Here is a 57,671-nt window from a genome sequence, read left to right as displayed (position 1 = left end):
CGGCCAGACTTGCGGCGACGATGATGGGACCCATGGCATTGGGCAGGATCTCGCGGAACATGATGTGCGCCCTGCGAAGCCCGACCATGCGCGCGGCCTGGACGAACTCGCGCTCGCGCAGGGAACGGACCTCGGCCTCGACGATTCGCGCAGTCTCCATCCAGCTCGTGACGGCAATGATCACGGTGATCATCGCCGGGCTCGGCCGCAGCGTTGCGGCCAGCGCCAGCACGAGAAAGATCGAGGGATAGGACAGGAAGCCATCGACCGTCCGCATCAATGCCGCCCCGACCCAACCCCCGCGATAGCCGGCCGTCACGCCAATGAGCGTGCCGATCAACGTCGACAGCAACATGGCGGAGAACCCCACCGCCAGCGAGACGCGCCCGGCCATCAACAGCCGCACCGCGAGGTCTCGCCCTAAGGGATCCGTGCCTAAGTAATGGTTGCCTGTCAGCGGCGGAGCAAAGCGGGCGCGCAGATCGATGTGGAGCGAATCGTAGGGCAAGGCATAGGGACCGATGGCGCACGCCAGCACGAGCAGGGTGATCATCGCGATTCCCAAGAGCGCCAGGTGGTGACGCATGAAGCGGATAACGGCACGGCTGTGCCACCAGCGGGCCGGAGCTGCGTGCGCGACGATGGCGGTCATATCTACTCGCTCCTCTTATCTGTCGTGAGTCTGCAGGCTCAGGCCAGGCGAATGCGCGGATCGACGGTGGCGATCACGATGTCTGCGATCAGATTACCCAACAGGACCAGGATGGCCGAGAAGATCAACAGCCCCATCACGACCGGATAGTCGCTGTAACCAAGGCTGTCGAGAAACAGCCGCCCCATGCCCGGCCAGGTGAACACGGTCTCCGTGACCAGCGCGCCGGTGAGAACGCTGGGCAATTGCATCCCTGCCAGCGTGATCATCGGCAACAGCGCATTGCCGATGACATGTTTCAGCAAGATGCGGCGTTCGCTCACGCCCTTGGCCCGGGCCGTCTTGACGAAATCCTGACTGAGCGCATCGAGCGTTGCCGTCCGCATGTAACGGCTCCAGATAGCGACATGAACGAGGGACAGCACCAGGCTCGGCAAGATCAGGTGATGCAGATAGTCCAGTACCGAGCCGTCGCCAATCGTGTACATGTTGCCTGCGGGCACCCAACCCAGCTTCAGGGTGAAGATGTAGATGCCGATCAGGCCAAACCAGAACGTCGGAACGGACAGCGCCACCATGGCGCCGACAGTCGCGCAGTAGTCGAACAGCGAATAGCGGTGGGTGGCGCCCCGGATTCCGATCCAGGCACCCACCCCGATCGCAAATGCGGTGGACGTACCCATAAGCAGTAGCGTCGCCAGCAAGTGTCGACCAATCACCGTCAGCACCGAAGAGCCATCGCGGAACGAGTGTCCCCAATCGCCCTGGAGCAGCCGCCAGGCCCAATCGAGATACTGCATCCATAGCGGCCGGTTCAACCCGAGCTGCGCTGCGAGCCGCTCCACATCCTTCTGGGTCATCCCCGGATCGAGCCCGAACTGCGCCAGAGGACCACCCGGCATGAGGTTGAGAACCGTGAAGCCGATGATCGAGACGATCACCAGCAGCACGATGCTCTGCAAGAGACGATTCAGCAGGAAGGCGGACATTCGAGTCCTCCATTAGCGTGACAACACCGTCCGACGCGGTCCGTCCGGCGAGACATCAGCTCGCCCAATACCAGGCGAGCGCGTTCCAGGACTCCGTGCGCGTGTTGCCATTCGGCACGAATCCATTGATCCCTTTCTTGAGACCTTGGACCGAGTTGCTCTGATACAACGGCAGGAAAGGCAGATCGCGGCGCACGAGTTCCTGTACGCGAGAGTAGATCGCGCGCCGCGCTTCGGGATCGAAGGTGCGGGCGCCTTTGTCAAGGAGGGCATCGACCTCCGGATTTGCGTATTGGGCATTGTTCGAGCCGCGGCCGCCCTTCGCTGCGATCGAGCGCGAGTGGAGGCGATTGGTGACGTCCGGATCGGCGCCAATCAGATACGAGCTGCCGACGATCACGGAATCGAACTGCGATTGCACCCAGAAATCGCCCCACATCACGGCGGCGGGCAGGTTCGATATCTTCATCTCGACCCCCAGTTGCGCGAACGTCTGCTGCAGGAACTGCTGCACCTGTTCACGAAGGGGATCGCCCGACGTGGTCGAATTGGTAAAGGACAGGCGAACGCCGTTCTTGGCGCGAATGCCGTCCGCGCCCTTTGCCCAGCCGGCCTGGTCGAGGATCTTGCCCGCGCGATTCACATCAAATTTGTGCAGGGGCAGATTGGCGTTGAAGAAGAAGGACTGCCGCGGCATGAACGTCTCTGTCGGGGTCGGCACGCCGTAATAGAGCCCCTGAATGATTGCCTCCTTGTCAATCGCCGCGTAGAGCGCCTCGCGAACGGCAAGCTCCTTGAACTGCGGGCGCTCGAGGTTCAGATAGAAGGATTCGAACGAGGTCCTTGGGACGAGCGTCACCACACGGTTTGGCAGCGTCTTGGCTTCCCCGTAATGATCGGGCGTGATGTAAGGCTGGCCCACGAGATCAATGTCGCCGCTCTTGAACTGGGTGTAGAGGACCGTGAGATCGGGAATGTATTTGAAGACCAGCCTCTCGATGTGAGGGCCATCACCGGAGTATTCGGTGTTCGCAACGAGTTCGAGATGATCACCAGCAACCCTCTTGCTCCACTTGAAGGCGCCGGTTCCGACCGGTGCCTGGTTGAAGGCGGCGTTGTTCGGATTGGCCTCTTTCTCGAGGATGTGCTTGGGGACGATGAATGTTTCGGTCAGGAACGACAGATACGGCGCAAAGGCCTCCTCCATTCGCCACGTGATCTCCGTCGGCGAGACCACCGTGATGTCGCGCACGAGAGCATGGCCGGCCGTGCGCCAACTCCGGAAGTTCGGATTCGTAATCAGCTCGAGCGTGAACTTCACGTCCTCGGCGCTGAACGGTTTGCCGTCGTGCCAGCGGACATCGTCGCGCAAACGAATACGCCATTTGAGACCGTCTTCCGAAATACCGCCATTCTTCTGGTTCGGCACTTCCACGGCCAGGTTGGGCTGAATAACGCCTTGAGGATCGATGCGGAACAGCGCGTCGAAGACCGAGAAGTGCACGCCATCATCGACTTCAATGTGTACCATCAGCGGATTGAAGACGGTGGGCTCTTGCCCAAGCCCGACGATCACGCGGCCACTTGGCTTTGCCGAAGCGCGAGCGAACGCAGGCTTGCCCAACAGGTTTGGCGCGAAGATGCCGACTGCTCCGCCGACGGCCACCATGCGCAGAGCATCGCGCCGCGAGTAGTTCGATGTCGTCGCAGAATGCTTGGTCATAACGTCGCTCCTCCGTTGTGCTGTCCGCTATAATCTGCATGTTCGGGCATGCTCCCGGGTTGCTCGCCCGGGATTGCTGCCACCAGTTCTCGCGTGTAGGTGGATTTCGGATCGAGGAATATCTGGGACGGCGGTCCGCGTTCCACGATTTGTCCTCGATGCATGACGGCGATTTCATCGCAAATTTGGCTTGCGACGCGCAGATCATGCGTGATGAAGATCATCGAGACGCCGGTCTCACGCTGGATCTGGTCGAGCAGCTTCAAGATCTGGGCCTGGATCGATACGTCTAGTGCTGAGACCGCTTCGTCGGCGATCAGCAATCTTGGTTTGAACATCAGCGCCCGCGCGATGCCGACGCGCTGGCGCTGCCCGCCGGAGAACTCGTGCGGATAGCGCTCAAAGGCGCCTGCATCCAGGCCGACATGGGACAGAAGCTCCCGCGCGCGCTCGCAAGCTTTGTCATAAGGCATGCCATGCGCGACCGGGCCGACAGTGAGAATTTGCCCGACCGTCGATCGCGGATTGAGAGATGCGAAAGGATCCTGAAAGATCATCTGGATGTTCGGCCGTAGCGGCCGAAACTCGGCTTCGGAGAGGCCGGCAATGTCGCGGCCTTCGAACAGAATCGAGCCGCCGTCGCACTCCATGAGCTTGATCAGCAGCCGACCGAGCGACGACTTGCCGGAACCGCTTTCCCCGACGACGCCGAGCGTGCGACCCGACGTGAGGTCGAAGCTGACCCCATTGACCGCAGGCACGATGCGCTGCGTACGGAAAAGCGCGCTGCCGCTGCGATAAGTCTTTGCCAGGCATTCGACCTTCAGGATCGACGCTCGCTCCCCAGCTTCCGAGGGAACGCGATCCTTGCCGGTCAGGCGGGGCACGGCTGCGATCAGGCGGCGCGTATAGAGATGACTGGGCGACTTCAGCACCTGCGCGGCACTGCCCTGCTCCACGCAATGACCCTTCTCCATAACCACAACGTGGTCGGCAATCTCCGCGACGACGCCGAAATCATGGGTGATGAACATGACGCTCATTCCCTTGCGGCGCTGAATGTCGCGGATCAGTTGCAGGATCTGCGCCTGGGTCGTTACGTCGAGTGCGGTGGTCGGCTCGTCCGCGATCAGAATCGCAGGTTCGAGAGCCAGAGCCATGGCGATCATGACCCGCTGCCGCTGCCCGCCCGAAAGCCGGAAGGGATATTGGTGATACATGAGCTGCGGATCAGGCAGACCCACTTCAATCAACAAGTCTATGGCCCGGCTGCGGCGCGAGGCCGGCGTACCAACGTCGTGCGCGGCCATCACCTCCTCGATCTGCGCGCCCACGGTCATCAGCGGGTTGAGCGCCGAGAGAGGATCTTGAAAGATCATCGAGACGACTCGGCCGCGCAGACTGCGGAGCTTTTCTGGTGCGAGGCCTACGATGTTCGTCCCATTCAGGTGGATCGCCCCCGAGGTGACCCTGATCACCTTCGGCAGAAGCCCCATGATCGCATTGGCGGTGACCGACTTGCCCGATCCAGATTCCCCGATGATGCAGAGAATTTGTCCGCGCTTCAGATCAAAGGAGACGTTTTCGATGGCGTAGGCCCGCTCCATTCCTTGCGGCAGACTTACGCTCAGCTCCCGCACGGAGAGCGCGACATCGGCGGGGGCTGCAGCCGGCTCGCCAGAGGCCATCGGAACATCCTCCCTTTTTAGCTTCGTTCGGCCATCCTGCTGCGAGCCGCGCTTTCGGTTCTTTGCCTTGCCACGCTTCTTCGACAGGTCGACGATTTGACGTTCGACGTGCCATTCCTCCATTGGAGGCTGCGACATGATTCAGGCCTTCCCGCGCAAGAGGCAAGAACTCTTCTTCGCAGTGCGGCGCCGACCGAACAGGTCAGTTCGATCGAAGCGAAGCATGGATGGTGCCGAGCTCATAGCTTGATCGCTTCTGCCAAGATCTGCTCCTCGACAAGGCTCATGCGGGTTGCCTCTATGGACTTCGATCCTTCGATCCGTTCTGCCGATCTTGACGATTTGAATCACCCTGGAGTCGCCGAAAGCCGGCATCGAAGCAGCAGGAACTTCTGAAAACGAAGTCCGATTTGGCATTTCAGTCTGCGCCGCCAGCCCTGCCGCGGCGGCGCGCGACGGATCGCAGGAGCACGTGCATCAGTCTCGCCGCCTGCAAGCTGCGACCCAAGCAAAGTATTTTCGCAATAATAGCCTGTGTCAAAGGCAGTAAACCGCAGGATATTCGGTCTCATGGCCAAAGTCCGCGGGGCCTGCCGCAATTCCCCGGTTACGCTACGCAACCACCGGAGATCCCTGTCGGATGAGCGCGCCGCTCCTGCATATCGAATCCAGTCCATCCCTGCCTCGTGAGGCGGACGTCGTCGTCATCGGCGGCGGCGTGGTGGGCGTGTTCACAAGCTACTATCTCGCCCGGCGCGGGCTCAAGGTTGCCTTGCTCGAGAAGGGCCGCATCGCCGCCGAGCAGTCCAGCCGCAACTGGGGATGGTGCCGTCAGCAGAACCGCGACGCGCGCGAGCTCCCGATTGCAACCAAGAGCCTCGATCTCTGGGACAGAGTTGCCGGAGAGACCGGTGAAGATACGGGTTTTCGCCGCTGCGGGCTTTTGTATTTGTCGAACGACGAAAATGAGCTGGCGGGCTGGGCGAAGTGGCGAGACTTCGCCAGGACGGTGGGCGTCACGACGCACATGTTGAGTGCGGAAGAAGCGAACGAGCGCGGCAAGGCGACGGGCCGCAAATGGAGAGGCGGCGTCTTCTCGCCGACAGACGGGACGGCGGACACTTCAAAGGCCGTCCCCATCGCCGCGCGTGCGATCATGGCGGCGGGCGGCACGGTGCACCAGCTCTGCGCCGCGCGCGGCATCGAGCTCAGTGCCGGCCGGGTCAACGGCGTGGTGACCGAGGCGGGCACGATCCGGACGAAGACGGTGGTCATGGCAGGAGGCGCATGGGCATCTTCGTTCTGCAACCAGCTCGGAATTCGCTTCCCGCAGGCATCCGTGTGCTCTTCGATTCTCGCCCTGGCCCCGGGCGCGGCCGACCTGCCTGATGCCCTTTACGCAGGGCTGGTGTCGGCCACGCGCCGCGGCGATGGCGGATACACGCTGGCCATCAGCGGGCGCGCGCGACTAGATCCGACGCCGCAGCAGGTCAGGTTCGGCCGCGAATTCCTCCCCATGTTCGCCCGCCGCTGGCGAAGCCTCAGCCCCGGCGCCTTCGAGGGCATGCGGCAAGGCCACGAATCCCTGGCGAAATGGAGGCTCGACGAGGTGACCCCGATGGAGCTGAACCGAACGCTCAACCCCCGCCCCGACATGGGGCAGATTCGGCTGACGCATCGACGCGCGTGCAAGCTGGTCCCCGAGCTGCGGCACCTCGCCATCTCAAACGTCTGGGCCGGCTACATCGACAGCACACCGGACGGCATTCCGGCAATCGGCGAAGTTGAATCCATTCCAGGCTTCATCCTTGCGGCGGGGTTCAGTGGGCACGGCTTCGGGATTGGGCCCGGCACCGGGCACATGATCGCCGACATCATCACCGGTCGGGCACCGATCATCGACCCGCGTCCCTACAGGCCGGAGCGGCTGAAAATGAGCGCCTGGGGCAAGGTCAGCGAGTTCTGAATTGCAGTTTCCGCCTCTTTGGGAAAAGCTGCTGGTTGATGCTATGAAGATGCATATGACGCTGAAGACTCAAAGCCTTGACGCCCTTGTCGGCCCCATCTGATGGCATTGCTATGAAGCTCGATAAGATCGACATCAGGATTTTATGCGAACTGCAGAAGAACGGGCGGATTTCCAACGTCGAGCTCGCGGAGTTGATAAACCTTTCGCCGAGCCCGTGCCTGATGCGCGTCAAGAGGCTCCAGTCTGAGGGCTTCATCACCGGCTATTCCGCCCAGATCGATGTTGCCAAGCTCGGACAAACTCTGACGGTCTTCGCTGAAATCACCTTGAAGAATCACCGGCAGATCGATTTCGCTCGCTTTCTCACGACGATCGAAAAGATCGATTCGGTCGTCGAATGCCATCTGGTTTCGGGCGGGTACGACTATCTCGTCAAGTTCATCACCGCGGGAATCAGCGAATACCAGGCGGTCATGGAACGCCTGGTCGAGATGGATATCGGTATCGACAAGTACTTCAGTTTCGTCGTGCTGAAGTCCCCGATCGTGAAATCCCATCTGCCGCTCGAAAGCATCTTCAATAGCTAAGAACAATCTCCGACCGGCAGCGCGGTGATCATCCCTTCATCGCCGCGCGGACGTCCTTGTCTTCGAGCGTCTGGTCGAGCGTAATCTTTGTCCGCTCAATAATGCCGTCGATGTCGTCATCGGTGCAGCACAGCGGCGGCGCGTAGCCCAGCACGCCTTGCGCGAAGGCGCGGATCACGAGACCATTGTCCCATGCGCGGTCGAAGATACGGCGCGCCGCGTCGGCTTCCGCCGGCAGAGGCGTCTTGAGCTCCTTGCCAGTCACGAGCTCGATTGCAGCCAGCATGCCGCGACCGCGGACATCGCCGACAAGTGGATGATCGGCAAGCGCGCGAAGACCTTCCATCAGCCGGTGCCCGGCCTTCCGGCCGTTTTCCAACAAGCCGTTTTCATAGAGATCAAGGCACGCGAGCCCAACGGCTGCGCTGACGGGATGAGCGGAATAGGTGTAGCCGTGGCCGACGGCCGCCTTGCCGGCACCATCGGCAATGGTGTTGTAGACGCCATCGGACATCAGAACGGCCCCCATCGGCACATAGCCCGAGGTCAGTCCCTTTGCCGTAGTCATGAGATCCGGCACGACGTCATCCTCGTCACAGGCAAAGAGCGGACCGACACGGCCAAAGCCGGTGATGACCTCATCGGCAACGAACAGAATATCGTGCTCCTTGCAGACAGCGTGCATGGCCTTCAGCCAGGACGGCGGCGGAACGAGGACGCCCCCTGATCCCTGTATCGGCTCGACATAGAACGCCGCGACGCGTTCGGCGCCGAGCTCGGCGATCTTGGCCCGCAAGGCCGCGACCGACGCCGCAATGATAGCTTGGGGATGGGAACCGACAGGATTGCGATAAGCATAGTGCGAGGGGATTTTGTGTTGCCAGTTGTATGGCACTCCAAAGCCCGCATGAAAGGCGGGCAGCGCCGTCAAGCCAGCCCCTGCCGTCGACGATCCATGGTAGCCAGACTCGACGGAAATGAACTGGTCCTTCTGCGGCCGCCCTTTGGAATGATAGTAGTACCTGATGAACCGGATCGTACTGTCGATAGCATCGGAGCCACCCAGCGTGAAGTAGACATGGTTCAGATCGCCAGGCGCCAATTCAGCCAACCTGGCCGCCAGCCGGATCGCCGGGTCCGAGCCCAAACCGAAATAGCCCGTCGCATAAGGCAGCTCCTGCAGCTGCCGCGTAGCCGCTTCAACGATGCTATCCTGTCCGTAGCCGGCATTGACGCACCACAGACCCGCAAAGCCGTCCAGCAATTGACGTCCCGAGACATCGGTCAGCGTCGCGCCCTTGCCTGACTTCAGCACGCGGACGTCCGTCCTCTCGTGGCTTCGATAAGACGAGACCGGGTGAATCAGATGCGCTCGATCGAGTTCAATCAGCGAGTTGCTCAGCATGTCGTCCTCCAGATCGGCCGCGATGATTGTGCGAGCAGCCCGTCGCGTCTGGGCTCAACATAAGCTGCCGAAGACAGCACTTGCTCCCAGGTAGGACATGGACGGAGGGCGTTTTGACTTTGATTGGGCACCATTGCGGCATCTTGTGCCGGCATGGTGGGGCGACGGCATTGAGGCCAAACAAGGAGAGCCGTCGTCGCGCAACTCTCTGCCATGGCTCCGATGCGATACGACACAATCTGCTCCCGACCACCGCGACATCGGCGCTTTATCTCGTCGGCTGCTCGCTATGGTGCGTGTCGTACCGGCAAGCGGTGCGAGATCGCAAGGATTGGAGCTATGGCGACATTCAGACCGAAATACATCACCTTCGACTGCTACGGCACGCTGACCAATTTCGACATGGCCGGCGCCGCGACCCGTGTCTATGGCTCGGAGCTTTCTGCCGCGGCGATGGCAAAGCTCATCAAGGACTTTTCAGCCTATCGCCTGGACGAGGTTCTCGGCGCGTGGAAGCCGTATTTCGAGGTGGTGCACAACGCGCTGGAGCGCGCCTGCAAGCGCAATGGTGTCGTCTTTCAGCCGGAGCATGCCCAGCGCATCAATGATGAGGTCCACACGTGGGGTCCACATGCCGACGTCCCGGCTGGTCTGGCCAAGGTTGCCAAAGAGATCCCGCTGGTCATCCTGTCGAACTCCATGAAGAACCTCATCATGTCGAACGTCGAAAAGCTCGGCGCCCCCTTCCACATGGTCATCACGGCCGAGGAAACCGGCGCCTACAAGCCACACATGAAGGGCTTCGAATACATGCTCGACAAGCTGGGCTGCGGCCCGGAAGATATCACCCACGTCTCCTCCTCGTTCCGCTACGATCTGATGACCGCCTACGATCTGGGTATCAAAAGCAAGGTATGGGTGAACCGCGGTCACGAGCCGGCGAACCCCTTCTATGAATACACCGAGGTCTCTGGCATCGGCGGCTTGGCTGCCGCAGTCGGCCTGGAGCCTCTTCGTAAAAGCGCCTGAGCGCAGTTCTTTCGGGATCGCTCGCGGCACTTCAGCAATAAAGATCTGCGCTGGTCAAGGAAAAGGGGGCGGTTCACCCCCCCCTTTTCTTGTTTCAGATCCGATGGACGCTCAATCCAGGCCGCCGACATGAAGGGCCTTGCTCTCGAGATATTCTTCTATCCCGAGCTGAGATCCCTCGCGTCCGAGGCCCGACTGTTTGACACCGCCGAAAGGCGCAACCTCCGTCGAGATCAGGCCGGTGTTCAGGCCGACCATGCCGAACTCCAGTGCTTCGGCAACACGCCAGGAACGCTTCAGGTTTTCAGTGTAGAAATACGCCGCAAGACCGAAGGGCGTACCGTTTGCGATCGCAATCGCCTCCTCCTCGGTCTCGAAGCAGAAAAGCGGTGCAACCGGCCCGAACGTCTCTTCGGACGCCAGGAGCATCTCGGTCGTCGCGCCGCCGAGCACGAGAGGCCGGACATATTGCCGACCTTCCGGCACTGCCTCACTCTCCGAGATGATCTTTGCGCCCTTGTCCAGGGCATCCGTGACGTGCCGCCTGATCTTCTCAATCGCCGCGCCATTGATCATCGGCCCGATTGCGACCCCCTCTTCGGTGCCGGCGCCGACCTTCATTTTCGCGACCTTGCCGGCGAGCCTCTCTGCGAACGCATCGTAGACGCCTGATTGGACGAGAATGCGATTGCAGCAGACGCAGGTCTGGCCCCCATTGCGGAATTTCGACGCAATTGCGCCCTCGACGGCGCGGTCGATATCGGCATCGTCGAAGACGATGAACGGCGCGTTGCCGCCGAGCTCGAGACTGAGCCGCTTGATGTTGTCGGCGGCGCCTTTCATCAGCAGCGCGCCGACGCGGGTCGATCCCGTGAACGAGATCTTGCGGACGGACTCATTGGCCATCAGCTCCTGGCCAATGTCCGCCGGCATACCCGTCACGATGTTGATCACGCCAGGTGGAATTCCTGCCCGCTCCGCCAGCACACCGATCGCGAGGCCCGAAAACGGCGTGAATTCAGAGGGCTTGATGACGACGGTGCAGCCCGCGGCCAGCGCAGGCGCCACCTTGCGTGTAATCATCGCGTTGGGAAAATTCCAGGGCGTGATGATCCCGCAGACGCCGACCGGCTCTTTCAAAACCAGAATGCGGCGATCGACCGTGGGAGACGGGATCGTCGATCCGTTGATCCGGCGCGCCTCTTCCGCAAACCATTTGACGAAGGAGGCCCCATAGCGGATTTCGCCGAGCGATTCCGCCAGTGGCTTGCCCTGCTCCAGCGTGAGCAGAAGAGCCAAATCCTGCTCATGGTGTCGCATCAGCTCATACCAGCGCTCCAGCAGCGCGGCGCGCTCTGCATGGGCCTTGGTCTTCCAATGCTTGAACGCGTCGGCCGCAGCGCGGATGGCAGCCCTGGTCTCCTTGCACCCCATATCGGGGATGGTGCCAAGAACTTGCTGGCTGGCAGGATCGATGACATCAACCGTCGCCTTCGCACTCGCGTCGCGCCAGTGGCCGCCGATCAGTGCCTGCTGGCGAAACAGATCCTTGTCTTTCAATGCAACCATGTATTTGTTCCCTTGCTCTTCGGGGTCAAACCGCCATCACTTCCGGATACGCGATTGGCGAGACAAAGCCGTCTCATCCGAGCCATACAGCACCGCGCGCCGCATTTTTCATCGAGAAGGAAGCGTCTGACGGCGTTGAATCCGGTCGGATGGGATCTCGAAAGTCGATTGTTTGGCCGTCGCTTAGTGGCCGCCGTCAGGCATCGTGCTCAGTCATAGTGACAGACATAGATCTTCCGCACGGTCTCGATCGTGCGCCAGACGCCGACAAAGCCCGGCTTCATCACAAAGCTGTCGCCGGCCCGAAATCGCCTGGTCTCGCCACCCTTTTCCTCGATTTCGATAAGACCCGAGATGATGTGGCAGAACTCGAAGGTGGTGCCCTTGATCGAATGGGTCTCGCCGGGGGTTGCCTCCCAGACGCCCGTCAGCACTTTCTCACCCTTCGAGGCGTCCTGCGCCCAGGTCTTGAAGGACGGATTGCCCGAAATGAGCCGTTCCGGATCCGGCACGGCCTTCTTCGGTACAAAATCCGGATTGGTGTCGATGGCAATCAGAAGTGACATGGCATCTTTCCTGTTAGTAACCGAGCGCTCGATCGACGAGGCCGATCGGATTTCGTCCAGCGCGGTGGCGCCGGATGTTCTCTATGACGGATTGTGCTGCCGTATGCGGTTGCGTCACGGACGCGATATGCGGCGTGATGATCACCTTCGGATGGGACCAGAGTGGATGGTTCTCTGGCAATGGCTCGGGATCGGTGACGTCAAGCATGGCGGCCGCAAGGTGCCCGCTGTCGAGCGCCTCGATGAGTGCACCCTGGTCAAGCTGCGGGCCGCGGCCGACATGGAGCAGTCTTGCTCCCGCCGGCACGAGAGAGAACAGCTGTGCGCTCAGGACGCCGCTTGTTTGCTCCGTCAAGGGCAGAAGACAGACGAGAATGTCCGCACCTTTCAGGAAGCTGCCAAGCTGATCTTCGCCGTGGAAGCAGGTGACACCCTCGATCGTCTTGTTGCTGCGGCTCCACGCGGCAAGCGGAAATCGAAACGGCTTGAGGCGATCAATCGCAGCTTGCGCCAACATGCCGAGGCCCAGAAAGCCGACGCGCCGATCGGCCGCCTGGGGCGTTGCAAGAGCCTGCCATAGGCCTCTTCCCTGCTGCTCCCGATAGGCAAGCATCTCGCGATGGAGTGTCAGCACCCCAAGCACGACGTACTCCTGCATCATGCGTATGATGCCATCCTCGATCATGCGCACGAGCTTGACGTGGCCAGGTAGGGTCTCCGGCTTGAATTGATCGACCCCCGCACCGGTGGAAAAGAGCATTTCCAGATTTCGAAAACGCGAGAGATCGTCGGGCGCGTTCCAGGTTATCAGGTACCGTACCTTTTCCGGCTCGAAGCATTCGCTGGAATGATAGAATTCGAGATCAGGGAGCTCGCGCGCAAAGGCCTGCCGGAATATAGCCGCCCGAGCAGCATCGGAATTGAAAAGGAACGCCATCGACGTGGTCCTCTCAGGTCCTCGCCCGGGATGCGGCGCGTTGAGACCGGCATGGCCGGCCACCGAGGGCTGGAAAGGCGGCGAGCCCTCCAGCGAAGCCTTCAACGTTCACTGGGGTCACCCTGCCTGCTGTTGCCGGATATCGATAGGCCGCAACCAGTAGCTTTCCCTGCTGAATCGAGCTGCACTGGCGGCGAAACATTTCGAGTACCGCCCGCCAAACAGGCGACACCTGCTGGCCTTCCGCGCTATGCTGCTGCAAAAGAGGGCTTGTGCGGCACGCAGCAGAAGGCCGGCGGGGGATAGCCGCAGGCTTTGAGCCCCGCGAAGGAATGGATGAGCTGAATGGGACGAACGGTACGCGTGAAGTCCTTTGAACTGGTGGCCAAGGACATCAACGACGTTGATGTGAAGCTGCTTCACGCGCTTTCGATCGGTGTCGGCTGGCCGCATCGCCCCAAGGACTGGGATTTCCTGCGCCGCGCCGGCCACGGCATCGTCGCCGTTGATGGCATAGACCGCGTTTTCGGCAGCGCGATGTGGTTCCCTTATAGCCAGGAATTCGCAACGATTGGCCTGGTGATCACATCGCCCCGAACCCAGGCACAAGGTACTGGTCGCTGGCTCATGGAGCAGGTCTTCGAGCGGTGTGGCGACCGGAATTTGACCCTCAACTCAACCCATGCCGCCTATCATCTGTATCTGTCGCTGGGGTTCACGAAGGAAGCCACCGTATATCTGTGGCAAGGAGAGATCGTCTCACCACCTCCGCCGGTGCCGGCTCTGGCCGGTGAATTGAGTTCGCTGTCCACGGCGAACATCGGAGAGATCGCGGCACTGGATGAACGCGCGTTCGGAACTAACCGGCAGAAGCTGCTCGCATTGCTTTCTGAAGGTGCGTCAATCTCCGTCCTGCGCCGCGGCGGAGAGACCGTCGGTTATTCCATGAAGCGCGAATTCGGCCGCGGTCATGTGATCGGCCCGATCGTTGCCAGCAACGATTGTGACGCGATCCATCTCACCGCTGTGCATCTTAGGGATCTCGCCGGACAATTCGTCCGCGTCGATACGCGGGAGCAGACGGGTCTGTTTGCCGACTTCCTTCAACAGAGCCGCCTCGGAATGACCGACACCGTCACAACGATGTCTAAGGGCCGGCGATTCCTGAACAGAAAGGAAAATGAGCCGTGGGTGTACGGGCTAGCCGGTCACGCGTTGAGCTGAGGCTATCAAGCGAAGCTCCGTGAGAACTGGTACCAACGGTGCCGATCGCGACCCTACCGAGACGGGCCGTGGCTAGGGCGACCAGCAGAGGGACGAGTCGCTCGCGAAGCGGACCCAAGCGCACGAAATCGTAATTTGGCGTATACAGTCGCGCAATTGGCGAAGAGAGTGGGAGCCGAACCTACGATTCACGATCGTGTTGCTCAATTCCAATAACCAGGCCGCCGCCGTCAGGATCGAGCGCGCAACTTTCGCGAGAGACGACGGACCTTGCTATCCGGTCATGTACATACGGCCCGCGATGTCCCGAGGGATTCGCTGTCGCTGCCGTCACACTCCTCCGGAGATCAATCCACGTCCAAGGACGACCCCGACGCTAGCCTTCAATGGATTTTTCTTGATCTCGCGGTGCCCCCGTCGTGCACACGCCACCCTTTAACTATCTGAAGAACCTGAACTCTCGTTCCAATCCATATTGGACAACCCGTAACGCCACACGTGGCTCGTCATCCGCTAGTGGCCAGTCGGGCCTCACTTACACAACGAACTGCTGAGGTATCGCGCGATGCACCTCTTTATCGCGCTGGCCGCCGTTGGTTGAAAGACCGTTTGAAAAATCAAATGCTCAAACGGTCTTGCTGGCTAATGCATTGAAATGGTGGGCGCACCAGGGCTCGAACCTGGGACCCGCTGATTAAGAGTTCAAGACCATCCCTTCGCTGGAGTTTCTAAACGCACGCCGCCCCACGACGAGTCTTCGAGAACCCCTTTGTTCATAGGTGTTTCTCGCATAGCTTCGCGTTCCGTCGAACTCAGCCCTTCCAACTGCTCATTCCGCCAACACCGTTTGAAAACCGTTTTGGCGACCGTGGACTCTCGTCATGACCGATATTCGACTCTCTCTCACCGACAAGACAATCGCTCAATTGCCCACTCCGAAGGAAGGCTGGTACCTGGCGCGTGATACAGAATTGAAGGGCTTCTTCGTGGTCATTGGAAAGCGAAGGAGGACCTTTACCGTCCAAGGTGACCTGAGGCGCGGTGGCAAACGGGCTTCATCCATTAGGGTTTCCATTGGTGATTCTAGTGAGATGTCGACCCGCGCTGCGCGCGCCACTGCCAAGGAGTACTTGGCCCAGATTAGCCGCGGACGGCACCCAAAGGACGATAAACAAGCCGAAGGAGCGCATCCCGTTCCGGCGACGGCAATTGGTAGGACGGTCTCGAGCATCACTCTCAGGCAAGCCTGGGAACGGTATCTAGATGCCCATCTGATCCGGAAGAGCCGCAGCGAAAAGACCATCGAAGGCTACCGCGATCACGTCGAACGCATTTTTGCGGAGTGGCTCGATAATCCTCTCCATGAGCTTGCAACGGATCCTGCTCGTGTGGCCAAGAAGCACGACCAAGTTACAAAGGAAAACGGGCCGTACATGGCCAATGGCAGCATGAGAACCCTGCGAGCCATCTACAATCATGCACGGAAGACGAACAGGTCCTTGCCGTCAGATAACCCGGCCGATGCGGTCGACTGGAATGAGGAGGAGCGCCGCAACACCGGGATGGGATCGGCCGACCTGAAGGGCTGGTTTGCGCAGCTCGCCACCCTCGACAACCCGGTCCGCAGAGAGTTCCACCTCTTCACTCTTCTTTCCGGTTCAAGGCCTGCTGCGCTCCAGGAAGCCAAGCTGGAGCACATCGATTTTCGGCGCCGCACGCTCCACATTCCCAAGCCAAAAGGCGGTAAGAGGAAGGCTTTCGATATTCCGTTGTCGCGACAGATGGTCCTTTGTCTCGTCCGAACAACCCGTTTCGGCAGACATATGTATCCTGTGCAAGCGCAAAAGTGGGTGTTTCCGGCCGACAGCGCGTCGGGACATTTGGCCGAGACAAAAGAGGACCGGGCAGTGCTATCGAAATGGGGAAACGACCTTCGCCAAACCTTCCGCACGATTGCGACGTCGGCCGGCGTCTCGGAAGTCGACGCCAAGCTCCTGATGAACCATGCGATTCCCGGCGTAAACGCAGGCTACATCACGCGGCACAAGCTTCTCGAGGACCATCTGCGCCGACAGCAGCAGGCGATCAGCAGTGCCGTGTTTGCTGCCCTAAACGGATCAATGACCCTAGAAGGTTCGTTGCAGGATTGGCTCGGAAGAGGCCGGAGCCGATTCGGAACTCAGTCGGCGCCTCCCGCTAAGAAAGTGTAGCACGGCCGGCTGCTCAAATTGGGCAATCTGGAGCACAGCGCGTTGAAAATTCGAGTTTCTGCGCTCGTGGACCGGTCCAATCCAGCATGGACCAATTTAAGTGAGCAAGAGCATTTTAAAAGCAATGACATCAATCATCGTCCGCTTTCGAGCTAGGAGCTTTGGGTTGGGTAACCGTTACCTTCCGAAGGCAAAGGTCATCTTCGCATTGGGGCTGGTTCGAGAGGGGTGTCGCACAGTTCGGCGCCTCGCTCATCCTGTACCCCGACCGACCCCTTGGTGAGGTGCCAGCCTTCGCGGCCGCGTAGGTTCCTACCGCCTCCCCTCCCATCGATAGGCTTTGCGATCAACAGGCTGGCCCGCTGCCGCGCGTCGCGGCTCTATTCCTCGCGATCAAGAAGCTGGCGAATGTCGAGAAGAAACCGGGTGAGTCCCTCGTCGGCAGCCGTGTTGTCGGGCGGCCCTATGGTCGTGATGCCCCAGTTCGCCAGGTCTGCGCGTTGTCTCGGCGGCTGCAGCAAGTTGGCATAGTATCGCCTAGGCAACTCAAATCCTGAGTCTAGCTCGGCAATTGCTCCCATCTTTCAAAAAACCGCAGGTTGGGGTTTGGCTATCATCAGCCAGAGTATAGCGGCTATGGCAGTGAACGCTGGAATGCCGAAGGCGAACCACAGCCAAAAAATTCGGTGATATTCAGGCGGCAAAGGCGAGCCTTTTGCCGCTGCGATTGAAGCAATGTCCCTAAGGCGCATTTGCATCCAAACAACGGGCAGCCATAGTGCCCCCGTGATGAGATACAGCACGATCGACCAAACGATCCATCCTTCCCAGAAGGAGTAGCCGACGTGCAGCACAAGCAGCGAGCCTGTGATGGGCTGTGCAACGACGGCAGTGGCCGTGAAGATAAAATCCGCAATCACAACAATTCGGGCGACGCCCGCGATGACGGAGGGCTTTCCGCCGAGGTGAGCTGCAAGCATGAAGAATGCAATGCCGGATCCTGTGCCAAGCAAGACAGCGGCGCCGACGATATGTAAGTACTTAAGAACGAAGTATAGCATCATCGATCTTCAAGAACAGCTAGCGCTACGAAATGCAGGACGATAATCGGCCAAATTTTTAGCATCGGCCCTAGAGGGTCGGCCCATAGGCGAGGCACAAGTATGGTCCCGATGACCGCGTAAGTGAAGGAGATCGCGATGGCCGCATAGAGTCCGTACCGGGTTGTTGGTCGATAGGCAATCGCGAGTCCAATCACCAGGTCGGACAAAGCGCCGGCGACCACCGTGAGCGCCGCACTCGTTCCTTCGACACCGCCCTCGCCCATGAGGCCCATACCGTAGCCCCAGCCCGGCCCCAGCGAGACAAAGGCGGTCGAGATCCAGAATAGAGACAACACGATAAATATCGCTGGTTTAAGCAAGTACATGCGCGCAAACCAGCGTTCCTGCACTGAAGCTGGTTCGGAGGCCAAGAACTCCGGAAGCCCTTTTGGATGCAGCCCAAGCCGCCGCATGTCTTTAAGATCGCCGACCGCGCCTCGCTTGATCTCCCGCTCGGCAGTGCTCCGTACGGGAGGCCGCCAGCCCAACAGCGAAATCATGTCACCGAATTTGTACATCACGCTCGAAGCAAAGTTGGGCAAGCGGATCTCGCGCGCCCGAGGCCAACGGTACCAACGGCGGATCAGCGCAATGACTTCGGGGAAAGAATGGCGATGCGGGCCGACCAGTTCGACAATTGTCCGTGTGGGCGCACCGGGCTCTAGAAAATGCTGCACGGTTTTCACGACGTCCTCGAGCAGGACGATCTGGAGCTGTCCCGTGTTCGGCATCACCGCCAGAGCCGGCAGGGCCGCCAAGCCTCGCACGAGCGCGCTGGCCCCATAGGCCGCCCGACCGATCACGACGGACGGACGCAAGATGATCCAGTCGAGGTCACGCGCCATCAGAGCCTTGTCGCCAGATAATTTCGTTTCTGAAAACGCGCTGGGAGTTTGCCGGTCTACCCCGATTGCGGAGAAATGGATGACGCGGCGGATTTTGAGTTGCTCGCAGGCGGAAAAAAGGGTCGCAATGCCCTGATGATGGACCATTGACGTGGAATCTTTTGGGCTATCCTGGAGTACCCCGGCGCAATTCACTACGGCCTCTACGCCATCAAGATGGGGCAGCCAATAGGACGGAGACGTCGCCTGGTTAAGGTCGACCGAGATAGTACTCGGACTCCCAAAATCCACGTTTCTACTCATAGACACAATTGAATGGCCGCGCGAGGACAGGTCAGCCACGATCGCGGATCCCAATAGTCCTGTCCCTCCGATGACGGCAACCTTCATTGATGTTCTCCGCGTTCGGAGTTAAATTCTTTTCCGCGACCGCAAACCTCGAACGAATTCCTCCATATAGGGAAGGACTTCAAACAACAGGACTGCGAATAAGAATGCAGCCACGTAGGTCCAGGGTAATGGCTCTCGCTTCAGCACGAGTTCGTAACGTGCGGGCTCAGAGCCCATCCCCGAGAGGCTAAGGAATTGCGGCCAGTTCAAGATAATCACAATAACCATCGCCATGAGGGGCATCAGTTCAAGAAAACTATGGACCTGCTGTTCGATGGGCGTGATGAGCCGCTTATGGCTAGCGAATGTTGTGTCCCAGAGGGCTGTCAGCTGATGCGCAACAAAACCGGCAATCATAGCCGCAATTATGAGGGCGTTGATCTCCAAAAAAATCGCCGCCAGTATCGGTATCGCCAGTTCGATCAACATCAATAGGTGAAGCAGAGTTTCCTTATAACCGCTCGTTATCTCAATCCGAGAAGCGCGATGGCAAAGGTAATCAGCAAAGCCGGCCAATAACCAGAGGGGAAGCACAAAGTACAGCAATATGGTTTCGGCTGCTGCGAAATGAGACATTCGGTAAGCGCTCTCCTCTCTACAGGCTGCCTGGAGTGCGAAGGGGGGTATGACATGTCCTCATTTCGCAACTCCTGGGCCGCCAACGGCCAGAATTCTTGCTCCCTGCCTTCGGTTTGCCGTTCCGCTCCCATAATTCATATTCTCGATTTTCTTTTTGCCAATCCCTCCTCCGCTGATAAACCCGACAAGTCCGCGGGGTTCCTTCGCCGAAATGAACGCGGCGACCGCGGCCTACGTGATCGAGAAAGGTATTGGAGCTCCCCATCCGCGAGCGGCCCCCATTGAGGCCGAGATCCTGACAGCCTTCTCGCTGATAATTTGAGCGTTTGCCTTTGCCATATGTCGCCGCTAGGACTCACCGAGCGTGTGCACGATCGGTCGAAGCTCGCCACTCTCGTCAAGATCGAGCGTCGCCAGCGTGATCGGGAGCTTGAAGCGTCGCGGCCCGGCGCTCCCGGGATTGAGATAAAGAACCCCGTCAACCGCCCTGACGCTCGCCCGGTGCGAATGACCGAAAATCACGGCAGCGGCGCCCTCAGGCGCAGGTTTGCTCCCGAGCTCGTTCAGATCATGCAGGATGTAGAAGTCGTACCGGCCGAGGCGCACGGTCTCCTTATCCCGATAGTCCCGGGCCCAATCGCCGGTATCGACATTCCCCCGAATCGCAGTGACAGGCGCAATCCTGCGTAGCCCTTCGAGCACGTGCTCGGCACCGATATCGCCGGCATGAATGATATGCGCGACTCCGTTAAGGCAACGCTCCACTTCTGGCCGTAGGAGCCCATGCGTATCCGAGATCACCCCAATTCTGATCACAGCGCTCTCCTGACGTCCCGTCCACGCGCTCCCGCGCTTAGGAACCACGGCAGCATGCTTGCAGTTTGCGTCCCAGCGAACGCCCAGCTTGACCGGAACACCGAAGCGACGCAACGCCGCAATGATCCACAAAAGCGGATGGCAAGGTGATCGAACGCGGAGGACGATATATGTTCGAAGGCCTTCGCGCGATCGCCCAGCCCGGAGCGATGATTGCCATAGTCCTTGTCTTGCTCCTGATGGCCGTGGCTGACGGGGCAATCTTCATCGCAGCCACGGGCTGGCCCTTCTGACTTGGGGGACCAGCCGCCTCGCTGCAATAGGAACCTTCATAGGATTGACCGGTTCGCCCTGCAACAGGAGAGCACGGCGAACATCGATGCCTGTCCCGATGCGAACGGCTCTGGTGCCATTTGCCACATTGCCGCTGGCCGCTTGCGCCGGCCGGCAGTCCGCGCTCGACCCGCAGGGACTTCAGTCTGACGAGATCCTCCGCACCCTCTTCATCTTCCTGATCGTGGCGGCCGTCGTTTGGATCGCCGTGGTGATCGTGCTTTGCGTGAGCATGCTGCGCCGGAAGCGCGCGGCAGACCAACCCCTCGCACTGGACGCGCCCTTTGAGCAAGCGACCGGTCGCGTCGTCTTTGCCTTGGGGGCCGCTACCCTTGTCATCGTGCTTGGACTGTCCATCGTCAGTTATGCCGGTCAACGTACCGTCTTTGCCAAGGACGAGCACGCCCTCACGCTCAAGATCATCGGCCATCAATGGTGGTGGGAGGTTCGCTACGAGGACGACAGTCCCGACAAGAGCTTCGTGACCGCCAACGAGATCCGCATTCCGACCGGCGAGCCGGTGAAAGTCGAGCTCGAATCCGCCGACGTGATCCACAGCTTCTGGGTGCCGAGCCTGACCGGGAAGATGGACCTCATCACCGGGCAGAAAAATGAGCTGCAATTCACGGCAAAAAATGCCGGCGTCTATCGCGGCCAGTGCGCCGAATTCTGCGGCCTTCAGCACGCGCACATGGCCTTCGCCGTGCTCGCACTGTCGCCGGACGAATTCGGCCGCTGGCGCGATCACGAGAACCAAAGCGCCACCAGCCCGACCGACCCGCTCGGCAAGCAGGGCGAGCAGCTGTTTCGCGCAAGAGGCTGCGCGCTCTGCCATACGATCCGCGGCACGCTCGCCGGCGGCCAAGTCGGCCCAGATCTCACGCATATCGGCAGCCGGACGACGGTCGCAGCCGGAACGCTGCCGATGTCCTCGGCAACCCTCGGCGCCTGGATTGCCGATCCCCAGCACATCAAGCCCGGAAATAACATGCCGAGGATGCCGCTGCAGTCGGGCGAGCTTATCGCGCTCATTCATTATCTGGAGCAGCTCAAGTGAGCATGGTGGCCGAGCAACGCGAGTTGCGCGATGACGCGCTGAATGGCCTTCAGCTTTCGACCCGCATGGAGAGCATCTGGCGCACGCCATCCGGCTTTTCCGGCGCGCTGATGTCGGTAGATCATAAGGTCGTGGGACGCCGCTACATCGTCACGGCATTCGCATTTCTGCTGCTCGGCGGACTTCTCGCCGTGCTCATGCGCGTCCAACTTGCCAAACCCGAGAGCACGTTTCTCTCGGCGGACAAGTACAACCAGATCTTCACCATGCACGGCTCGACGATGATGTTCCTTTTCGCCGTGCCTGTGATGGAGGCCTTCGCCGTCTACCTCGTGCCGCTGATGGTTGGAACCCGGAACATCGCTTTCCCACGTCTGAACGCCTTCAGCTACTGGATGTTCTTGTTCGGAGGCTGCTTCCTCTGGATGTCCTTCGCCCTTAACGTGGGGCCGGATGTCGGGTGGTTCGCCTATGTCCCGCTGTCCTCGTTGCAGTATACGCCGACCAAACGGCCCGACGTCTGGGCGCAAATGATCACCTTCACTGAAGTGGCTGCGCTTGCGATTTCCGTCGAGATCGTCGTGACCGTCTTCAAGCAGCGCGCGCCCGGGATGACGCTCGACCGTATTCCCCTCTTCGTCTGGGCGATGCTGGTCACCAGCTTCCTGGTGATGTTCGCCATGCCATCCATCATGGTCGCATCGACCTCGCTGATCCTCGATCGCCTCGTCAACACGCGCTTTTACGATTCCTCGTCGGGCGGGCATCCCCTGCTCTGGCAGCATCTCTTCTGGTTTTTCGGCCATCCCGAGGTCTACATCATCTTCATTCCCGGCACCGGCATGGTCTCGGCGATCCTCGCCACATTCGCGCGCCGGCCGGTGGTCGGCTACCCCGTTGTCATTCTGTCACTGATCGCGACGGGCTTTTTGTCGTTCGGCCTTTGGGTCCACCACATGTTCGTGACGGGCCTGCCCCAGCTCGGCGCCGGCTTGTTCACGGCGTCCAGCATGCTGATCGCGGTGCCAAGCGGACTACAGATATTTTGTTGGCTGGCGACGCTCTGGGATGGCCGCCCGGTCTACCGCACCCCGCTCCTGTTCGTGATCGGCTTCATCGTCATTTTCGTGCTCGGCGGACTGTCCGGCGTGATGGTCGCGTCGGTCCCAATCGACAGCCAGGTGCATGACACCTATTTCGTCGTCGCCCACTTCCATTACGTCCTGATCGGCGGCGCCGTATTCCCGCTCATTGGCGCGGTCTACTATTGGTTTCCCAAGATCACTGGCCGGATGCTGAGCGAGAGGTTCGGCCGCTGGAACTTCTGGCTCGCCTTTGTCGGCTTCAATGTCGCGTTCTTCCCGATGCACATTCTCGGGCTGATCGGGATGCCGCGTCGCGTCTACACCTACACCGCCGACATGGATTGGGCGCATCTCAACCTGTTATCCAGCGGCGGAGCCGCTATTTTTGCGTTCAGCTTTGCGCTGCTGCTCGTCAATGTGATCCACAGTCTGCGCAGCGGCACGCTGGCGGGCGATAATCCCTGGGATGCCTCCACCCTGGAATGGGCGACGTCCTCACCGCCGCCGCCGCAGAATTTCGACCGCATTCCCGTGGTCAAGCACCGCGATCCGCTCTGGCTCGACAACGCTAGCCTGCCTGTCGTCGCGGGCCTCAGCGTCGAGCGGCGAGAGGTGCTCCTGACATCGCTGGCCGAAGCGGAGCCGCAGATCCGGGAGGCGTCTCCCGAGCCGAGCATCTGGCCGCTGCTGACGGCCATCGCGACAACGGTGTTCTTCATCGGCTCGATCTTTACGCCTTGGGCAGTGCTGTGGGGCACGCCGCCGATGGCTGTCGCCTTGATCGGCTGGTTCTGGCCGGCCGGCAGCAAGGAGGACGAAGAGTGAGACAAACAATCGTCCGCAATGTCGCGGGGCTGCCTACCTACGGCTACGGTCCGCGCAGCGGCCCCTGGTGGGGCGCCATGGGCTTCATGGCGCTGGAGGGGATGGGATTTGCCATCGCGATCGGCGCCTACCTCTATCTCTATGCCGTCAATCCGAACTGGCCGATTGGCGCTGCGCCTCCCGATCTCTGGCCCGGCACGGCCGAGACCATCATCTATCTCCTGAGCATCATTCCGAACGAGATGACCAATCGCGTCGCTCATCGGCAGGACCTTGCGAAAGTACGCGTAGGCCTCATCGTGATGGCGCTGATCGGAATTGCCCTGCTCGTCCTGCGCGGCTTCGAATTCGCTCATCTCAACACGCGCTGGGACAACTCGGCCTACGGATCGATCGTCTGGTTGATCCTGGGACTGCACACGACCCACCTCGCCACCGACGTTGGCGACACGATCGTGCTGGCAGTGCTGATGTTCACCCGCCACGCCAAGCCGCGCCGGTTCAGCGACGTCACCGATAACGTGTTCTACTGGAATTTTGTCGTGCTGGCCTGGTTGCCGCTCTACGTCCTGCTCGACTGGGTGCCGCGCCTATGACCGCCGCCGAAAGACATACCAGACTGCTTTATTGGGCCGGTGTCGCCCTCGGGCCGCTAGCCTGGGGCATCAACCTGCAAGGCGTCTATGCGCTCGCCCATTTCTCGTGCGAGACGACGAAGCTGACCGGCACGATCATGAGCGCGGTCCTGGTCGTTGTCGCCCTCGCTGGCACGGTGATATCGGCACGCGCAGTCCGGCGCGGCGCGGGGGCTGAGTGGACCGATGCCCAAGGCGGCGGCCCGCGGACGTTCATGGCGTGGCTCGGCGTCAGCTCCGGCGTTCTGTTCGCGCTGGTGATCGTCAACCAACTCGCGGCATCGCTGATGATCAGTCCATGTCTGCGCTGAGCCTGCTGGCATTTCTGCTTGGCCTTTCGGCAACGCCTGCGTCAGCGCATGGCATCTCGGACGTCGACCCGGGCTCGCTCTGGAGCTCCGATCCCTGGCTTCTGGCGCCGCTCTACGCCGTGGGCATTTCCTTCTACATCGGCACGCAGCGGCTCTGGCGCCATGCCGGCGGGGGCCGGGGCGTCAGCTTCCGTCAGGTCGGCGCCTTCTGGACCGGATGGCTGATCGTCGCGCTCGCCCTGACATCGCCGTTGCATTGGCTCGGCGAACGCCTGTTCACCGCACACATGATCGAGCACGAGCTGCTCATGGTGGTCGGGGCGCCGCTGATGGCCTACGCCCGGATCAACGGGCCGGTGATGTGGAGCCTGCCCGCCTCGCTGCGACCCGCGGCGGGCCGACTCTTGAATTGGCCAATTGTGGCCCGACCATGGGCCGCCGTCAGTCATCCCGTCTGCGCGACGGCCCTGCATGGCCTGGCGCTCTGGGCCTGGCATGCGCCGCCGCTCTATGCGTGGGCGCTCGAAAACACGGCCATCCATCGCCTCCAGCACATCAGCTTCTTTGTAACCGCGCTGTTGTTCTGGTGGGTACTTTTCCATGGCCGCGGCGTCGGACGCAGCCTGCGGCTGCGGGACGGCATCGCGATCGGATGCCTGTTCGTCACTGTCCTTCATTCCGGCGTGCTCGGAGCGCTCTTGACGTTGTCGACCCGCACATGGATTCCGGGCCAGGGCGCCCTCGCCGGCGAGTTCGATTTATCCCCTCTGGAAGATCAGCAGCTCGCGGGCATTTTGATGTGGGTGCCCATGGGGATGCTCTACACCGGCGCAGCACTGTTCTTCGCCTATCGGTGGCTTATCACGATTCCTGCGCGCTCCTCCATGCCGGTGGCCCGGCACGCCGGCTGAATCATGGACTCAGGGCGAACATAGGAACCGCAGCTGTGATGCAACGTTCGCCAGCTGACTCTCGAGCATCGCGTGGAGGCCATATGGGCAAACCAACCTTCCGAGCGACCGTTATCATCGCGGCCGCTCTTGCGACGCTGCAAGGCGCAAGCGCGCATGGTCAGCCGCGCACAGGAATGTCGTGTCCGGTCGACCATGATCAGCTCGCGGACATCTTGAAGAAGAGCGTCAAGCCCGGCGGCGGTCCCAGCAATGGCGGCCTCGACAACAACGAGTGGGCTGCTGTCGTGAACCGGCAAGGCGTGGTCTGTGCCGTAGCCTACAGCGGCAGCAAGGTCGACGAGCAATGGCTCGGCAGCCGCGCCATCGCCGCCGAAAAGGCCAACACGGCGAACGCCTTCAGCCTGAAGGACAAGGCGATGGCGACCGCCAATCTCTACGCGGGCGCCCAGCCCGGTGGCTTCCTGTTCGGTGCGGCTCTCGGTAACCCGCCGTCTCCTGAGGTCATTTACGCGGGCACACCGGACGAATTCGGCACCGCTCATGATCCGATGGTTGGCAAGCCGGTCGGCGGCACGATCGTGTTCGGAGGCGGGCTGGCGCTCTACGACGGAAACGGCATCGCCGGCGCGCTCGGCGTCAGTGGCGACAGCTCCTGTGCGGATCACAATGTGGCCTGGCGCGTGCGCCACTTCCTCGGCCTCGATCACGTTCCGGCCGGCGTCAGCCCGAACATGAAAGATGCGATCATCTACGACATCGGTCCGGACGGCAAAAGCCCGTCGGGTTTCGGTCATCCCAAGTGCAACGGCAAGGAGGATCAGATTGCCGTCGACCTCGGCGCGGGCGTATCGGGAAATGTCGTTAGATAGCTCCCTCTCGAGCACTCAGGAACCAAGCACGCGTGCAACGTTTGTACGTTCGCAAACCGGCCTGCAACGCGGCACGGCCTCGTCACTGCCGTGGAGATCTTCACTTATGTTAATGTCCGGCCTCAGGCGGTTGCTGTGGGGAATACCGACTACGCTCTGCGTGAGCCTTGCGTTGCTTTCACCCAGCCTTGCGCAGACTGATCTCGCCAGCCGCATGAAGGATCCCGGCCAATGGCCGATGGCTGCGCGCGACTACGCCAACACCCGTTATAGCGAGCTCGACCAGATCAACGCCAGCAACGCCTCAGGCCTGCGGCTCGCCTGGACGTTCTCCGTGGGGGTCGATCGCGGTCAGGAAGCGGCACCTCTCGTCGTCGACGGTACCATGTATGTGGTCAGCCCCTATGCGGGCCCGTACCCGAACCGCGTGTTCGCGCTGGATGCGACGACGGGCGAGCTGAAATGGTCGTATGCACCGAAGCCTGAACCCGCCGCAGCAGGCGTTGCCTGCTGCGACGTTGTCAATCGCGGGCTCGCTTTCGACAACGGTAAGATCTTCCTCAACACGCTGGACAACCACTCGGTCGCACTCGATGCCAAGACTGGCAAGGAGATCTGGCACACCAAACTGGGTGAGATCAACAAGGGCGAGACCATCACAATGGCGCCCGTCGTCGTGAAGGGCAAGGTCCTCATCGGTAACAGCGGCGGAGAGATGGGCGTCCGCGGGTGGGTCACCGCACTCGACGAGAACACCGGAGCCATAGCCTGGCGCGCCTATGCCACCGGCCCCGACAAGGACGTTTTGATCGGCGACGACTTCAAGCCGTTCTACGACAACCTCAAGGGCAAGGATCTCGGCGTCAAGAGCTGGCCTGCCGATCGATGGCAGGTCGGCGGCGCCACCATGTGGGGATGGATTTCCTATGACCCCGATCTCAACCTGATCTATTACGGCACGGCCAATCCCAGCCCGTGGAATGCGAACCAGCGCAGCGGCGACAATCTCTGGAGCACGACCATCTTTGCGCGGGATCCCGACAACGGGAATGCGAAATGGGCGTATCAGGTCAATCCGCACGATTTGTTCGACCATGACGAAATCAATGAGAACGTGCTGGTCGACCTCGAACTGAACGGCCAGCCGCGGAAGGTGCTGATTCACCCCGGCCGTAACGGCTACATGTACGTCATGGATCGCGCCACTGGCGAGGTGATCTCGGCGGACGCCTATGAGTTCGTCAACGCCTACAAGGGTGTCGACCTCAAGACCGGCAAGATCATCCCCAACGAGGAGAAGACCCCACTGGTCGGCAAGACGGTCGAGAACATCTGCCCGACCGCGCCTGGCGCGAAGGATTGGCAGCCGTCGGCCTGGTCACCCCGTACCAAGCTCCTGTACGTTCCGCATCAGCATCTCTGCATGAACTTCAAGGCGTCGCAGGTCGGCTACATTGCCGGTACGCCTTATGTCGGTGCCGATGTCGATATGTATGCCGGCCCGGGCGGCCATCGCGGCGAGTTCATGGCGTGGGATCCGGTCGCGCGCAAAAAGGTCTGGGAGATCCACGAGAAGCTGCCGGTCTGGAGCGGCGCGCTGGTGACGGCGGGTGATGTCGCGTTCTACGGAACGATGGACCGCCTGTTCAAGGCGGTGGACGCAAAAACAGGCAAATTGCTTTGGCAGTTTCGGGCAGGCTCCGGGTTCATCGGCCAACCGATCTCCTACCGCGGCTCGGATGGGCAGCAGTACATCGCAATCCTTTCGGGCGTCGGCGGCTGGCCTGGCGCGGTCGCGAATGCAGAAGTCGATCAGCGGGTGCGCAACGGCGCGCTCGGCTTCGCCGGTGCCATGCAGGACTTGCCGTTCTACACCGCAGGCGGCAGCGAGCTTCTGGTGTTCAAGCTCGGCGGCACCAGCAATCAGGACGGCAGCCATGCACCTCAGCAGTGATTGGGCCGCCCTCACTGTTGCTCTCGCTCTTGCCCTCGCCGGCTTGATCGGGATCGCCTCGCCGGCATCTGCCGCGCCGAATGGCGAGCTTCGTGTCTGCGCTGATCCGAACAATCTGCCATTTTCCAACAACACGGATGCGGGCTTCGAGAACAAGCTCGCCTCGATGGTGGCTGAGGCGTTGGGGCGGTCGGTATCCTACACCTGGTGGGCACAGCGTCGCGGTTTCGTCCGCAACACGCTCAAGGCCGACAAATGCGACGTCGTGATGGGCGTGCCTGCCGGTTATGAGCTTGTGGAGACCACAAAGCCCTATTATCGCTCGACCTATGTTTTCGTGAGCCGCAGGGACGAGCATCTCGATCTCTCGTCCCTGCTCGACCCCCGCCTGCATCGTCTGACGATCGGCATCCATCTTGTCGGCGACGACGGCAACAACCCGCCGCCGGCGCAGGCGCTTGGCCAACTCGGAATCGTCGACAATGTCCGGGGATACTCGATCTATGGCGATTATCGTCAGGCCGATCCGCCTGCGCGCCTGATCGAGGCGGTCGAACACGGCGAGATCGACGTCGCCGCCGCCTGGGGTCCGCTGGGCGGCTATTTCGCCGCGCATTCCAAGGTGCCGCTGTCGGTCGCCCCGATCCGGGACGGCGAACGCTTCGCACCTCAACAATTCCAGTTCGCCATTTCGATGGGCGTTCGCAAGGGCGACCACGCACTGCGCGACCAGCTGAACGCGTTCATCGACGCACATCGATCTGACATCGCTGCACTGTTGCGGAGCTACGGCGTACCTCTGTTCGACGAGCGCGTGACGGCCTCGGGAGGACACGAGTGATGTCTGCTTTACCAGTGCGCGCGAGCGCGTTATCGCTAATACTGGCGGTGGTGCCGAACACCGCAGTGCTCGCCCAGCAGACCCTGCCGCAATCCCAGGAGGCGCAGATGCCGACGCTGGCGCCGCGGCCGAACTTCGGCGGCAGCGTTGGCAACGGCAGGCCGAGTGTATTCATGCAGGTCCCCGTGACCACGTTGTTCCCGGGCGCACAGCCGGATCCGCCTGTGATCAAGAACCCGGTCCAGGGCGACCCCAATGCCGAGCAGCGCGGGATGACCTATTTCGTCAATTTCAATTGCGTCGGCTGCCATGCTCCGAATGGCGGCGGCGGCATGGGACCGGCGCTGAGCAACAACCTCTTCACATACGGCTCCCAGCCCGAGAACATCTATCTGTCGATCTATCAGGGTCGGCCCAATGGCATGCCGGCGTGGGGCGGCGTACTGCCCGACAGCGTGATCTGGGACCTCGTGACCTATATCGGCAAGATCAGCAACGAGCCAAGCCGGCAATGGGGCCGCACCTTCTCGGCAAATCCCCTGTCGCCTGAGGTGGAGCAGGTCCCGAGCGAGCAGGTCTCGACGACCGATCCATGGTCTGCCACCAAGACCTTCAACTTCGGCCAAAAGCCCTGATGGAGTGCGGAGCAGCCGATGGTCCGTCCAACGACACGATTGCTAATCGTCGCGCTGCTCGCCGTGACTGCCGCTGCCTGCGAGCCGGGCAAGGCCGCCGGCCCCGATAATTTCACCGGGGATGCGCGCCGTGGCAGCGACCTCGTCAAGCAATATCAATGCGGCAGCTGTCATGACATTCCCGGCATTGCTGGTGCCGACGGCAATGTCGGCCCGCCTCTGCACCGGATCGGCACGCGCACCTACATCGCCGGCTATATCCAGAACTCGCCGGACAACATGGCCGACTGGATCGAAGATCCGCAGCGCGCGTTGCCGGGCAACGCCATGCCCAGGATTGGCATTCCGCAGAAGGACGCGCGCGACATCGCGGCGTTTCTCTATACGCTGAAGTAGACCATATGAACTCCACATCCCCTTCTGCAAACTTGTTCCGTGATACGCCGTTGCTGGCCATCACCATTGTGGTCGTCGCCATCATGGGAGTTGGTCTCGTTGCCGGTGGTGCGTGGCTCACGGCGCTTGGCGGCTCCGTCTACTATCTCGTTGCCGGCATCACTCACGAGCTGGCTGCTCGCGCGCCGGCGTGCCGAGGCGATCTGGGTCTATGCCGCGCTGCTGCTCGGCACCTTGGCGTGGGCGATCTGGGAAGCCGGGCTGGATTTCTGGTCGCTCGCGCCGCGCGGCGACGTGCTTGCACCACTGGGCGTCTGGCTGCTGTTGCCGTTCATCGCGGGCCGCCTGATACCGCGGATGCGGACCGCGCGATGGGCGCTCGGCCTGGTGCTAATCGTGGCCGCCGGCGTGCTCGCTTTCTCCCTGGCGCGCGATCGTCACGACCTTGCGGGCACCATCGCGGACAGCGCAACGACCGGCGCCGTATGCCTCATCCGAAGCAGCCCCGCTCACCGCCGGCGAGGACTGGACGGCTTATGGCGGCAGCGGTTGCTATTCACAGGGGTCCTGATGATCCCGACGAGATCACCAACCAGGCAACGCCGCTCAAGATCGGTGACCTGCTCTACACCTGCTCGCCGCACCAGATCGTGTTCGCGCTCGATGGCGACCGGCCAGTTGCGCTGGAAGTTCGATCCACAGGTCCAGCACAAGGGCCTTCCAGCACATGACCTGCCGCGGCGTGTCCTATCACGCTACGAAGCCTGTCGCCGTGACGGCCAACGGCGCCACGGCGCCAGGCGATTGTCCGGAACGCATCTTCGTGCCGACCTGACGGCCGGATATTTGCGCTGGATGCCCAGAGTGGCTTGCCTTGTGCCAGCTTCGGCGATCATGGGCAGATCGACCTCAAGGAAGGTAGCGAGGTCCGGGCGCTCGGCTTCAACGAGGGCACCTCGCCGCCTGTCGTGACCGACAAGGTGCTGATCGTCGGTGGTGCCGTCATCGACAATTATTCCGACGAGGTCCCGTCAGGCGTGATCCGCAGCTTCGACATCTATTCGGGGCGGCTGATCTGGGCCTTCGACGCCGGCAATCCCGATCTAACGAGATGCCGTCGGCCTCACACCATTTCACGGCGGGCTCGCCAAATTCGTGGAGCATCTCCTCGGTCGATGAAAATCTCGGGCTCGTCTATGTCCCGCTCGGCTCGAGCTCTCCGGATATCTGGGGCGGTGGCCGTTCGCCTGACAAGGAGCGTTACGATTCAGCGCTGATCGCACTCGACATCGCGGACCGGGAAGCTGCGCTGGTCATTCCAGAACGTGCATCACGATCTCTGGGACATGGACATGCCCTCGCAGCCGAGCCTGGTCGATCTCCGTTCGAATGGCGGCACCACGCCCGCGATCTACATTCCGGCGAAGACCGGCGACATCTTCGTGCTCGACCGCCGCGACGGGCATCAGCTGGTGCCCGCGCCGGAGAAGCCGGTGCCGCAGGGCGCCGCGCCGGCGACAGGCTGTCCTCCCACCCAACCCTTCTCGGGGCTGAGCTTCCGTCCGCCCGGCGTGCTGACGGACGCGCAGATGTGGGGCAGCACGATGTTCGACCAGCTGCCGCATCACATTCAAGCGCCTCCGCTACGAAGGACGGTTCACGCCACCCTCGGAGCAAGGCACCCTGGTGTTCCCCGGCGATTTCGGCAGGTTCGACTGGGGCGGCATCGCGGTCGACCCGCAGCGCCAATCGCCATCGCTAATCCGCAATCCATTCCCTTCGTCTCGCGCCTCGTGCCGCGCGGGAAGGACAATCCCGCCGCGCCGAACGCGGCGCATCCACTTGGCACCGAGTTCGGCGTACAGCCGATGTACGGCGCACCCTACGGCGTCGATCTCGGCATTTTCCTGTCGCCGCTCGGCATCCCCTGCCTTGCCCCGCCCTGGGGCAATATCGCCGCCATTGACCTCAAGACGCACAAGGTGGTGTGGCAGCACCGCATCGGCATGATCCGCGATCAGGCCCCGCTCCCGCTGCCGTTCAAGCTCGGGGTTCCCATGCTGGGCGGACCGACCGTGACCGCGAGCGGCGTCGTCTTTATCACGGGGACGATGGACGACTACATCAGGGCTTTCGACGTTCGCGACGGCAAGCAGCTCTGGAGGATCGCCTTCCCGTCGGTGGCCAATCCATGCCGATGACGTATGAGGCAGGCGGCAAGCAATATGTCGTGACGGTCGATGGCGGGCACCAAGCTCGGCGACGACGTGCGGGCCTACGCGCTGCCATGATGCCCGTCGGTACGATGCGTGTATGCTCGGCGACCTCTTATCCTGCTCTGCCGGCGCGGACGAGCAACTGCCAAGGCTACGAAGGCCGCACACGCTGCTATTCCAAGCACAGCTAGCCCTGTGCTGATGACCCCAGCCGGCGGAAGCTGCTTCCGCGCCAGCCAACCTCCGTCGACCGACGCGCCCGGCGGAGACGCCTCGATCATGCTTCCCTCGCTGATCGGAGCCCGTCGCGCGCGCGACAAGAGAAACCGGAAGGCGCCTCCCAGCAAATCCTCGGTCAGCTTCGGCGCCACGGCGTAGGCCATCTGACCGGCACGGGCCGGCCACCCGACGGCCATTTCATCGCGCGGCGCGCTAACCAGGTTCAAAAAGGTCTGGGCAACGTCTTCGGACTGGTACAACAACGGGCCCGGATCGAGCCTCTTCCCGGACATGTTGGCGCCGTGGACGAATCCCGGCGTATCCACCATCGCCGGGAACACACCGCAGACGTGGATGTGAGGATGTGCCCCGAGCTCCTGCCGCAGGCTTGCCGTGAATCCCCGCAGGCCGAACTTGCTGGCAGTATAGGCCGCAGCGAACGGTGTCGGCGCCCATCCCCCAAGCGAGATATTGTTGATCAGGATGCCTCGCTTCTGGCGCAGGAAGATCGGAAGGACTGCGAAGGCGCCGTGCATGGCTCCCAGCAGATTGACCTCAACAGTCCGGCGATGAAGTGCAAGATCGGCATCCTGGTAGGCGCCGAACACACCCGTGCCGGCATTGTTGATCCAGACGTCTATCCCGCCGAAGGCGTCCTCCGCGCGCCTGGCCAGTCGCTGCACCGCCTCGGCATCGCTGACGTCGGTCGGGACTTCCACGGCGCGGCCTCCCAGCGCCTCGCACTCCGCCGCTAGGCCACTCAGGACCTCGCCGCGCCGCGCGGCGAGCGCCACGCTCGCCCCTTCCCGCGCAAATGCCAGCGCCGCAGCCCGGCCTATTCCGCTGGATGCCCCCGTAATGACCACGCGCGTGCCTGCCATTGACCGGGTTGGCGATCGCGAAGTGCTCCTAGGAAGCAGCCATCGCAGTGACCGGCTGAGACGTTGTGTGCCGCCGGTTTCGAACCAGTCGCCGTGGGCAAAAATGACCCGCTCGGGCGCAAGGCCCACGAGCCGCTCTGCCGCGGCTTGGACGGAACGGCCGCCCAAGCGCAACGACATCCGCAAATAGATCGGTGCCATCCCGACCGGCTTGGCGATGCCAAGCAGGCTTGCGGCGGCCTGATTTGAGGGAGGAAGATGATGAGGATCGAGATTTTGCACGAGATCCGTCAGGATCAATGTGCGGCTCCGTTTGTCGAATATCTCCACCTCGGAAAACATCGGGGCCTGCAACGGGACGGTCTCGAGCTCGACCGCCCACTCTTCAGGGGTGGTCTCGCCGAGTTCGCGATCGATGCGAAGGCCGGCCTCGCGTGCCTGCCTCCGCGCCGAAAGTCCGCGCGCCGCGAAGGTCCGTGCTTGCGGCAACTCTCTCTGCCAAGCAGGCAAAAACGTCCAATGCGCAACGTTCGGCGCCATAAAATATTCGATCGAACCCAGACGTTCCAGCTCATCGCGCAGAGCTCGCGAATATCTCACCGGCGAGTGCAGGATAAGGTCGCCGTTCGACAACCGGATGACCGTCATGCGAACAGGCAGGCGCAAGCCCGCTGCACTGATGGGTGCATCGTCGGCGATCCAGATGTCGTCCGTGGCCCTCGTCAGGGTAGCAGTCAGTGGGGCGGCATCAACTTCGTGCATGAGCGTCTTCCGATGGAGACCTTGCTCAAATCCCCGGATAGGACGCTCGTTCCTCTCACCTTTACCTCCGCGCGACGGAGGCTTCGGACAAAGCCCTGGAACCGGCCTGCCTGAGCACGGCGCGCAAAAGCGTCGTATCGGTGTCGAACACCGAAGCCGCCTCCAGCTGAAAGACCCCAGACTAAGGCAACGGGGACGGCGGGAGATTCAACATTGTTAAAGATCGAGCGAGACCCGTAGATTAATTTTCGCGCGGTTTGCAGCGGCCTCCTAGTGTGATCTCCTTTCAGTGGGAACATTGAAGATCGTCGAAGGTCGGTTTGTATCCGTCGATGCATACGCATAGATCGATAGACGTATCACAGGTTATTGCCTGCCCTTTTCCATTTGAGTCAGAGTTGGTGGAGGCGCGGGCGATCGGAAGACCAATGCAGACTGGATTTGCCTTTTCCAGGCTCGCCGATCACCTGGCGAGTCTCGGTGACGTGACCGCCGACGATCTCGATCTGCTGGCAGAGATGCCGAGCACGATCGCGCACCTCGATTCACATCAGCCGATCCTGCGCCACGGCGACGCCAGCCATCAATGCTGCGTGCTGCTCCAGGGTTATCTGTCCTGGCAGGATGTCCAGCGAGCAAACGGGCAGATCACATCGATCTCTGTGCCCGGCGACATCGCTGACCTCCAGACACTCTACCGGCCCCGCATCAACGGCAACCTCATTGCGCTCGGCCCCGCCGTTGTCGCGCTCGTGCCACATCGCTTCTTCCGCGAGCTATCAGCTCGCTCGCCTGCGTTGTCGCGTACCCTGCTGATGATGCTGGTTCGTGACCACGCCATACAGCGCAACTGGACCATCAATCTCGGCAGCCGGGATGCCTTGACACGAGTGGCCCACCTGCTCTGCGAGATCACCACGCGACTGCAAAATGTCGGGCTCGCCAAGGATTTGAGGTTGTCTTCGCCCTTCACCCAATCCGACCTCGCCGCGGCCTGCGGCATCTCTCCCGTCCACGCCAACCGCACCATCCAGGAGCTACGGCAGGGCAACCTGTTGCAATGGCAGGGCAAGACTCTGATGATTACGGACTGGCCGGGGCTGATTCGGCTGGCGGGCTTCGAGCCCGACTATCTTGGCATCCGGCCGCGCGATCAAAGCGGGCGGCCAGCCCAATTGGACTCGGCTAAAGCCGCCGTCGTGCCGGCATGACGGTATTTATGCGACCGTTTGCTTGCAATTCGCACGCCCCCGCAATGCTTCGGCCACCTCAGAGATGACAGCGCCCCAGTCGCCGGGCGCCTTTTGTTGAAACAACCGCAAGCTCGGATACCAAAGTGAGCGGCATCCTGATGACGGCCACCGCCAGTCACAGTCGGCGTGCAGCAGCACCCAGGCCTCGCATCCGAGTGCGCCCGCGAGATGTGCGACCATGGTATCCACGCAAATGGCCAGATCGAGCTGGCACAGAAGATGGCCGAGGGTCGGGATGTCCGGCATACTGATGTCGCACGCGCCGATCCGGATGAGATCTTCAGCCGGCGCATCCCTCTGAAGCGAGTGAAGCGCTACGCCAGGGACAGCGAGATGTCGCAGCATTGCGGGCGGAATCGCCCGTCGCTTGTCCCATTGGCCAACTTCCCAGACCAGGCCGACGGCCAGAACTTCGCCGTCGACTGAAACAGGCGTGCTCCTCGCCGGCAGGGCCAAATATGGCGCGGGTATCTCGACTTGCTCTCGCCCGACCTTGAGAGCGTGCGGTACCTCCATAATCTCTATATCCACCTCGAAATCTATTTCGGGCGTCCCCTCATGGAGCGCAAGTGCGCGATCGACGCCTGTCGTGCACTCCACCAGCGGCAACAGTCCGGCCTGACACCAGACCGTGACGCTGCGCGCCAAGTCGCGGAGAGGCTGCATGAAGCGCAGAAACTGGAGGGTGTCGCCGAGCCCGTGGTAGCAGCGCACCAGCACGTGCCTGTCCGTGAGCGGCTCTCCACGCCAGATTCGCTGGAGATGACGCGGGCCGGTGTGCTTTGGCGGATATGCCAGCACTGCCAGATCGCGGTCGTTGATGGCCCAGGCGCGCGCGAAATCGCCCGCGCGCATCGCCTCCACCCAGTCGTTCGCCATCGCCGGCGATCCGGCTAGCGGCGAACGAATTTGTGGAAACGGCTCAACTCGCCGTCGCTGGTCCGGTCCTGGTGCAGGAAGGCAATATCAGCCTGATCGAATTTCTCGAAGAATTCGTCCCAGCCGATACGGTCGAGTCCCTCATCCGGCGGATCGAAATCGATACGCAGGATGCCGGCATGCCCGTCCTCCTCGGTTGCCTTGACCGTCGCCGGCTGGCCACTGCGCTCATCCACCCATTTGCGGATCGCGGCGTGGTCGGTGGTCTGCTGGGCTTCGCTGCTCTGGGTTTTGGATGTCATGCGGCACCTCGCGTGTTGGTAGGTCCGGCAATGTCATAGCATCGAACCATCTGCCGTGAAACGCGGGTCGGCAAGATTTGTTCTTTACGGCACGACACGGGTGATGCGAGACGACCTGCATCATCTTCTTCATCTTCATCCAAGATGATCTTCGTTCCTTTCATGCAGCCCCGGATTCTATCCCAGGTTAAGCCCACTGCATTTTTCTTGCTTGGAATCGATCCGCGCGCAGGCATAGCGACTCCAACGCAGGAACGAACATACCTTCCGGCACGTTCACCGACCTACTTACGCTGACGCCACGCGTTCTTCCGGAGGTTTTCGTCCATGCACTCCCGTCTTCAGGACAGGCGCCGCGTACGCGTCGGTATCGTCGGCGTCGGCAACTGCGCAAGCTCTTTCGTCCAAGGTCTCACCTACTATCGGAACGCCAAGTCCAATGAGCCAGTGCCCGGCCTGATGAATGTCGACCTCGGCGGGTACCACATCAACGATATCCAGATCGCATCGGCCTTCGACGTCAACGCCAGCAAGGTCGGGCGCGACGTCGCCGATGCCATCTTTGCCAAGCCAAACAACACGCATCGCTTCGCTGATGTTGATCAGACTGGCGTGGTGGTTCAACGTGGTCCGGTGATGGACGGCATCGGTCATTATCTCGAAGATGACGTTCCGGTCGCTGACGTGCCGGAGGCCGATGTTTCGGAAGTCCTGACGATGTCGCGCACCGACGTTCTGGTGTCCTACCTGCCCGTCGGCTCACAGCGCGCAAGCGAATGGTATGCGGCACGCGCTATCGAAGCCGGCTGCGGTTACGTCAATTGCATCCCTGTCTTCATCGCCTCAAATCCGGACTGGCGGCGGCGGTTCGACGATGCCGGCCTTCCGATCATCGGCGACGACATCAAGAGCCAGATCGGCGCGACTATCCTGCACCGCGTGCTTGCCAATCTGTTTCGCGACCGCGGCGTGCGGCTGGACCGCACATATCAGCTTAATGTCGGCGGCAACACCGATTTCAAGAACATGCTGGAACGCGAGCGGCTGACTTCGAAGAAGATATCCAAGACCCAGGCGGTCACCAGCCAATTCGACGTCCCGATGGATCCCGACAACATTCACGTCGGGCCGAGCGACCACGTACCCTGGCTGACCGATCGCAAGCTCGCCTTCATCCGGCTCGAAGGCACGACGTTCGGCGGCGTGCCGCTGAGCGCCGAGGTCAAGCTCGAAGTGTGGGACTCACCGAACTCGGCGGGCGTCGTGATCGACGCGGTCCGCTGCGCAAAACTCGCCATGGACCGCGGCCAGGGCGGCGCCCTGATCGGTCCTTCGAGCTATTTCATGAAGTCGCCGCCGCAGCAGTTCACCGACGAAGAGGCTGGACGGCGGACGCGCGCCTTCATCGATGACAAGGCATACAGCTAATGGTCGGGATCATCCATCTTGTCCGCCATGGTCACCATGCCCTGCTCGGCCACACGTTGTGCGGCCGGATGAACGGCGTCACACTTGATGACATCGGTTGCGAGGAAGTCGCTCATTGTGCGACCAACGTCAGTCCGCAGCCTGCCTTGATCCAGTCGAGCCCGCAGCGGCGCTGCATGCAATCGGCATCCATTCTTGCAGCGCACTTCGGATCGCCGATCGAGATCGTCCCCGCGCTCGACGAGCTCGACTATGGCGAATGGACCGGACGATCGTTCGAGGAACTCGGCCGGGACCCGCGATGGTCACGCTGGAACAGGCGGCGCGGCAGCACCCGCCCACCCGGAGGCGAGAGCATGCGGTCGCTCCAGAAGCGTGTCGTCGATCATTTGGAGCAACTGCGCAACGACCATTCGACTGGCGCCGTCATCGCCGTCAGTCATGCCGAGCCGATTCGTGCGGCGCTGCTGCATTACGCACGCAGGCGTCTTGACGACTTCCTCTCGATAGAGATCGATCCATCCAGCATCAGCACTCTAAGCGCTGACAGAGGCGGGTTCAGGATTACCGGGATCAACCAGCGGGTGCCGGCGTGAAGATCGTCATTTTTGGACTGACGATCTCGTCCTCCTGGGGCAACGGCCACGCCACACTCTGGCGCGGCCTCTGCAAGCATCTGACGCGTCTCGGCCACACCGTTGTCTTTTACGAGCGCGACGTGCCCTATTATGCCGGCGCCCGGGACTACAATGAATTGCCGGGCGGCCAACTGCGGCTGTTCTCGAATTGGGAGGAGACCCGCTCCCTCGCCCGCAGTGACATAGGAGATGCCGATATCGCGATCGTGACGTCCTACTGTCCTGATGCAATTGCGTCGACCGATCTGATCATATCGGAAGGGCGCGCCGTTCCCGTCTTCTATGATCTGGACACTCCGATCACGTTGGCGCGGCTCATGGCAGGAGCGTCCGTTCCTTATATCGGGCCGCGAGGTCTACGTGATTTCCCGCTCGTCCTCAGCTTCACGGGCGGACCGCGCGTTATCCACGAATTCCGTGAGCGGCTCGGCGCGCGCGACATCCGCCCGCTATACGGCCACGTTGATAGCGATATTCATCGGCCCGTGCCGCCTCAACCGCACTACCGCGCGGATCTGTCCTATCTCGGCACCTATTCCGAAGACCGCCAGCGCGGGGTCGAAGCCCTATTCGTCGAGCCGGCACGAGCGCGGCAAGACCTGCGTTTCCTAATCGGCGGAGCGCAATATCCTGACGACTTTCCGTGGTCGCCAAACATCTACTTCGTGCAGCATCTGCCGCCGTCGGAGCATGCGCCGTTCTTCGCGTCCTCGCGCCTCACCCTCAACGTCACGCGCAAAGCCATGGCTGAAATGGGCTGGTGCCCCTCCGGCCGTCTGTTCGAGGCCGCGGCCTGCGGTGTCCCGCTCCTGAGCGACGACTGGCGGGGCATCGAAGAGTTCTTCACGCCCGGCAGGGAGATCCTGATCGCGCGCGGCGCACAGGACGCCCTGGCCGCGCTGGCGATGTCGGGCGCCGAGCTCCAAACCATCGCCAGATACGCCTATGAGCGGACAATGGATCAGCACACATCCGATAAACGCGCGCGTGAGTTGGTGTCGCTGCTGGAGCAGGCGTCATCCAGCCGCGCGGATCGGCAGCAATCCGAGGAGGCCTGATCATGTGGGGCATCGTTCCGGCCGCGGGCCGCGGCAGCCGCATCCAGCCACTGGCCTTCTCCAAGGAACTGCTGCCTGTCGGCAGCCGGCGCGACGACGGCACGGAGCGTCCCTGCGCCGTCTCCGAATATCTGCTGGAACGCATGATCCTCGGTGGCGCGGACAAGATCTGCTTCGTGATCTCGCCGGGAAAATCCGACATTCTGGAATATTTCGGCGATCATTATGGCAGTGCCCAGCTCGCTTATGTCGTCCAGCCCGACGCATCCGGCCTATGTGATGCCGTCTTCAGGGCCGGTACCGTGGTTGGCCAAGAGGAGGACATCGTCGTCGGCCTGCCCGACACCGTGTGGTTTCCAAAAGTCGCCTTGCGGGCGCTGCCCGAGACCCACCTCTCCTTTCTGCTCTTCCCCGTCGAGCGTCCGGAATTCTTCGACGCCGTCTTGCTCGACGGCGACAGCGTGCGGGAGATCCAGGTCAAGCAACCGAACCCGACATCGCGATGGATCTGGGGCGCATTCAGGATGTCCGCCCACGGCTTTCGCGAACTGCACGCACTCTGGATCGACCGGGACAAGCGGGACGAATATTTCGGCACGTTGGTCAATGCTTATCTCCAGGCCGGCGGCAGTGGCATCGGGATCAAGGCAGGCGAGTCCTATGTCGATGTCGGGACCGTCGGCGGCTATCGCACGGCAATGGCGCTCCTTGCGGAGAGCACAGGCGCCGACAGTCGATCCAGATTGCGGGCTGGTGCCGCGGATGGAACTCGACCGATCGCTGCAATGGAGAAAGGAGCGCCTGCATGACGAGAGCGCTACTCACGCGCGAGGAAATTCGCAGGCGCATCCACGCGCTCGGGCCGTGGTTTCACAATCTCGACCTCAACGGTGTGCCGACCGCCCCCACCCACTTCCTGGGCGACTATCCCAACGTGAAATGGCGCCGCTTCGCGGGAATCATACCGGACCGGCTCGACGGCAAGAGCGTACTCGACATCGGCTGCAACGCCGGCTTCTACGCCATGGAGATGAAACGGCGCGGCGCCGAGCGCGTGCTGGGGCTCGACACAGATGAGGAGTATCTGGCGCAGGCGCGCTTCGCCGCCGAGGTGAACGGCCTCAGGATCGAATTCCGCCAGATGTCGGCCTACGACGTCGGGCAGCTCCGCGAGAAATTCGATCTCGTGATCTTCATGGGCGTGCTCTATCACCTGCGTCATCCGCTGCTGGCGCTGGATCTCATCCACGAGCACGTCGCCAACGAGCTCCTGCTGTTCCAGTCGATGCAGCGCGGCGACAGCCATGTCGACGCGATCGACAACAATTACGATTTCTGGACCACCGACCAGTTCGATTCCGCCGGCTATCCCAAGCTGCACTTCATCGAGCACAAATATGCCGACGACCCCACCAATTGGTGGGTGCCGAACCGGGCCTGCGTTGAGGCCATGCTGCGCAGCGCCGGCTTCGCGATCACCGCCCACCCGGAGGAGGAGGTCTATCTCTGCAGGCGAAGCGATCGGCCTCAAATCGACGGCCCCGTCTATCCATCCCGGAGTACTAGCTGATGATCGAGGCCGCCAAGATCTGGAACGAGCCGAACAACAAATCACATTGGGATCTTCAGATCGATCCGGATTGGTCCATGTTCGCGGACCTCGCCATTGCGGCCGGCAAGGCGATCCGCAGTACGCGGCCCGCGCTGCCCATCGTGCTCGGCGGCATCTCGCCGATCGACCCTTCCTTCATCCGCAACATGCAGAGCCGAGGCGTGCTCGACCATTTCGATGCGGTCGCCGTACACGGCTTTCCGCTCGACTGGAACCTGTGGCAGATCGGCGAGTGGCCGGCCAAGATTGAGGAGATCAAGGCGGTCACCGCACTTCCCGTCTGGGTCACCGAGGTCGGCGTCTCCTCGTTCGGCGCCGAAGAGGTGCAGGCCTGGGGCCTGTCGCGCACCGCCGAGCTCCTAATCGGCCGCGCGCCGCGCATTCACTGGTACAGCCTTTATGACCTTCCCTCCGCATGGGAAGCCACGACGCGGCACAAGGAAGCTGAGGGCTCGTCCTATTACAGGCATTTCCACATGGGCCTGCTGCGCGAGGATGGCACGCCGAAGGCTGCCGCCGATCTGTTCGGCGCCTATGCCCCGGCAATTGGGCTGTGCCAGTGGTTTCACTTTGAGGATCACCGCCTCGACGATGCCGTGCAATGGATGCGCCGTCTCGGCGTGACCCATCTCAGGACTGGCCTGTCATGGGCTGACAGTTTCCGTCCGAATGCGTTAGATTGGTTCGACCGCCAGATGGAGGCGCTGGCGGAATTTCAGGTCACCGTCACGTTCTGCTTCACGCCCGAGCATCGAGGCATCGAGCCGCATCACACCAGCCCACCGCTCGATGTCAATGAATTCGCCGATTTCTGCACATCGATGGTCGATCGTTACTGCTCGAAAATCCGTCTTGCCGCCTCGCCAGCACCGGCCGATCCTCCCATCAGAGAGCCAACATGCGTGCCCTGATCCTAGTCATGGACTCCGTCGGCATCGGCGGTGCGCCGGATGCCGCACGCTATGGCGACGATGGCGCGGACACCGTCGGTCACATCGCGGACGCCTGCGCTGCCGGGCGGGCCGACAGCAACGCGCGCGAGGGTCCGCTCCAGCTGCCCAATCTCGTCATGCTGGGTCTTGGCCAAGCCTGCGGCCTCGCTAACGGTCGCGTGCCGCCGGGCCTGGACGGTCCGGTCGAGCACCGGCAATTTGGCTGCGCAAGCGAAATCTCGAAGGGCAAGGATACACCGTCGGGCCATTGGGAGATCTCCGGAGTGCCGGTCCCGTTCGAATGGGGCTATTTCCCCCGAACCAAGCCCTGCTTTCCCGCGGATCTGACGAACGCATTGTGCGATCAGGCCGGGCTACCCGGGATCCACGGAGATTGCCACGCGTCCGGTACAGAGATCATCGCCGCGTTCGGCGAGCGCCACATGCGAACGGGAATGCCGATCTGCTACACCTCAACCGACAGCGTGTTCCAGATCGCAGCGCATGAGCAGACTTTCGGCCTCGAACGTCTTTACGAGATTTGCGCAATCACAAGACGACTGATCGACCCCCTCAACATCGGCCGCGTCATTGCCCGCCCTTTCGTCGGCACAAGCGCGAGCGACTTCAAGCGGACGGCGCACCGGCGCGATTTTTCCGTGCCGCCCCCTGAAAATACCATCCTCGACAACGCCGCAAGCGCCGGCCGTGACATTGTGACCATCGGCAAGATCGACGACATCTTTGCTCATCGCGCGACCGGGCGAAACTTGCGTGGCGATGGCAACATGGCGCTCTTCGATGCCACACTGAAGGGACTGGCGAAGCTTGCGGATGGCGGATTGCTGTTCGCCAACTTCATTGACTTCGACACGCTCTACGGCCACCGCCGCGACGTTACCGGCTATGCCACGGCACTCGAAGCCTTCGACGATCGCCTACCCGAACTATTGTCCCGATTGCGCAGCGATGATCTTCTCATTATCACCGCGGATCACGGCTGCGATCCCACCTGGAGCGGCACCAATCACACCCGCGAGCAGGTGCCAATCCTGGCCTGGACGACGCAATCTTCTTCTCTTGTCGGCCGCCGCGCCGGCTTTGCCGATATCGGCGCCACCGCGGCAAGTCATCTTGACCTGCCCCAGCCGCTTCACGGCACGCATTTCTAGCCGTCGTCAGTCCGCCGATTCACCTGGGTTATTGATCCAGGTTAGAGAAATATTCGTTTGTACATTTTCGAGGAACGAACATTCCTCGCATCGCTTCTGACTCCAAACGTGACTGGCGCGCAGGTCATTGGACCAGTCAGCAAGGTGCGCTTCACCAGACATCATCGACCGTCCGCGGGGATCGGCCTTAAGGTTGCACGGAGCAATGAATGACGCGGGTATTGATTACGGGGGGCGCGGGTTTCATCGGCTCTCATGCGACGGACATTCTGCTGGCGGCGGGCTACGAAGTCCGTCTGCTCGACAACCTTTCGCCGCAGGTTCACGGCAGTAACCGCCAGCGTCCCTCCTATCTCGCCGAAGATGCCGAGCTCATTGTTGGTGACATCACTGACAGCGTGTCCGTGGACCATGCCCTGCGCGGCGCCGACATGGTCTTGCATCTTGCTTCCGCCGTCGGCGTCGGCCAGAGCATGTACGACATTGAGCCCTATGTGCGGACGAATGAGCTGGGCACCGCCGTACTGCTCCAAGCCTTGTCGAAGCGCCCCGTCGAGCGGCTGGTCGTCGCCTCGTCCATGAGCATCTATGGCGAAGGCCTCTATCGCGGGCCCGATCAAAGCGTCGTTGTCTGCGACGAGCGATCAATCGAACAGCTCCGCCGAGGGGAATGGGGGTTGCGCGACACAGCCGGGCACCCGCTTGAGCCCGTGCCGACGCCGGAGGCCAAATTGCCTTCACTCAGTTCCGTCTATGCGCTGAACAAGTATGCACAGGAACGCATGTGCCTGATCACCGGCAAGGCATACGGTATTCCGACCGTCGCGCTGCGCTTCTTCAATGTGTTCGGCCCCCGTCAGGCGTTATCGAATCCCTATACCGGCGTGCTCGCCATCTTCGCCGCGCGACTCCTCAACGGGCGTCCCCCGCTCGTGTTCGAGGATGGCGAGCAGCGTCGCGATTTCGTTCACGTGCATGATGTCGCGCGTGCCTGCCGTATCGTGTTGGAAGCCGAACATGCGCATGATGTCTTTAACGTCGGCTCGGGCCAAAGCAGGAGCATCCTGTCGGTAGCCGAGGACCTCGCCCAGGTCATGGGGCGCAGCGACATCGCACCCGAGATCACGCTCAAATACCGCGCCGGCGACATCAGGCACTGCTTCGCAGACATCGGCAAATCGCGCGACCTTCTCGGCTTCGAGCCGCACGTGGCGTTCAAGGACGGCCTGGAGGAGCTCGCGGATTATCTCGCAGACCAGATTGCCGACGACCAGGCGGAACGGGCGACCCAGGAGTTGCTGAAACGAGGGTTGGTTGCGTGATGAATGAGCGAGATAACAGGCCCGTGCTAATCACCGGAGGCTGCGGCTTCATCGGCTGTAACCTTGCCGACCGGCTGGCGGAGCGCGGCGATCGTGTATTGGTGCTGGACAATCTGGCCCGCGCGGGCGTGCGCGAGAACGCCCAATGGCTGAAATCCAGGCACGGCGACCTCATCACCATCGCACTGGCCGACGTCCGCGAGCTGATCCCGGTGATCGACGCCGTACGCGATGCCCGCGCCGTGCTGCATTTGGCAGCTCAGGTCGCCGTCACGGACAGCGTGAGCGATCCCGCTGCCGATTTCGAGGTCAACGCACGCGGCACCCTGAACGTGCTCGAAGCGGTTCGGCTTCACAACAGCACCGCGCCGATCGTGTTCGCGTCCACCAACAAGGTCTATGGCCGCCTGATCGAGGACAGTGAGATCGCCCTCACCGGCCGTCGTTACACGCCCACTAGCACCCTGCTGGCGGACGGCATCTCCGAGAACGCGCCGCTCGACTTCTACAGCCCCTATGGCTGCTCCAAGGGAACCGCCGATCAGTACGTCCATGACTACGCGCGAGTCTACGGGCTCCAGACCGTGGTGATGCGCATGAGCTGCATCTACGGCCCCCGCCAGTTCGGCACTGAGGATCAGGGCTGGATCGCGCACTTCCTGCTGAGCGCAATCAGCGGCAAGCCGTTGACGATCTATGGTGACGGCTATCAGGTTCGCGACGTCTTGCACGTGTCGGATGCCGCCGCGGCCTGGCTCGCTGTGCTCGACCGCATCGCACTTGCGCGCGGGCGCGTGTTCAATCTCGGCGGCGGGCCCGCCAACGCGGTCAGCCTTCGCGAGCTCATTGACCACATCACCGACCTGACGGGCCGTGAGGTCGCTTACAGCTTTGCCGATTGGCGTCCGGGCGATCAGCCCTGGTACGTCACCGACACTCGTGCTTTGTCGACCGCACTCGGTTGGGCACCGCAAGTCTCGATTACCGAGGGCCTCCGCTCGCTGCACACCTGGCTCGAAAGTCGTTTTGGAGCAACTCAAGGTAACCGCGAGGCTCTCGCATGACGTGCGTCGCCCTAATCAATCCGAATTGGGATTTTGGCGGCAGCATCTATTTCGGCTGCCGGTCTCCCCACCTTCCGCTCGAGCTCGGCATCTCCGAGCATTATCTGAGAGCGGCTGGCCATCGGACGCTGCTGCTCGATGCGCACATGTTCGATCTGTCGTTGCGGGACATCGAGGCCGAGCTACGCGCGTTCAAGCCCGATCTGATCGTCATCACGACGGCGCCGACCTATCTGTTCTGGCGCTGCGCGCCGCCGGAGCTGCGCGTTCCGCAGGAGCTCGCATCGGCGGCGCGGGATCTCGCGCCAGTCCTGGTCGCAGTGGGTCCGCACGGCTCAACGACCCCACGGGCGGCGCTCAAGAAGCTTGGCGTCGACCTGGTCGTAATGGGCGAATGCGAAGGATCCTTGGTGAGGCTCGCAAACCGCGAGCGAGACTTTCCCGGTTTGTGCTTTGCCGACCGCGACTCAATCCGCGTCAATGGCGGTCCTCAAGCCGTCGAGTTCAGAGATCAGCCGGCGCTCGCTTGGCCGGACGAGATGATCCGGCGTCATCATCACCACCATCACCGTTTCGACGCCGAGCCGGTCGGCCCGGGCGCGGAAGTCGAAGCGTCTCGGGGATGCCCCTATAACTGCACGTTCTGCGCCAAGGAGAATTTTCGCAACGCCTATCGCAAGCGGCCTCCCGCGATCACCCTTGATGAGATCGACCGTCTGCGCGGGCAAGGCGTCGAGTATATCTACTTCATCGACGAGATATTCCTTCCGAATGCGGAACTGCTGGAAGGGCTGAGCACGCGGGGCCTCAAATTCGGCGTGCAGACGCGGATCGATCTCTGGAATCCAGACATGCTAGCGCTGCTCGGCCGCGCCGGCTGCGTTTCGATCGAAGCGGGAGTCGAGAGCCTCAGCGTCGAGGGCCGCGCGGCGCTCGCCAAGAACTGCAAGATGACCACCGACCAGCTTGCCGACCGGCTGGTCGAAGCTCGCCGTCACGTTCCGTTCGTACAGGCCAATCTGATCGAGGTCCCCGAGGACGAGGATCCCGGGGTGCAGCGCTGGCGCCGCCAGATGCAGGATGCCGGCATCTGGGCCAACGACCCGGTCCCGCTCTACCCTTATCCCGGCTCGCCGGATTACCGAAAGCTGTGGGGCGAAGCCGACGATTTCGCCTGGGAGCGCGCGCATCGACACTATCTCGGGATGTTCGACCAGTTCAGTGACGTACAGAACGACCGGCCGGTCCCGCTCGATGCCCTCGAACATCCGGTGGCGCCATGAGCCGAGATGCGGACATCAGAATCCTGATGACGACCGACACCGTCGGCGGCGTATGGACCTATTCTTGCGCTCTCGCCGCGAGCCTTGCCGCCTCGGGCGCCGACGTTACCTTGGCGACCATGGGCCCGCCCGCGCGCGCCGACCAGCGCGAGATGCTGCGCGACTCTCGAGTCCGCCTCATCGAAACCGACCTCGCTTTGGAGTGGCAAGATCCGGAAGGACGCGACTTTCCCAAGGCCGAACGTGTCCTCACCGGCCTCGAAGCGAGGCTCAGGCCCGACGTCGCCCACCTCAACAGTTTTCGGGAGGCAACCCTGCCATGGCATGCGCAGACCGTTCTCGTCGCGCATTCCTGCGTCAACTCATGGGCGCTGGCCTGCCAGGATACGGCATGGCTCGGCGAGCCCCGATGGGCGCGTTACACGGACCGGGTGGCCGCTGCGCTCAACAGTACGCAGGCATGGGTTTGCCCGAGCCATTCCTTTCACGATGACATCGTTGAGATCTATCACCCGCACTTCCCCGGCGCCGTGATCTGGAACGGGATTGCGGCTGGCGCCGCGCCAAGCCGAAAGCGGGAGCTGATCTTCGCGGCCGGCCGCCTGTGGGATCGTGCCAAGAATATCGAAGTCTTGGCTGAGGCTGCACCAGGACTGGATTGGCCGGTCGAGGTCGCGGGCCCGGCGGAGATAGATCCCCTCGGCATCGCCTGGCTTGGTCAATTGCCGCACAGCGCCCTGCGCGAACATCTCCGACACGCCGCAATCTTCGTCAGCCCTGCGCTGTACGAGCCGTTCGGCCTCTCCGTTCTGGAGGCGGCCGCTGCCGGCTGCGCGCTGGTGCTGTCGGATATTCCAACGTTCCGGGAATTGTGGAGTGGAGCGGCGCTGTTCTTCGATCCCGGCGACAGTCAGGCCTTGCACCGAATCCTCGTCAAACTCTGCGCCGATGATCTCGAACGGACGCGCCTGCAACGCGCGGCGTATGAACATTCCCTAACCTATTCCCTGGCGCGCACGACCAACGCCTATCTCAAGCTCTACGAGGGGCTGCAGGCCTCCGATCGCAGGTCAACGCAAGCCGGTCAGATCGAGGTGCGCGCATGAAATGCGTTCTGTTCTACCACGCATTCGCCTCCTGCTGGAACAACGGCAACGCCCATTTCCTGCGCGGCTATGCCCGCGAGCTGCATGCACTCGGCCACGAGGTCGTCGTGTTCGAGCCGGTCGATGGCTGGAGCCGGTTGAATGCCATCCGCGAAAGCGGCAGTCAGGCCCTGCAAGACATCGGCCGGCTCTTCCCCGGCATCTCCATTCGTCGCTACGATGCTTCACTCGATTTCGATGAGGCTCTGGATGGTGCCGATCTCGTCGTCGTGCACGAATGGAATTCGCCCGACGTGATCGGGCAGATCGGATACAGGCGCGCGCACGGCGCCCCCTTCACGCTGCTGTTCCACGACACCCATCATCGCGCGGTCACCGCGCCGGACGAGCTCGCGCAGTTCGACCTCGAGGCGTTCGACGGCGTGCTCGTCTTCGGCGAAGTGCTTCGTCAGATCTACATGAATCTCGGCTGGGCAGATCGTGCCTATACCTGGCACGAGGCAGCCGACACGACCATGTATCACCCCTTGCCGCATATCGAGCGCACCGACGATCTGGTCTGGATCGGCAATTGGGGCGACGGCGAACGCAGCGCCGAACTCAACGAGTTTCTGGTCGAACCGGTTGCTGAACTGAAGCTGAGCGCGAGCGTCTACGGCGTTCGCTACTCTGAAGCCGCTCTCCACTCCATCGAGGCCGCGGGCATCCGCTATGGAGGCTGGCTGCCGGCGCACTGGGCGCCGGTCGCCTTCGCGGGAGTGCGGGCGACCATTCATGTTCCTCGCGGGCCCTATGTGCGCTCGCTTCCGGGCATCCCCACCATTCGGGTTTTCGAGGCGCTCGCCTGCGGCATCCCGCTCGTTTCGGCTCCCTGGTCCGACACAGAATTCCTGTTTCCGGACGGCGCTTATCTCAAGGCGGCCAATGGCGAAGAGATGAAGCGCGCGCTCCGATCGGTGCTCGATGATCGGGAGATGTCCGCCGCCATGGTGGCCGCCGGGCTGCGGACGATCCGGGAGCGCCATACTTGCCGTCATCGCGCACAACAGCTCGTGGGCATTGTGGAGGCCATTCGCGCCTCTGACGATTCGTCCCGGCCTCTGAGATACATTGGAGCCTCCGCATGAAGATCTGCTTCTTCGGATCCAGCCTCGTCTCGTCCTACTGGAACGGTGCCGCCACCTATTATCGCGGCATGCTCAAGCAGATTGCGGCGCTCGGACACGACATCACCTTCTTCGAGCCCGACGCGTTCGAGCGGCAAACCCATCGCGACATCGCCGATCCCGATTGGGCTAGGGTCGTCGTCTATCCCGCAACGTCCGATGGTTGGCGCGGCTCGCTCGATACGGCGGCGCGATCGGCCGACATGCTGATCAAGGCCAGCGGCGTCGGCGTCTTCGATCAGGAGTTAGAGATCGCGGTTGCCGCCCTGCCCTCCCGAACCATGCGGATCTACTGGGATGTCGATGCCCCCGCCACCCTCGAAGCGATGGCGAACGATCAGAGCCATCATCTGCGCGATGTGATCCCCTCCTACGACATGGTCCTGACCTACGGCGGCGGCGACGGCGTCGTGTCGGCTTACCGCGCCATGGGCGCGCGGGACTGCGCGCCGATCTACAACGCGCTCGATCCTGAGACGCATTTTCCATTCCCGCCAAGACCTGACTTCACCTGCGATCTCAGCCTGCTGGCAAACCGCCTGCCTGATCGCGAACAGCGGGTCGAACACTTCTTTCTCGACGTCGCACTCGAGCTGCCGGACAAGTCGTTCCTGCTCGGCGGCTCCGGCTGGGAGACCAAGGACACGGCAAGCAATCTCCGCAAGATCGGCCATGTCGGCACCGGCGAGCACAACGCCTTCTTCGGCTCCGGACTTGCCACCCTCAACGTCAATCGCGACAGCATGGCGCGCTACGGCTTCTCGCCGCCGACGCGGGTGTTCGAGGCGATCGGGGCCGGCGCGTGCCTGATCACCGATCAATGGCCGGGTATCGACCATTTTCTCGAGCCGGATCGCGAGGTGCTGGTGGCTGCGAGTGGAGCTGAGGTGGGGGGCCATCTCGGCGCGCTCAGCGCCGATCGCGCCGCCGCGATCGCCAACCGTGCCCGCGCACGCGTCCTGAGCCAACACACCTATCGGCATCGCGCCCGCCAGTTTAACCAACTCTTTGTCGGAAGCAGCTCGCGCATCGAGGCAGCAGAATGAACCTCCGTATCGTCGTCGTCGGTCTTTCGGTCACATCGTCGTGGGGCAATGGTCACGCCACGACCTATCGCGCCCTGATCGAGGCCCTGGCGCAACGAGGCCACCGTGTCACCTTTCTCGAGCGCGACGTCCCCTGGTATCGCGAGCATCGCGATCTGACCAAGCCGTCGTCGTGGACGGTCGAACTTTACCAGTCGCTGAAGGACGTGCCTCGCCGCTTCGGCAAGCTGATCCGGGGCGCCGACCTCGTCATCATCGGTTCTTATGTGCCCGACGGCATTGCCATTTCCGAGTGGATCACGAGTCAGGCGCGGGGAATCACCGCGTTTTATGACATCGATACGCCTGTAACGCTCGCGAAACTCGACGCAGGCCTGAATTACCTATCAGCCGCAATGATCCCACGCTTCGACCTCTATCTGTCATTCGCCGGCGGCCCAGTGCCCGACATGATCGAGGAGCGGTATGGCAGCCCGATGGCCCGGGTTCTCTATTGCAGCGCCGACATCGAGGCTTACGCTCCGCAACAGGCGGAGATTAGATGGGCCCTCGGCTATCTCGGGACCTATAGTGAGGACCGGCAGCCCATCCTCGAACAGCTGCTCCTGTCCCCGGCGCGAACGCTGTCGTCAGAGCAGTTCGCCGTCGCTGGGGCGCAATATCCCGCTGATATCGTCTGGCCCGACAATGTCGTGCGGATCGAGCACCTCGCGCCAAAACAGCACCCGGAGTTCTATGCGGAACAGCGATTCACCCTCAACGCGACCCGCGCCGACATGCGTGCGCTGGGCTTCTCGCCGAGCGTTCGCCTGTTCGAAGCCGCTGCCTGCGGCACACCCGTGATCTCTGACCAATGGCCGGGCATCGAAACCATCTTCGCACCGTCGCGGGAAATCCTGCTGGCCTCAAGCCCGCGCGACGTCATCGAGATCCTGCGCGACATGCCCGAGGAGCGTCGGCGCACTATTGCGGAATGCGCACGCCGGCGCGTTCTGACCGGTCACACCGCCGATCACCGAGCCTGCCAGCTGGAGGGTTACTACGCCGAAGCAGCCGCGCACCGCCGTCGCAAATCCTCGCAGCCTGCCGCCAGCCGTCCTGTTCAAGTCGCCGAAGAGAGCCTGCAATGAAACTCCAGACCCGCATCCCTACGCTCCGCCGCTCGCCGACCGTGCTCATTGCCGGCGGTGCCGGCTTCATCGGCTCTCATCTCTGCGATTCGCTTTTGCAACATGGCAACGCCGTGATCTGCCTCGACAATCTCTTCACCGGCAGCATCGACAACATCAGGCCACTGCTGAACCATCCGAACTTCCGCTTCATCGAGCATGACGTGCAGGAGGAGATCGAGATCGACGGGGAAATTGACCGCATTTACAGCCTCGCCTGCCCAGCTTCGCCCCGGCATTATCAGAAGGATCCGGTCGGCACGATGAAGACATGCGTGCTCGGCATCATCAACCTGCTCGAGCTCGCGCACCGGAAGGGTGCCCGCGTCCTGCAAGCTTCCACGAGCGAAGTCTACGGTGATCCGGAGGTGCACCCACAGCCGGAATCCTATCTCGGTAACGTCAACCCAATCGGGCCACGAGCCTGCTACGACGAGGGCAAGCGCGCCGCCGAAACACTGATGTTCGACTACAACCGCACGCGGGGGACCGAGATCAAGGTGGCGCGCATCTTCAACACCTACGGCCCACGCATGCTGGAGAACGATGGCCGCGTCGTCTCCAACTTCATCGTGCAAGCCCTGCGCGGGGAGCCGATTACGATATATGGCGGCGGTACGCAGACGAGAAGCTTCTGCTTCGTCGATGATCTCGTGCGAGGCCTCCAGTTGCTGATGGAAAGCTCCTCATCGGTGACCGGTCCCTGCAACCTCGGCAATCCGCACGAGGTGACGATCGAAGCCATAGCCCGAGAGGTTCTGATGTATACGGACTCGGCCTCGTCGCTCCGCTTCGAGGCGCTACCAAAAGACGATCCAAAGCGCCGCAAGCCTGTCATTGACACCGCTATGCGGCTGTTGGGATGGCGCCCGCGGGTGGCACTGGAGGATGGTCTTCAAGCCACGATCGCCTATTTCGCAATGCGCATCGCGGACGAGCCACCGACGCTCGTGCCAGCTCTCGCGCAGCGAAAGAAAGGTCTGGCGCGCAGCCTGCTCAGCACCGAATAGCGCCAGCTGAGAGCCAAAAGCGCTCATTCCGGCTCTGGTGTCTTGCGACAGGAGCGCTGTTGCGCGCGCTTAGTCCTTGCTCTCTTCGATCTTGTCGAGAACGCGCTCCGGCGCGATATCTGAGGCGGCTTCCTGAAGCTCTTCGTTCTGCCGGGAATCTATCTCCATTTTGCGGGCCATTTCATTCAGGAGCGCGACCACCTTCGTGATCTCATGTTCGGTGAGGAGACTGATCTGCAGATCCAACTCCGCCCTTCTATCCGCTTCGGCCGCCATACGATTTTGAGAGATCAGAACAAAGGTCGAAAGAAAGATTGCCTCTACGGAGGCGATCATAGCGAGCACTACAAAGATCTGGTCCCATGGCACAATTCCTGGAAGCCATCCGAGGTTTGCGGCTATCCAAAATCCAAAAGCGAATAAGTGCAGGTAAACAAACTGCATGCTGCCGGTAAACGAAGTTATCGTATCGGCGACCTTTTGCTGAATAGACGCGTCGAATTGCTCGCGCTTCCTTCGCTCGACTAGAGCGTGGATATTCCGCTCGAGAGCCGGCGTCAGCCCGGGTGCAGCTTTTGGACGGGGCGCTAAGTGTTTCTTCATGACGTGGAAACCGGCGCACCCGCGGGCGGTTCCTATAGCTTGGCTGCCCCGACGCCGCGCAATTGAGGACCGCCTGGCCGACGCCCGGCGTGCAAGACCTCGGCGAGGTGGAGCTACAAGATAGAGCCGCGACCTCAGGGCTGGCTGGGCGTGGGAGGGATCAACCTCCGAATGGCGGAATCAACACCTGCTTGATTTCAATGAAAGCTGGTTTGGAAAAGGGGCTCAAAATGCCTCTCACGACACCTGCGAGAATTACAGGAGGGGCTTAGCGAGTCCAGCAGGTATTGCTTCAATGCCGAGTAATTGTACGAATCCTTGAAAAAGCCTGCCGGCCAGTCTCGCCCACGCCGATATCTGACCGCCTTGGGATTGTGAAATCCGTCTACCGACGCTCGAATGACAGGCCGCCCTTGATCGCAACAATGCTTCCGAGTTCGTCGGCGAATGTAGTCTTTCCGGCCCCGTCTACACCGTCGACAGCGACGCGGACGGTCTGGTCTGGTGCCGCCACGACAAGCCGATCGGCCAAACCAAACAGCAATTGCTTTCTCTTTTCCATTGAGATTCAGTTTTCGCTGAAGCCACGTCCGCTTCGAATCTAGAACCGAGCGGGTCATTTCCGCTAGTGGCCCTTAGGCGGCCCGCCCGCATGGCCCGGGGTGTCACTCCCTACACCGCTATCCCAGAGCTAGAACTTCTGCTTCGCTACGAGCTTTCTTATGTAGGAACGTACTACCCATTCGTGTATTACAAAGACAAGTGCCTTGGGTTGGTTGTAATGCCACCCGCGTCTCTGGACACCCGGTTCCACGTCAGCACTCTGGCGTTTTGCCGCACTATGCGGCCTTTCAGCGACTTAGGTTCGTCGCTCCGAGGTTTTTCAACCCGGCCTCAAGTCGATGGTCCTGGCCTTCGCCATCGCACGGTCCACCATGCATCCCACCGAAATGCTGATCCGCAGATTGCGGGTCGATACCCATCTTTCCGACAATGACGCTAAAGCCATTCATTCCCTCAAAGTCGAGACCAGAGTCGTTCCTGCGGCACCTGTCTTGTCTCGGAAGGGGATGGTCCCAGCCATTGCTGTCTGATCATCATGGGCTTCGCATGCCGCTCCAAGGTCGCCAACAGTGGAAAACGGCAGATCCTTTCCTTTCATATACCAAGCGACATCCCGGATCTTCAGAGCCTATTTTTGAAGACGATGGATCATGACCTCGCAACAATGTCTCCAGCAACCGTGGGCTTTATCGCTCATTCTGCCTTGGAACACCTGGTCCGGACCCACCCCTCGATCGCCTGCGCGCTCTGGCGGGAAACGTTGGTAGACGCCGCCATCTTCCGCGAGTGGATCGTCAACATGGGGGTAAGACCAGCCGCCGCACGTATGGCGCACCTTCTTGCTGAATTGCGGCAACGCATGGCCGCAGTCGGACTGTCGAACGGAGAAGAGTTCGAGTTTCCAGTGACGCAATCCGAGCTCGGGGAAGCGCTCGGATTAAGCACGGTGCACGTCAACAGAGTCTTGCAGGCATTCCGTGCGGAGCGGGTTCTCGATCTGCAGAAACTTTGTGACGATCGAGGATTATGAAAAGGTTGTTGAAGCGTCGGGCTTCGACGAAAGCTATCTCTACCTTACTAGGAACCTTCCTTCCTCATGAGAGCTCTTGAGCTTCTCATGCTCGGACCAGGCCCGCCTCGGGCCTGTGTCCACTACTCGAGCCATTCGACTTGGGCACTGCGCCTATCACTGTCCCATACGGACAGTTCTCAACAACGCGCCTCACGCGGCAAGACGGCCTTCACCGGACGGACATTAATCGACTGCTTATTCCTGCTTATACGCCCATACGGAGTGTGTCGCCTATTGGCCCATCGGCGAAGCTGCGGCTAGCCCTTAGAGGCCTGCTTCGCAATGGTCTAACTGGCCCGAACTTCTCGCGTTGAGCTTTTCTCAGTTTGACTCATAACGGAAATCGATCGACGTCCTCTGGATTACGCTAACTGTTCAACCAATAGGCACGCCTGAGAAGAAAGTCACACACGCTGCTCGCGCTCTAAAGTTTGGCATAGTTCGTGAACAGACCCGAAATCGATTCCGGAGCGTCTTTCAAGTCGAGGAAATCATCCGTTAGGAAGTACTGGTAGTGCTTTGGATCAGACTTGTACTTCACATATTTGCCGTGAAGACGTCTCGCGAATGGGTGGATAGTCTGTTCGAGGTCTGCAAGGGAGCGACCTTCCGGGAAAGGAGAAAACAGCCACCACCACCTGTGAATTTGCACGAGTGGTGTGGAATTACCAGCGCGATATCAAGCAGTGCGTATTCCGGTCTGATCGAAACTGAGGCGCGTCTTGGCGATAACTCTGTCGATCATCGTAATCAAGCCGATGTTGCCGATGTGTCGCTCGGCTGTGAGCGCCCCCGACGTCAGCGTGGACACCAGGCACCCATATTTGTTCCAAATGAGTCGTTTCGTTCTGCTTGCCGTCCACATGACGGGCCTAAAGAACTTTCTGGATTCATGGATCGCGAGAATCTGAACAGCATTCTTGACGTTCGCCGGCACCCGGCGCTCGCGCAATCTAAGTCTCTGGGCAACCTAAGGCCGTGGCCTCCAACGACCGTATCGGAGACACCTACAAACTCGATTTCTGGGTTGGCTTCCACCAATTGGTCTTGGTAGGGCAGTGATGCGCGGATTTGGCGCGCCTCTTGGAAGTCCCGGGACAGTGATTTCGCTCACGCCAACATAGTTAGCCGAGACGTGAGCAAGCATATTCACGTGTTTCGCGTCCAAAATGCCATGGGATTAGTAGACCTGTTAGAGCGCGCGCTACCACTGCCCCACCGCGAGAAGCCGAAGATGTACAGGTTGTCGCCCTTTCTCGTAGTTTGAGCAGTTGTTGACCCAATGTAGCCGCCCAGATGGGCGGCTGGAGCGATCGGCTCCCAAGATAACTGAAAGCCCTGGCTGTCCGCTACGCCTCGGAAGTCGGTCTGATAGTACGGCGTTGCGATCAGATACTGATGACCGAAAAGCGGTCCGCCGTAGATCGAAGCCTGGAAATCGACGCCTGCCGGTAGATTGCTGGTGGCGGATTTCTTCAGCGGAAACGTTTCGGCGCCTTGAGCATCAACGAACGGCGCGATGACCCAACCGAACTGAAGGTTGCTGAAATCAATCGGCGTGTAGGGATCTCCGACCTTGCCGTTTACGCAAGGAGTGAGCGGGTCTTGCTAGTAGAGTATAGCCTGTACCCGAGCGTTCACTGATGCGGTCGTGGTATGTCCGATATCATCCTGAGTGACTCCGAACGACGCGCCCTTTGCTCTGGCAAGCGGAACGGCCTCTCCTCGAAGCTGGAAAGTATCAAGACGGTTGCGCCGGATGAGGAGCGGGTCGATTCCTGCAGCGCATGGCCCTAAGGGTAGCGATGGGGCGGCAGCGACGTTTTCCGGCTTCGGCGCGGGCTTCGACCGGGAACTGCGGGCGGCGGAAGACCAAGCGCCTTCATGATCTCCGATCGTTGCGCCCCCTGTAGTAAAGTATCTCATTCTGCCTATTGGCTCGCAATTGGGCGAGCATCTTCGGATCCCGCTGATCGAGCAACGCTTCGACTTGCTTGGCGTCCTCAACCGGATCGGATGCCGGCGGCGTCGGCTTGTCGCGCCGACCAAGGCTGAATGGATCGATAGGAGTCCGACGGTCGCCACGATGACTAGCGGGACGGGAACTGGCTGTCCGACTGTGGGCGATCGAAATCTTGTATTCTTACCAAAACACCAAAGCCCTCCGCGGTTTCCCGCCGAGGGCTCTGAGGAACTCTCGGCAGTTTCCTACCAAGAGCTCCAATGTAGTCGTTAGAGCGAACCTTACCAGTTGCGCTGAGCGCGGAGGAGCAGGGTGATGGTGTCCTGATCCTTCAGCTCGTACACAGCGGCCGGCTTGGCCGTTGCGCCAGCACCGGCGTAACCAACCGTACCGGAGTATTTCTGGTCGAGGTGGGTCCAGTTCAGGTCAGCCGAGAACGTGAGGTTCTTGACGGGGGTCCAGCGGGTGATGACACCGACCTGCGCAACAGCGAAGTCAGGGTTACAACCCGTCACACCGACCAGGCCACCGAACACGCCGCCTGCACCGCCAGCGCCGCAAAGCGTGGTCTTGGCCAGCGAGCCGAACTGCGCCTGAGCGTAGGCACCGTACAGCGCGGTGTTCCAGTAGGGATCCCAGTTATGGGTGTAAGCGCCGCGGAAGCCCCAGGTCTTGACGGTTTCCTGCGAGCTGCCGGTCACGAACACGGTGTCCGGAGCGATGGCGAAGCCGACGCTCTGGTAAGCAACGCCCGAGCTGCCGAACATCGAGTAGCTGCCGCCCGCGAGGTTCTGGAAGTTGTAGCGGGACGCGCC

51 protein-coding genes and 1 pseudogene (1 of these 52 running past the window's edge) are annotated in these 57,671 nt (G+C 61.5%); 33 read left to right on the top strand and 19 right to left on the bottom strand.

Annotated elements, in window-relative coordinates; genetic code table 11:
- The 4 genes in view from GGD61_RS25000 to GGD61_RS24985 are tightly spaced (at most 55 nt apart) and all read right to left on the bottom strand, a layout consistent with a single transcriptional unit that may run on beyond the window.
- On the bottom strand, nt 1-652 hold the 5' portion of the coding sequence (locus tag GGD61_RS25000; protein ID WP_018321788.1) for an ABC transporter permease. Its footprint begins 227 nt before the window's first position; the window shows 652 of its 879 coding nt (coding positions 1-652); the start codon lies at nt 650-652; its stop codon lies off the left edge, out of view.
- A 38-nt stretch (nt 653-690) separates the two neighbouring features.
- Nucleotides 691-1,641 (bottom strand): ABC transporter permease, encoded by a 951-nt coding sequence (locus GGD61_RS24995; RefSeq protein ID WP_018321787.1) that lies wholly within the window; start codon nt 1,639-1,641, stop codon nt 691-693.
- A gap of 55 nt (nt 1,642-1,696) precedes the next feature.
- A complete protein-coding gene (locus GGD61_RS24990) occupies nt 1,697-3,364 on the bottom strand; it encodes a peptide ABC transporter substrate-binding protein (protein WP_183231428.1) in 1,668 nt (555 codons plus the stop codon).
- A complete protein-coding gene (locus GGD61_RS24985; RefSeq protein ID WP_183231506.1) occupies nt 3,361-5,052 on the bottom strand; it encodes an ABC transporter ATP-binding protein in 1,692 nt (563 codons plus the stop codon). The genes GGD61_RS24990 and GGD61_RS24985 overlap by 4 nt, the downstream gene beginning before the upstream one ends.
- 640 nt (nt 5,053-5,692) lie before the next feature.
- Between GGD61_RS24985 and GGD61_RS24980 the strand changes: the two genes are divergently transcribed.
- Complete coding sequence (locus GGD61_RS24980) at nt 5,693-7,018, top strand: FAD-binding oxidoreductase (protein ID WP_183231427.1); 1,326 nt, start codon at nt 5,693-5,695, stop codon at nt 7,016-7,018.
- Nucleotides 7,019-7,131: 113 nt separating this feature from the next.
- Nucleotides 7,132-7,608 (top strand): Lrp/AsnC family transcriptional regulator, encoded by a 477-nt coding sequence (locus GGD61_RS24975; protein ID WP_071911192.1) that lies wholly within the window; start codon nt 7,132-7,134, stop codon nt 7,606-7,608.
- 28 nt (nt 7,609-7,636) lie between these two features.
- On the opposite strand, the gene GGD61_RS24970 is transcribed toward GGD61_RS24975, so the two are convergent.
- Complete coding sequence (locus GGD61_RS24970; RefSeq protein WP_183231426.1) at nt 7,637-9,013, bottom strand: aspartate aminotransferase family protein; 1,377 nt, start codon at nt 9,011-9,013, stop codon at nt 7,637-7,639.
- 339 nt (nt 9,014-9,352) lie between these two features.
- Here GGD61_RS24970 and GGD61_RS24965 point away from each other — a divergent pair, with 339 nt between their 5' ends.
- Nucleotides 9,353-10,042 (top strand): haloacid dehalogenase type II, encoded by a 690-nt coding sequence (locus GGD61_RS24965; protein ID WP_183231425.1) that lies wholly within the window; start codon nt 9,353-9,355, stop codon nt 10,040-10,042.
- A 111-nt stretch (nt 10,043-10,153) separates the two neighbouring features.
- On the opposite strand, the gene GGD61_RS24960 is transcribed toward GGD61_RS24965, so the two are convergent.
- The 3 genes from GGD61_RS24960 to GGD61_RS24950 form a co-directional block, all read right to left on the bottom strand.
- The gene (locus GGD61_RS24960) at nt 10,154-11,611 is read right to left on the bottom strand and encodes an NAD-dependent succinate-semialdehyde dehydrogenase (protein WP_183231424.1); all 1,458 of its coding nucleotides are present in this window, start codon (nt 11,609-11,611) and stop codon (nt 10,154-10,156) included.
- Nucleotides 11,612-11,820: 209 nt separating this feature from the next.
- Nucleotides 11,821-12,177: a cupin domain-containing protein gene (locus tag GGD61_RS24955; RefSeq protein WP_183231423.1), complete on the bottom strand. Its 357-nt coding sequence runs from the start codon at nt 12,175-12,177 to the stop codon at nt 11,821-11,823.
- A gap of 13 nt (nt 12,178-12,190) precedes the next feature.
- Complete coding sequence (locus GGD61_RS24950) at nt 12,191-13,114, bottom strand: glyoxylate/hydroxypyruvate reductase A (RefSeq protein ID WP_183231422.1); 924 nt, start codon at nt 13,112-13,114, stop codon at nt 12,191-12,193.
- A gap of 345 nt (nt 13,115-13,459) precedes the next feature.
- Here GGD61_RS24950 and GGD61_RS24945 point away from each other — a divergent pair, with 345 nt between their 5' ends.
- Nucleotides 13,460-14,338: a GNAT family N-acetyltransferase gene (locus tag GGD61_RS24945; protein ID WP_183231421.1), complete on the top strand. Its 879-nt coding sequence runs from the start codon at nt 13,460-13,462 to the stop codon at nt 14,336-14,338.
- An 881-nt stretch (nt 14,339-15,219) separates the two neighbouring features.
- On the top strand, nt 15,220-16,548 hold the full coding sequence (locus tag GGD61_RS24940; RefSeq protein WP_183231420.1) for an integrase family protein: 1,329 nt from the start codon (nt 15,220-15,222) through the stop codon (nt 16,546-16,548).
- Nucleotides 16,549-17,132: 584 nt separating this feature from the next.
- Here GGD61_RS24940 and GGD61_RS24935 read toward each other — a convergent pair.
- From GGD61_RS24935 to GGD61_RS24920, 4 genes are all read right to left on the bottom strand, one after another.
- Complete coding sequence (locus GGD61_RS24935; protein WP_183231505.1) at nt 17,133-17,609, bottom strand: DUF2269 domain-containing protein; 477 nt, start codon at nt 17,607-17,609, stop codon at nt 17,133-17,135.
- Nucleotides 17,609-18,886 carry an SDR family oxidoreductase gene (locus tag GGD61_RS24930; RefSeq protein ID WP_183231419.1) on the bottom strand — a complete coding sequence of 426 codons (1,278 nt, stop codon included), beginning with the start codon at nt 18,884-18,886 and terminating at the stop codon, nt 17,609-17,611. Before GGD61_RS24930 ends, GGD61_RS24935 begins: the two co-directional genes overlap by 1 nt.
- Nucleotides 18,887-18,907: 21 nt before the next feature.
- Entirely contained in the window at nt 18,908-19,462 is a 555-nt protein-coding gene (locus tag GGD61_RS24925; RefSeq protein ID WP_183231418.1) for a hypothetical protein, read from the bottom strand.
- Nucleotides 19,463-19,813: 351 nt separating this feature from the next.
- Nucleotides 19,814-20,281, bottom strand: a complete 468-nt coding sequence (locus GGD61_RS24920; protein ID WP_183231417.1) for a metallophosphoesterase family protein — start codon at nt 20,279-20,281, stop codon at nt 19,814-19,816.
- Nucleotides 20,282-20,660: 379 nt separating this feature from the next.
- On the opposite strand from GGD61_RS24920, the gene coxB reads away from it, so the two are divergent.
- The 11 genes and pseudogenes from coxB (at nt 20,661) to GGD61_RS41465 (ending at nt 32,427) form a co-directional block, all read left to right on the top strand.
- A complete protein-coding gene (coxB, locus tag GGD61_RS24915) occupies nt 20,661-21,671 on the top strand; it encodes a cytochrome c oxidase subunit II (RefSeq protein WP_183231504.1) in 1,011 nt (336 codons plus the stop codon).
- Nucleotides 21,672-21,673: 2 nt separating this feature from the next.
- Nucleotides 21,674-23,581, top strand: a complete 1,908-nt coding sequence (gene ctaD, locus GGD61_RS24910; RefSeq protein WP_183231503.1) for a cytochrome c oxidase subunit I — start codon at nt 21,674-21,676, stop codon at nt 23,579-23,581.
- Nucleotides 23,578-24,177 (top strand): cytochrome c oxidase subunit 3, encoded by a 600-nt coding sequence (locus GGD61_RS24905; RefSeq protein WP_183231416.1) that lies wholly within the window; start codon nt 23,578-23,580, stop codon nt 24,175-24,177. The genes ctaD and GGD61_RS24905 overlap by 4 nt, the downstream gene beginning before the upstream one ends.
- A complete protein-coding gene (locus GGD61_RS24900) occupies nt 24,174-24,527 on the top strand; it encodes a hypothetical protein (RefSeq protein ID WP_183231415.1) in 354 nt (117 codons plus the stop codon). The genes GGD61_RS24905 and GGD61_RS24900 overlap by 4 nt, the downstream gene beginning before the upstream one ends.
- Nucleotides 24,515-25,438, top strand: coding sequence for a cytochrome c oxidase assembly protein (locus GGD61_RS24895; RefSeq protein ID WP_183231414.1), 924 nt, complete (start codon nt 24,515-24,517; stop codon nt 25,436-25,438). Before GGD61_RS24900 ends, GGD61_RS24895 begins: the two co-directional genes overlap by 13 nt.
- Nucleotides 25,439-25,614: 176 nt before the next feature.
- Nucleotides 25,615-26,310: a heme-binding protein gene (locus GGD61_RS24890; RefSeq protein WP_183231502.1), complete on the top strand. Its 696-nt coding sequence runs from the start codon at nt 25,615-25,617 to the stop codon at nt 26,308-26,310.
- A gap of 106 nt (nt 26,311-26,416) precedes the next feature.
- Complete coding sequence (locus GGD61_RS24885; RefSeq protein ID WP_183231413.1) at nt 26,417-28,264, top strand: methanol/ethanol family PQQ-dependent dehydrogenase; 1,848 nt, start codon at nt 26,417-26,419, stop codon at nt 28,262-28,264.
- On the top strand, nt 28,248-29,105 hold the full coding sequence (locus GGD61_RS24880; protein ID WP_183231412.1) for a substrate-binding domain-containing protein: 858 nt from the start codon (nt 28,248-28,250) through the stop codon (nt 29,103-29,105). The genes GGD61_RS24885 and GGD61_RS24880 overlap by 17 nt, the downstream gene beginning before the upstream one ends.
- A complete protein-coding gene (locus GGD61_RS24875; protein ID WP_183231411.1) occupies nt 29,105-29,740 on the top strand; it encodes a cytochrome c in 636 nt (211 codons plus the stop codon). The genes GGD61_RS24880 and GGD61_RS24875 overlap by 1 nt, the downstream gene beginning before the upstream one ends.
- Before the next feature lie 18 nt (nt 29,741-29,758).
- Entirely contained in the window at nt 29,759-30,136 is a 378-nt protein-coding gene (locus tag GGD61_RS24870; protein ID WP_183231410.1) for a cytochrome c family protein, read from the top strand.
- 83 nt (nt 30,137-30,219) lie between these two features.
- Nucleotides 30,220-32,427: pseudogene (locus GGD61_RS41465) on the top strand (PQQ-binding-like beta-propeller repeat protein).
- Here the strand turns inward: GGD61_RS41465 and GGD61_RS24860 are convergent.
- Nucleotides 32,412-34,214, bottom strand: a complete 1,803-nt coding sequence (locus tag GGD61_RS24860; RefSeq protein WP_183231409.1) for an SDR family oxidoreductase — start codon at nt 34,212-34,214, stop codon at nt 32,412-32,414. The pseudogene GGD61_RS41465 and the gene GGD61_RS24860 sit on opposite strands and share 16 nt — an antisense overlap.
- Before the next feature lie 428 nt (nt 34,215-34,642).
- On the opposite strand from GGD61_RS24860, the gene GGD61_RS24855 reads away from it, so the two are divergent.
- A complete protein-coding gene (locus GGD61_RS24855) occupies nt 34,643-35,425 on the top strand; it encodes a Crp/Fnr family transcriptional regulator (protein ID WP_183231408.1) in 783 nt (260 codons plus the stop codon).
- A gap of 6 nt (nt 35,426-35,431) precedes the next feature.
- On the opposite strand, the gene GGD61_RS24850 is transcribed toward GGD61_RS24855, so the two are convergent.
- Both GGD61_RS24850 and GGD61_RS24845 read right to left on the bottom strand, forming a co-directional pair.
- A complete protein-coding gene (locus tag GGD61_RS24850; protein ID WP_183231407.1) occupies nt 35,432-36,346 on the bottom strand; it encodes a hypothetical protein in 915 nt (304 codons plus the stop codon).
- A 14-nt stretch (nt 36,347-36,360) separates the two neighbouring features.
- Complete coding sequence (locus GGD61_RS24845; RefSeq protein ID WP_183231406.1) at nt 36,361-36,648, bottom strand: hypothetical protein; 288 nt, start codon at nt 36,646-36,648, stop codon at nt 36,361-36,363.
- Between the two features lie 327 nt (nt 36,649-36,975).
- Between GGD61_RS24845 and GGD61_RS24840 the strand changes: the two genes are divergently transcribed.
- The 15 genes from GGD61_RS24840 to GGD61_RS24770 all read left to right on the top strand — a co-directional run bounded on the left by GGD61_RS24840 (nt 36,976) and on the right by GGD61_RS24770 (nt 52,654).
- A complete protein-coding gene (locus GGD61_RS24840) occupies nt 36,976-38,076 on the top strand; it encodes an inositol-3-phosphate synthase (protein WP_183231405.1) in 1,101 nt (366 codons plus the stop codon).
- Nucleotides 38,076-38,672 carry a histidine phosphatase family protein gene (locus GGD61_RS24835; protein ID WP_183231404.1) on the top strand — a complete coding sequence of 199 codons (597 nt, stop codon included), beginning with the start codon at nt 38,076-38,078 and terminating at the stop codon, nt 38,670-38,672. Before GGD61_RS24840 ends, GGD61_RS24835 begins: the two co-directional genes overlap by 1 nt.
- On the top strand, nt 38,669-39,772 hold the full coding sequence (locus tag GGD61_RS24830; protein WP_183231403.1) for a glycosyltransferase: 1,104 nt from the start codon (nt 38,669-38,671) through the stop codon (nt 39,770-39,772). The genes GGD61_RS24835 and GGD61_RS24830 overlap by 4 nt, the downstream gene beginning before the upstream one ends.
- A gap of 2 nt (nt 39,773-39,774) precedes the next feature.
- Nucleotides 39,775-40,581: a sugar phosphate nucleotidyltransferase gene (locus GGD61_RS24825; protein WP_183231402.1), complete on the top strand. Its 807-nt coding sequence runs from the start codon at nt 39,775-39,777 to the stop codon at nt 40,579-40,581.
- A complete protein-coding gene (locus GGD61_RS24820; protein ID WP_183231401.1) occupies nt 40,578-41,342 on the top strand; it encodes a TIGR04290 family methyltransferase in 765 nt (254 codons plus the stop codon). Before GGD61_RS24825 ends, GGD61_RS24820 begins: the two co-directional genes overlap by 4 nt.
- The gene (locus GGD61_RS24815) at nt 41,342-42,295 is read left to right on the top strand and encodes a beta-xylosidase (protein WP_183231400.1); all 954 of its coding nucleotides are present in this window, start codon (nt 41,342-41,344) and stop codon (nt 42,293-42,295) included. The genes GGD61_RS24820 and GGD61_RS24815 overlap by 1 nt, the downstream gene beginning before the upstream one ends.
- Complete coding sequence (locus tag GGD61_RS24810; RefSeq protein ID WP_183231399.1) at nt 42,283-43,488, top strand: phosphopentomutase; 1,206 nt, start codon at nt 42,283-42,285, stop codon at nt 43,486-43,488. The genes GGD61_RS24815 and GGD61_RS24810 overlap by 13 nt, the downstream gene beginning before the upstream one ends.
- Nucleotides 43,489-43,697: 209 nt before the next feature.
- Entirely contained in the window at nt 43,698-44,810 is a 1,113-nt protein-coding gene (locus GGD61_RS24805) for an NAD-dependent epimerase/dehydratase family protein (protein WP_183231398.1), read from the top strand.
- Nucleotides 44,810-45,874 carry an NAD-dependent epimerase/dehydratase family protein gene (locus tag GGD61_RS24800; protein ID WP_183231397.1) on the top strand — a complete coding sequence of 355 codons (1,065 nt, stop codon included), beginning with the start codon at nt 44,810-44,812 and terminating at the stop codon, nt 45,872-45,874. Before GGD61_RS24805 ends, GGD61_RS24800 begins: the two co-directional genes overlap by 1 nt.
- Entirely contained in the window at nt 45,871-47,157 is a 1,287-nt protein-coding gene (locus tag GGD61_RS24795; RefSeq protein ID WP_183231396.1) for a TIGR04295 family B12-binding domain-containing radical SAM protein, read from the top strand. The genes GGD61_RS24800 and GGD61_RS24795 overlap by 4 nt, the downstream gene beginning before the upstream one ends.
- Entirely contained in the window at nt 47,154-48,263 is a 1,110-nt protein-coding gene (locus GGD61_RS24790; protein ID WP_183231395.1) for a glycosyltransferase family 4 protein, read from the top strand. The genes GGD61_RS24795 and GGD61_RS24790 overlap by 4 nt, the downstream gene beginning before the upstream one ends.
- Entirely contained in the window at nt 48,260-49,390 is a 1,131-nt protein-coding gene (locus tag GGD61_RS24785) for a glycosyltransferase (RefSeq protein WP_183231394.1), read from the top strand. The genes GGD61_RS24790 and GGD61_RS24785 overlap by 4 nt, the downstream gene beginning before the upstream one ends.
- The gene (locus GGD61_RS24780; protein ID WP_183231393.1) at nt 49,387-50,475 is read left to right on the top strand and encodes a glycosyltransferase; all 1,089 of its coding nucleotides are present in this window, start codon (nt 49,387-49,389) and stop codon (nt 50,473-50,475) included. Before GGD61_RS24785 ends, GGD61_RS24780 begins: the two co-directional genes overlap by 4 nt.
- Nucleotides 50,472-51,605, top strand: coding sequence for a glycosyltransferase (locus tag GGD61_RS24775; protein ID WP_183231392.1), 1,134 nt, complete (start codon nt 50,472-50,474; stop codon nt 51,603-51,605). Before GGD61_RS24780 ends, GGD61_RS24775 begins: the two co-directional genes overlap by 4 nt.
- Nucleotides 51,602-52,654: a UDP-glucuronic acid decarboxylase family protein gene (locus tag GGD61_RS24770; RefSeq protein WP_183231391.1), complete on the top strand. Its 1,053-nt coding sequence runs from the start codon at nt 51,602-51,604 to the stop codon at nt 52,652-52,654. Before GGD61_RS24775 ends, GGD61_RS24770 begins: the two co-directional genes overlap by 4 nt.
- 69 nt (nt 52,655-52,723) lie before the next feature.
- Here GGD61_RS24770 and GGD61_RS24765 read toward each other — a convergent pair whose 3' ends face one another.
- The gene (locus tag GGD61_RS24765; RefSeq protein ID WP_183231390.1) at nt 52,724-53,257 is read right to left on the bottom strand and encodes a DUF1003 domain-containing protein; all 534 of its coding nucleotides are present in this window, start codon (nt 53,255-53,257) and stop codon (nt 52,724-52,726) included.
- Between the two features lie 385 nt (nt 53,258-53,642).
- Complete coding sequence (locus GGD61_RS40240) at nt 53,643-53,819, bottom strand: hypothetical protein (protein WP_210311179.1); 177 nt, start codon at nt 53,817-53,819, stop codon at nt 53,643-53,645.
- Between the two features lie 537 nt (nt 53,820-54,356).
- On the opposite strand from GGD61_RS40240, the gene GGD61_RS40650 reads away from it, so the two are divergent.
- A complete protein-coding gene (locus tag GGD61_RS40650; RefSeq protein WP_246786026.1) occupies nt 54,357-54,851 on the top strand; it encodes a Crp/Fnr family transcriptional regulator in 495 nt (164 codons plus the stop codon).
- A gap of 721 nt (nt 54,852-55,572) precedes the next feature.
- Here GGD61_RS40650 and GGD61_RS24750 read toward each other — a convergent pair.
- On the bottom strand, nt 55,573-55,845 hold the full coding sequence (locus GGD61_RS24750; RefSeq protein ID WP_246786025.1) for a DUF2235 domain-containing protein: 273 nt from the start codon (nt 55,843-55,845) through the stop codon (nt 55,573-55,575).
- Nucleotides 55,846-57,137: 1,292 nt separating this feature from the next.
- Nucleotides 57,138-57,671 (bottom strand): porin (locus GGD61_RS24745; protein WP_183231388.1); only part of this gene is annotated, 534 nt, incomplete at its 5' end.

It is taken from the genome of Bradyrhizobium sp. SBR1B, assembly GCF_014198205.1.
Taxonomy (GTDB): domain Bacteria; phylum Pseudomonadota; class Alphaproteobacteria; order Rhizobiales; family Xanthobacteraceae; genus Bradyrhizobium.
Note: the sequence above shows the minus strand (reverse complement) of the source record. Positions and strands in the feature narration are given on the sequence as shown.

Bases quoted from the DNA above. Each gene is read 5' to 3' on its own strand.
- GGD61_RS24995 (WP_018321787.1), bottom strand. From the start codon at position 1,641: ATGTCCGCCTTCCTGCTGAATCGTCTCTTGCAGAGCATCGTGCTGCTG.
- GGD61_RS24990 (WP_183231428.1), bottom strand. From the start codon at position 3,364: ATGACCAAGCATTCTGCGACGACATCGAACTACTCGCGGCGCGATGCT.
- GGD61_RS24985 (WP_183231506.1), bottom strand. From the start codon at position 5,052: ATGGCCTCTGGCGAGCCGGCTGCAGCCCCCGCCGATGTCGCGCTCTCC.
- GGD61_RS24980 (WP_183231427.1), top strand. From the start codon at position 5,693: ATGAGCGCGCCGCTCCTGCATATCGAATCCAGTCCATCCCTGCCTCGT.
- GGD61_RS24975 (WP_071911192.1), top strand. From the start codon at position 7,132: ATGAAGCTCGATAAGATCGACATCAGGATTTTATGCGAACTGCAGAAG.
- GGD61_RS24970 (WP_183231426.1), bottom strand. From the start codon at position 9,013: ATGCTGAGCAACTCGCTGATTGAACTCGATCGAGCGCATCTGATTCAC.
- GGD61_RS24965 (WP_183231425.1), top strand. From the start codon at position 9,353: ATGGCGACATTCAGACCGAAATACATCACCTTCGACTGCTACGGCACG.
- GGD61_RS24960 (WP_183231424.1), bottom strand. From the start codon at position 11,611: ATGGTTGCATTGAAAGACAAGGATCTGTTTCGCCAGCAGGCACTGATC.
- GGD61_RS24955 (WP_183231423.1), bottom strand. From the start codon at position 12,177: ATGTCACTTCTGATTGCCATCGACACCAATCCGGATTTTGTACCGAAG.
- GGD61_RS24950 (WP_183231422.1), bottom strand. From the start codon at position 13,114: ATGGCGTTCCTTTTCAATTCCGATGCTGCTCGGGCGGCTATATTCCGG.
- GGD61_RS24945 (WP_183231421.1), top strand. From the start codon at position 13,460: ATGGGACGAACGGTACGCGTGAAGTCCTTTGAACTGGTGGCCAAGGAC.
- GGD61_RS24940 (WP_183231420.1), top strand. From the start codon at position 15,220: ATGACCGATATTCGACTCTCTCTCACCGACAAGACAATCGCTCAATTG.
- GGD61_RS24935 (WP_183231505.1), bottom strand. From the start codon at position 17,609: ATGCTATACTTCGTTCTTAAGTACTTACATATCGTCGGCGCCGCTGTC.
- GGD61_RS24930 (WP_183231419.1), bottom strand. From the start codon at position 18,886: ATGAAGGTTGCCGTCATCGGAGGGACAGGACTATTGGGATCCGCGATC.
- GGD61_RS24925 (WP_183231418.1), bottom strand. From the start codon at position 19,462: ATGTCTCATTTCGCAGCAGCCGAAACCATATTGCTGTACTTTGTGCTT.
- coxB (WP_183231504.1), top strand. From the start codon at position 20,661: ATGCCTGTCCCGATGCGAACGGCTCTGGTGCCATTTGCCACATTGCCG.
- ctaD (WP_183231503.1), top strand. From the start codon at position 21,674: ATGGTGGCCGAGCAACGCGAGTTGCGCGATGACGCGCTGAATGGCCTT.
- GGD61_RS24900 (WP_183231415.1), top strand. From the start codon at position 24,174: ATGACCGCCGCCGAAAGACATACCAGACTGCTTTATTGGGCCGGTGTC.
- GGD61_RS24895 (WP_183231414.1), top strand. From the start codon at position 24,515: ATGTCTGCGCTGAGCCTGCTGGCATTTCTGCTTGGCCTTTCGGCAACG.
- GGD61_RS24890 (WP_183231502.1), top strand. From the start codon at position 25,615: ATGTCGTGTCCGGTCGACCATGATCAGCTCGCGGACATCTTGAAGAAG.
- GGD61_RS24885 (WP_183231413.1), top strand. From the start codon at position 26,417: ATGTTAATGTCCGGCCTCAGGCGGTTGCTGTGGGGAATACCGACTACG.
- GGD61_RS24880 (WP_183231412.1), top strand. From the start codon at position 28,248: ATGCACCTCAGCAGTGATTGGGCCGCCCTCACTGTTGCTCTCGCTCTT.
- GGD61_RS24875 (WP_183231411.1), top strand. From the start codon at position 29,105: ATGTCTGCTTTACCAGTGCGCGCGAGCGCGTTATCGCTAATACTGGCG.
- GGD61_RS24870 (WP_183231410.1), top strand. From the start codon at position 29,759: ATGGTCCGTCCAACGACACGATTGCTAATCGTCGCGCTGCTCGCCGTG.
- GGD61_RS24860 (WP_183231409.1), bottom strand. From the start codon at position 34,214: ATGCACGAAGTTGATGCCGCCCCACTGACTGCTACCCTGACGAGGGCC.
- GGD61_RS24855 (WP_183231408.1), top strand. From the start codon at position 34,643: ATGCAGACTGGATTTGCCTTTTCCAGGCTCGCCGATCACCTGGCGAGT.
- GGD61_RS24850 (WP_183231407.1), bottom strand. From the start codon at position 36,346: ATGGCGAACGACTGGGTGGAGGCGATGCGCGCGGGCGATTTCGCGCGC.
- GGD61_RS24845 (WP_183231406.1), bottom strand. From the start codon at position 36,648: ATGACATCCAAAACCCAGAGCAGCGAAGCCCAGCAGACCACCGACCAC.
- GGD61_RS24840 (WP_183231405.1), top strand. From the start codon at position 36,976: ATGCACTCCCGTCTTCAGGACAGGCGCCGCGTACGCGTCGGTATCGTC.
- GGD61_RS24835 (WP_183231404.1), top strand. From the start codon at position 38,076: ATGGTCGGGATCATCCATCTTGTCCGCCATGGTCACCATGCCCTGCTC.
- GGD61_RS24825 (WP_183231402.1), top strand. From the start codon at position 39,775: ATGTGGGGCATCGTTCCGGCCGCGGGCCGCGGCAGCCGCATCCAGCCA.
- GGD61_RS24820 (WP_183231401.1), top strand. From the start codon at position 40,578: ATGACGAGAGCGCTACTCACGCGCGAGGAAATTCGCAGGCGCATCCAC.
- GGD61_RS24815 (WP_183231400.1), top strand. From the start codon at position 41,342: ATGATCGAGGCCGCCAAGATCTGGAACGAGCCGAACAACAAATCACAT.
- GGD61_RS24810 (WP_183231399.1), top strand. From the start codon at position 42,283: ATGCGTGCCCTGATCCTAGTCATGGACTCCGTCGGCATCGGCGGTGCG.
- GGD61_RS24805 (WP_183231398.1), top strand. From the start codon at position 43,698: ATGACGCGGGTATTGATTACGGGGGGCGCGGGTTTCATCGGCTCTCAT.
- GGD61_RS24800 (WP_183231397.1), top strand. From the start codon at position 44,810: ATGAATGAGCGAGATAACAGGCCCGTGCTAATCACCGGAGGCTGCGGC.
- GGD61_RS24795 (WP_183231396.1), top strand. From the start codon at position 45,871: ATGACGTGCGTCGCCCTAATCAATCCGAATTGGGATTTTGGCGGCAGC.
- GGD61_RS24790 (WP_183231395.1), top strand. From the start codon at position 47,154: ATGAGCCGAGATGCGGACATCAGAATCCTGATGACGACCGACACCGTC.
- GGD61_RS24785 (WP_183231394.1), top strand. From the start codon at position 48,260: ATGAAATGCGTTCTGTTCTACCACGCATTCGCCTCCTGCTGGAACAAC.
- GGD61_RS24780 (WP_183231393.1), top strand. From the start codon at position 49,387: ATGAAGATCTGCTTCTTCGGATCCAGCCTCGTCTCGTCCTACTGGAAC.
- GGD61_RS24775 (WP_183231392.1), top strand. From the start codon at position 50,472: ATGAACCTCCGTATCGTCGTCGTCGGTCTTTCGGTCACATCGTCGTGG.
- GGD61_RS24770 (WP_183231391.1), top strand. From the start codon at position 51,602: ATGAAACTCCAGACCCGCATCCCTACGCTCCGCCGCTCGCCGACCGTG.
- GGD61_RS24765 (WP_183231390.1), bottom strand. From the start codon at position 53,257: ATGAAGAAACACTTAGCGCCCCGTCCAAAAGCTGCACCCGGGCTGACG.
- GGD61_RS40240 (WP_210311179.1), bottom strand. From the start codon at position 53,819: ATGGAAAAGAGAAAGCAATTGCTGTTTGGTTTGGCCGATCGGCTTGTC.
- GGD61_RS40650 (WP_246786026.1), top strand. From the start codon at position 54,357: ATGGGCTTCGCATGCCGCTCCAAGGTCGCCAACAGTGGAAAACGGCAG.